At 68.3% G+C, this 54,046-nt stretch carries 56 protein-coding genes and 6 pseudogenes (1 of these 62 cut by a window edge); 30 read left to right on the top strand and 32 right to left on the bottom strand.

Annotation, left to right across the window (positions count from 1 at the left end; all coding sequences use genetic code 11):
• Positions 1-94 precede the first annotated feature (94 nt).
• Positions 95-535 carry a helix-turn-helix domain-containing protein gene (locus tag F784_RS0111665; protein ID WP_019586914.1) on the bottom strand — a complete coding sequence of 147 codons (441 nt, stop codon included), beginning with the start codon at positions 533-535 and terminating at the stop codon, positions 95-97.
• Between the two features lie 272 nt (positions 536-807).
• Here F784_RS0111665 and F784_RS0111670 point away from each other — a divergent pair, with 272 nt between their 5' ends.
• A complete protein-coding gene (locus F784_RS0111670) occupies positions 808-1,446 on the top strand; it encodes a glycosyl-4,4'-diaponeurosporenoate acyltransferase CrtO family protein (RefSeq protein WP_157465211.1) in 639 nt (212 codons plus the stop codon).
• Between the two features lie 29 nt (positions 1,447-1,475).
• Here the strand turns inward: F784_RS0111670 and F784_RS24615 are convergent, their stop codons facing one another.
• Positions 1,476-1,958: a hypothetical protein gene (locus F784_RS24615; protein WP_019586916.1), complete on the bottom strand. Its 483-nt coding sequence runs from the start codon at positions 1,956-1,958 to the stop codon at positions 1,476-1,478.
• Between the two features lie 127 nt (positions 1,959-2,085).
• Here F784_RS24615 and F784_RS23045 point away from each other — a divergent pair, with 127 nt between their 5' ends.
• Entirely contained in the window at positions 2,086-2,325 is a 240-nt protein-coding gene (locus F784_RS23045) for a DUF3006 domain-containing protein (protein ID WP_019586917.1), read from the top strand.
• 1,006 nt (positions 2,326-3,331) lie between these two features.
• Entirely contained in the window at positions 3,332-3,400 is a 69-nt protein-coding gene (locus F784_RS27140; RefSeq protein ID WP_245557856.1) for an excalibur calcium-binding domain-containing protein, read from the top strand.
• Positions 3,401-3,484: 84 nt separating this feature from the next.
• Here F784_RS27140 and F784_RS0111690 read toward each other — a convergent pair whose 3' ends face one another.
• Both F784_RS0111690 and F784_RS0111695 read right to left on the bottom strand, forming a co-directional pair.
• Complete coding sequence (locus F784_RS0111690) at positions 3,485-4,726, bottom strand: AAA family ATPase (protein WP_019586919.1); 1,242 nt, start codon at positions 4,724-4,726, stop codon at positions 3,485-3,487.
• On the bottom strand, positions 4,723-5,355 hold the full coding sequence (locus tag F784_RS0111695) for an RNA ligase family protein (protein ID WP_019586920.1): 633 nt from the start codon (positions 5,353-5,355) through the stop codon (positions 4,723-4,725). The genes F784_RS0111690 and F784_RS0111695 overlap by 4 nt, the downstream gene beginning before the upstream one ends.
• A 185-nt stretch (positions 5,356-5,540) precedes the next feature.
• Here F784_RS0111695 and F784_RS0111700 point away from each other — a divergent pair, with 185 nt between their 5' ends.
• Positions 5,541-5,726: a hypothetical protein gene (locus F784_RS0111700; RefSeq protein ID WP_019586921.1), complete on the top strand. Its 186-nt coding sequence runs from the start codon at positions 5,541-5,543 to the stop codon at positions 5,724-5,726.
• A gap of 327 nt (positions 5,727-6,053) precedes the next feature.
• Here F784_RS0111700 and F784_RS0111705 read toward each other — a convergent pair whose 3' ends face one another.
• The gene (locus F784_RS0111705) at positions 6,054-6,833 is read right to left on the bottom strand and encodes an ArsR/SmtB family transcription factor (RefSeq protein ID WP_211211899.1); all 780 of its coding nucleotides are present in this window, start codon (positions 6,831-6,833) and stop codon (positions 6,054-6,056) included.
• Between the two features lie 30 nt (positions 6,834-6,863).
• Between F784_RS0111705 and F784_RS0111710 the strand changes: the two genes are divergently transcribed.
• The 5 genes and pseudogenes from F784_RS0111710 to F784_RS27145 all read left to right on the top strand — a co-directional run bounded on the left by F784_RS0111710 (position 6,864) and on the right by F784_RS27145 (position 9,745).
• Positions 6,864-8,135 carry an MFS transporter gene (locus tag F784_RS0111710; protein WP_083939201.1) on the top strand — a complete coding sequence of 424 codons (1,272 nt, stop codon included), beginning with the start codon at positions 6,864-6,866 and terminating at the stop codon, positions 8,133-8,135.
• Positions 8,136-8,626: 491 nt separating this feature from the next.
• Positions 8,627-8,896 (top strand): transposase, encoded by a 270-nt coding sequence (locus tag F784_RS0111715; protein WP_019586924.1) that lies wholly within the window; start codon positions 8,627-8,629, stop codon positions 8,894-8,896.
• Between the two features lie 32 nt (positions 8,897-8,928).
• Positions 8,929-9,219 carry an IS3 family transposase gene (locus tag F784_RS27815; RefSeq protein ID WP_169405684.1) on the top strand — a complete coding sequence of 97 codons (291 nt, stop codon included), beginning with the start codon at positions 8,929-8,931 and terminating at the stop codon, positions 9,217-9,219.
• A 39-nt stretch (positions 9,220-9,258) separates the two neighbouring features.
• Positions 9,259-9,402, top strand: a pseudogene (locus F784_RS27820) (hypothetical protein); the annotation flags it as partial.
• 31 nt (positions 9,403-9,433) lie between these two features.
• Entirely contained in the window at positions 9,434-9,745 is a 312-nt protein-coding gene (locus F784_RS27145; protein ID WP_245557847.1) for an integrase core domain-containing protein, read from the top strand.
• A 13-nt stretch (positions 9,746-9,758) separates the two neighbouring features.
• On the opposite strand, the gene F784_RS26620 is transcribed toward F784_RS27145, so the two are convergent.
• The 3 genes and pseudogenes from F784_RS26620 to F784_RS25305 all read right to left on the bottom strand — a co-directional run bounded on the left by F784_RS26620 (position 9,759) and on the right by F784_RS25305 (position 11,616).
• A complete protein-coding gene (locus F784_RS26620) occupies positions 9,759-9,977 on the bottom strand; it encodes a hypothetical protein (protein ID WP_169405683.1) in 219 nt (72 codons plus the stop codon).
• 50 nt (positions 9,978-10,027) lie between these two features.
• Positions 10,028-10,294 carry a helix-turn-helix domain-containing protein gene (locus tag F784_RS27825; RefSeq protein WP_169405685.1) on the bottom strand — a complete coding sequence of 89 codons (267 nt, stop codon included), beginning with the start codon at positions 10,292-10,294 and terminating at the stop codon, positions 10,028-10,030.
• 234 nt (positions 10,295-10,528) lie between these two features.
• Positions 10,529-11,616, bottom strand: a pseudogene (locus F784_RS25305) (IS3 family transposase).
• Between the two features lie 469 nt (positions 11,617-12,085).
• Between F784_RS25305 and F784_RS0111740 the strand changes: the two are divergent.
• From F784_RS0111740 to F784_RS25310, 7 genes and pseudogenes are all read left to right on the top strand, one after another.
• Positions 12,086-12,409 (top strand): eCIS core domain-containing protein, encoded by a 324-nt coding sequence (locus F784_RS0111740; protein WP_019586929.1) that lies wholly within the window; start codon positions 12,086-12,088, stop codon positions 12,407-12,409.
• An 87-nt stretch (positions 12,410-12,496) separates the two neighbouring features.
• Positions 12,497-13,585 carry an ABC transporter permease gene (locus F784_RS0111745; protein WP_083939218.1) on the top strand — a complete coding sequence of 363 codons (1,089 nt, stop codon included), beginning with the start codon at positions 12,497-12,499 and terminating at the stop codon, positions 13,583-13,585.
• A 25-nt stretch (positions 13,586-13,610) separates the two neighbouring features.
• Positions 13,611-14,462, top strand: a complete 852-nt coding sequence (locus F784_RS23050; protein WP_019586931.1) for an SDR family NAD(P)-dependent oxidoreductase — start codon at positions 13,611-13,613, stop codon at positions 14,460-14,462.
• Positions 14,459-15,967, top strand: a complete 1,509-nt coding sequence (locus F784_RS0111755) for an AMP-binding protein (protein ID WP_083939203.1) — start codon at positions 14,459-14,461, stop codon at positions 15,965-15,967. The genes F784_RS23050 and F784_RS0111755 overlap by 4 nt, the downstream gene beginning before the upstream one ends.
• Before the next feature lie 710 nt (positions 15,968-16,677).
• Positions 16,678-17,100, top strand: coding sequence for a nuclear transport factor 2 family protein (locus F784_RS23055; RefSeq protein WP_019586933.1), 423 nt, complete (start codon positions 16,678-16,680; stop codon positions 17,098-17,100).
• Positions 17,101-17,165: 65 nt separating this feature from the next.
• Positions 17,166-17,336, top strand: a complete 171-nt coding sequence (locus tag F784_RS26200) for a hypothetical protein (RefSeq protein ID WP_019586934.1) — start codon at positions 17,166-17,168, stop codon at positions 17,334-17,336.
• Positions 17,337-17,365: 29 nt separating this feature from the next.
• Positions 17,366-18,065 (top strand): annotated as a pseudogene (locus tag F784_RS25310) (IS1 family transposase).
• 12 nt (positions 18,066-18,077) lie between these two features.
• On the opposite strand, the pseudogene F784_RS25315 reads toward F784_RS25310, so the two are convergent.
• A pseudogene (locus F784_RS25315) lies at positions 18,078-18,194 on the bottom strand (transposase); the annotation flags it as partial.
• Between the two features lie 165 nt (positions 18,195-18,359).
• Here F784_RS25315 and F784_RS0111775 point away from each other — a divergent pair.
• Positions 18,360-19,481, top strand: a complete 1,122-nt coding sequence (locus tag F784_RS0111775; protein ID WP_019586936.1) for a TolB family protein — start codon at positions 18,360-18,362, stop codon at positions 19,479-19,481.
• 250 nt (positions 19,482-19,731) lie between these two features.
• Here the strand turns inward: F784_RS0111775 and F784_RS23065 are convergent, their stop codons facing one another.
• The 7 genes from F784_RS23065 to F784_RS23070 all read right to left on the bottom strand — a co-directional run bounded on the left by F784_RS23065 (position 19,732) and on the right by F784_RS23070 (position 25,464).
• Positions 19,732-20,127: a dihydrofolate reductase family protein gene (locus F784_RS23065; RefSeq protein ID WP_019586937.1), complete on the bottom strand. Its 396-nt coding sequence runs from the start codon at positions 20,125-20,127 to the stop codon at positions 19,732-19,734.
• An 80-nt stretch (positions 20,128-20,207) separates the two neighbouring features.
• Entirely contained in the window at positions 20,208-20,912 is a 705-nt protein-coding gene (locus F784_RS0111785; RefSeq protein ID WP_019586938.1) for an N-acyl homoserine lactonase family protein, read from the bottom strand.
• Between the two features lie 126 nt (positions 20,913-21,038).
• Positions 21,039-21,854: an alpha/beta fold hydrolase gene (locus F784_RS0111790; RefSeq protein ID WP_019586939.1), complete on the bottom strand. Its 816-nt coding sequence runs from the start codon at positions 21,852-21,854 to the stop codon at positions 21,039-21,041.
• Positions 21,855-21,967: 113 nt separating this feature from the next.
• Positions 21,968-22,528, bottom strand: coding sequence for a dihydrofolate reductase family protein (locus F784_RS0111795; protein WP_019586940.1), 561 nt, complete (start codon positions 22,526-22,528; stop codon positions 21,968-21,970).
• A 392-nt stretch (positions 22,529-22,920) separates the two neighbouring features.
• Positions 22,921-23,793 (bottom strand): SMP-30/gluconolactonase/LRE family protein, encoded by an 873-nt coding sequence (locus F784_RS0111800; protein WP_019586941.1) that lies wholly within the window; start codon positions 23,791-23,793, stop codon positions 22,921-22,923.
• 51 nt (positions 23,794-23,844) lie between these two features.
• Positions 23,845-24,639 (bottom strand): alpha/beta fold hydrolase, encoded by a 795-nt coding sequence (locus tag F784_RS0111805; protein WP_019586942.1) that lies wholly within the window; start codon positions 24,637-24,639, stop codon positions 23,845-23,847.
• A gap of 180 nt (positions 24,640-24,819) precedes the next feature.
• Complete coding sequence (locus tag F784_RS23070; RefSeq protein ID WP_019586943.1) at positions 24,820-25,464, bottom strand: DUF899 domain-containing protein; 645 nt, start codon at positions 25,462-25,464, stop codon at positions 24,820-24,822.
• A gap of 209 nt (positions 25,465-25,673) precedes the next feature.
• Here F784_RS23070 and F784_RS0111815 point away from each other — a divergent pair, with 209 nt between their 5' ends.
• Together F784_RS0111815 and F784_RS27830 are read left to right on the top strand one after the other, a co-directional pair.
• Positions 25,674-26,312 (top strand): TetR/AcrR family transcriptional regulator, encoded by a 639-nt coding sequence (locus F784_RS0111815; protein ID WP_019586944.1) that lies wholly within the window; start codon positions 25,674-25,676, stop codon positions 26,310-26,312.
• Between the two features lie 553 nt (positions 26,313-26,865).
• Positions 26,866-27,117 (top strand): annotated as a pseudogene (locus tag F784_RS27830) (transposase); the annotation flags it as partial.
• A 114-nt stretch (positions 27,118-27,231) separates the two neighbouring features.
• Here the strand turns inward: F784_RS27830 and F784_RS0111820 are convergent.
• The 4 genes from F784_RS0111820 to F784_RS0111830 all read right to left on the bottom strand — a co-directional run bounded on the left by F784_RS0111820 (position 27,232) and on the right by F784_RS0111830 (position 29,609).
• Positions 27,232-27,774, bottom strand: a complete 543-nt coding sequence (locus F784_RS0111820; RefSeq protein ID WP_019586945.1) for a 3'-5' exonuclease — start codon at positions 27,772-27,774, stop codon at positions 27,232-27,234.
• A gap of 197 nt (positions 27,775-27,971) precedes the next feature.
• On the bottom strand, positions 27,972-28,910 hold the full coding sequence (gene uvsE, locus F784_RS0111825) for a UV DNA damage repair endonuclease UvsE (protein ID WP_245557858.1): 939 nt from the start codon (positions 28,908-28,910) through the stop codon (positions 27,972-27,974).
• 35 nt (positions 28,911-28,945) lie between these two features.
• Positions 28,946-29,122, bottom strand: a complete 177-nt coding sequence (locus F784_RS26205) for a DUF2256 domain-containing protein (protein WP_157465216.1) — start codon at positions 29,120-29,122, stop codon at positions 28,946-28,948.
• Positions 29,115-29,609 (bottom strand): gluconokinase, encoded by a 495-nt coding sequence (locus F784_RS0111830; protein WP_019586947.1) that lies wholly within the window; start codon positions 29,607-29,609, stop codon positions 29,115-29,117. Before F784_RS0111830 ends, F784_RS26205 begins: the two co-directional genes overlap by 8 nt.
• Positions 29,610-29,729: 120 nt before the next feature.
• Between F784_RS0111830 and F784_RS26210 the strand changes: the two genes are divergently transcribed.
• Positions 29,730-30,008 carry a hypothetical protein gene (locus tag F784_RS26210; protein ID WP_157465217.1) on the top strand — a complete coding sequence of 93 codons (279 nt, stop codon included), beginning with the start codon at positions 29,730-29,732 and terminating at the stop codon, positions 30,006-30,008.
• A 70-nt stretch (positions 30,009-30,078) separates the two neighbouring features.
• On the opposite strand, the gene F784_RS0111840 is transcribed toward F784_RS26210, so the two are convergent.
• From F784_RS0111840 to F784_RS0111855, 4 genes are all read right to left on the bottom strand, one after another.
• The gene (locus tag F784_RS0111840) at positions 30,079-31,341 is read right to left on the bottom strand and encodes an NAD(P)/FAD-dependent oxidoreductase (protein WP_019586949.1); all 1,263 of its coding nucleotides are present in this window, start codon (positions 31,339-31,341) and stop codon (positions 30,079-30,081) included.
• 534 nt (positions 31,342-31,875) lie between these two features.
• Positions 31,876-33,192, bottom strand: coding sequence for an SBBP repeat-containing protein (locus F784_RS0111845; protein ID WP_019586950.1), 1,317 nt, complete (start codon positions 33,190-33,192; stop codon positions 31,876-31,878).
• A 117-nt stretch (positions 33,193-33,309) separates the two neighbouring features.
• Positions 33,310-33,843: a hypothetical protein gene (locus F784_RS0111850; protein WP_040383089.1), complete on the bottom strand. Its 534-nt coding sequence runs from the start codon at positions 33,841-33,843 to the stop codon at positions 33,310-33,312.
• Positions 33,844-34,036: 193 nt separating this feature from the next.
• Positions 34,037-34,309, bottom strand: coding sequence for a DUF4242 domain-containing protein (locus tag F784_RS0111855; RefSeq protein WP_019586952.1), 273 nt, complete (start codon positions 34,307-34,309; stop codon positions 34,037-34,039).
• A gap of 277 nt (positions 34,310-34,586) precedes the next feature.
• On the opposite strand from F784_RS0111855, the gene F784_RS0111860 reads away from it, so the two are divergent.
• A complete protein-coding gene (locus tag F784_RS0111860) occupies positions 34,587-37,691 on the top strand; it encodes an ATP-binding protein (RefSeq protein ID WP_019586953.1) in 3,105 nt (1,034 codons plus the stop codon).
• Positions 37,692-38,001: 310 nt separating this feature from the next.
• Here F784_RS0111860 and F784_RS0111865 read toward each other — a convergent pair whose 3' ends face one another.
• The 3 genes from F784_RS0111865 to F784_RS0111875 form a co-directional block, all read right to left on the bottom strand.
• The gene (locus F784_RS0111865) at positions 38,002-38,757 is read right to left on the bottom strand and encodes an SDR family NAD(P)-dependent oxidoreductase (RefSeq protein WP_019586954.1); all 756 of its coding nucleotides are present in this window, start codon (positions 38,755-38,757) and stop codon (positions 38,002-38,004) included.
• Between the two features lie 177 nt (positions 38,758-38,934).
• The gene (mnmE, locus tag F784_RS0111870) at positions 38,935-40,254 is read right to left on the bottom strand and encodes a tRNA uridine-5-carboxymethylaminomethyl(34) synthesis GTPase MnmE (RefSeq protein ID WP_026332432.1); all 1,320 of its coding nucleotides are present in this window, start codon (positions 40,252-40,254) and stop codon (positions 38,935-38,937) included.
• 103 nt (positions 40,255-40,357) lie between these two features.
• Entirely contained in the window at positions 40,358-40,996 is a 639-nt protein-coding gene (locus F784_RS0111875; RefSeq protein WP_019586956.1) for a DUF4258 domain-containing protein, read from the bottom strand.
• 277 nt (positions 40,997-41,273) lie between these two features.
• On the opposite strand from F784_RS0111875, the gene F784_RS0111880 reads away from it, so the two are divergent.
• Positions 41,274-42,137, top strand: a complete 864-nt coding sequence (locus F784_RS0111880; protein ID WP_019586957.1) for a GNAT family N-acetyltransferase — start codon at positions 41,274-41,276, stop codon at positions 42,135-42,137.
• 47 nt (positions 42,138-42,184) lie between these two features.
• Positions 42,185-42,493, top strand: coding sequence for a hypothetical protein (locus F784_RS0111885; protein ID WP_019586958.1), 309 nt, complete (start codon positions 42,185-42,187; stop codon positions 42,491-42,493).
• Positions 42,494-42,740: 247 nt separating this feature from the next.
• On the opposite strand, the gene F784_RS0111890 is transcribed toward F784_RS0111885, so the two are convergent.
• Together F784_RS0111890 and F784_RS0111895 are read right to left on the bottom strand one after the other, a co-directional pair.
• Positions 42,741-43,481 (bottom strand): GNAT family N-acetyltransferase, encoded by a 741-nt coding sequence (locus tag F784_RS0111890; protein ID WP_019586959.1) that lies wholly within the window; start codon positions 43,479-43,481, stop codon positions 42,741-42,743.
• A 10-nt stretch (positions 43,482-43,491) separates the two neighbouring features.
• The gene (locus F784_RS0111895; RefSeq protein WP_019586960.1) at positions 43,492-44,142 is read right to left on the bottom strand and encodes a DUF305 domain-containing protein; all 651 of its coding nucleotides are present in this window, start codon (positions 44,140-44,142) and stop codon (positions 43,492-43,494) included.
• Positions 44,143-44,187: 45 nt separating this feature from the next.
• Here F784_RS0111895 and F784_RS0111900 point away from each other — a divergent pair, with 45 nt between their 5' ends.
• From F784_RS0111900 to F784_RS0111920, 5 genes are all read left to right on the top strand, one after another.
• A complete protein-coding gene (locus tag F784_RS0111900) occupies positions 44,188-45,303 on the top strand; it encodes a mechanosensitive ion channel family protein (protein WP_019586961.1) in 1,116 nt (371 codons plus the stop codon).
• On the top strand, positions 45,290-46,093 hold the full coding sequence (locus F784_RS0111905; RefSeq protein ID WP_019586962.1) for an ElyC/SanA/YdcF family protein: 804 nt from the start codon (positions 45,290-45,292) through the stop codon (positions 46,091-46,093). Before F784_RS0111900 ends, F784_RS0111905 begins: the two co-directional genes overlap by 14 nt.
• A gap of 62 nt (positions 46,094-46,155) precedes the next feature.
• Positions 46,156-47,559, top strand: a complete 1,404-nt coding sequence (gene trmFO / locus F784_RS0111910; RefSeq protein ID WP_026332433.1) for a methylenetetrahydrofolate--tRNA-(uracil(54)-C(5))-methyltransferase (FADH(2)-oxidizing) TrmFO — start codon at positions 46,156-46,158, stop codon at positions 47,557-47,559.
• Between the two features lie 73 nt (positions 47,560-47,632).
• Complete coding sequence (murD, locus tag F784_RS0111915; protein ID WP_019586964.1) at positions 47,633-48,919, top strand: UDP-N-acetylmuramoyl-L-alanine--D-glutamate ligase; 1,287 nt, start codon at positions 47,633-47,635, stop codon at positions 48,917-48,919.
• Positions 48,916-50,028: an FtsW/RodA/SpoVE family cell cycle protein gene (locus F784_RS0111920; protein ID WP_019586965.1), complete on the top strand. Its 1,113-nt coding sequence runs from the start codon at positions 48,916-48,918 to the stop codon at positions 50,026-50,028. Before murD ends, F784_RS0111920 begins: the two co-directional genes overlap by 4 nt.
• Positions 50,029-50,062: 34 nt before the next feature.
• Here the strand turns inward: F784_RS0111920 and F784_RS0111925 are convergent, their stop codons facing one another.
• Positions 50,063-50,632, bottom strand: a complete 570-nt coding sequence (locus tag F784_RS0111925; RefSeq protein ID WP_040383118.1) for a TetR/AcrR family transcriptional regulator — start codon at positions 50,630-50,632, stop codon at positions 50,063-50,065.
• Positions 50,633-50,722: 90 nt separating this feature from the next.
• Here F784_RS0111925 and F784_RS0111930 point away from each other — a divergent pair, with 90 nt between their 5' ends.
• Positions 50,723-51,421 carry an MBL fold metallo-hydrolase gene (locus F784_RS0111930; protein WP_019586967.1) on the top strand — a complete coding sequence of 233 codons (699 nt, stop codon included), beginning with the start codon at positions 50,723-50,725 and terminating at the stop codon, positions 51,419-51,421.
• A 4-nt stretch (positions 51,422-51,425) separates the two neighbouring features.
• On the opposite strand, the gene F784_RS0111935 is transcribed toward F784_RS0111930, so the two are convergent.
• Both F784_RS0111935 and ychF read right to left on the bottom strand, forming a co-directional pair.
• Positions 51,426-52,013 carry an antibiotic biosynthesis monooxygenase gene (locus tag F784_RS0111935; RefSeq protein ID WP_019586968.1) on the bottom strand — a complete coding sequence of 196 codons (588 nt, stop codon included), beginning with the start codon at positions 52,011-52,013 and terminating at the stop codon, positions 51,426-51,428.
• 96 nt (positions 52,014-52,109) lie between these two features.
• Positions 52,110-53,213, bottom strand: a complete 1,104-nt coding sequence (gene ychF / locus F784_RS0111940; protein ID WP_019586969.1) for a redox-regulated ATPase YchF — start codon at positions 53,211-53,213, stop codon at positions 52,110-52,112.
• Positions 53,214-53,408: 195 nt separating this feature from the next.
• On the opposite strand from ychF, the pseudogene F784_RS26215 reads away from it, so the two are divergent.
• Positions 53,409-54,046 (top strand): annotated as a pseudogene (locus F784_RS26215) (aminopeptidase) (it continues 596 nt past the right edge of the window).

A 54,046-nucleotide genomic window follows, 5' to 3' on the forward strand; every position in this document is an offset into this window, starting at 1 on the left:
TTGCGGGCGTACAGGTCCAGGACGTCCTCCATCGCAGCGACGAAGGCGCCGTTGTGCTCAGGCGGAATGACCCATTGTTCGTGCAGGTGCGGTTTCAGGATGTTTTTTTGAGGTATAGCCGCACCGTTTCATGGGAGATGGCGTCCACGTGACCGAGTTCGACCATTTGGTCGGCCAGGAGGCGCAAGGTCCAGGTCTTGTGCCCGAGGGACTCGGGCACCGCACTGCACGCCAGCGCGATGAGGTGCGCTTCGGTGCGCTCGTCGAGTTTCTTCGGTTTGAAGCGTTGGGGTCGCAGGTGATCGAGTGCAGCTTCCAGACCCTCCAGCACGTAGCGTTGTCGCACACGTAGGACCGTTCGAGGGTTGACGTCCAGGGCCTGGGCGATGAGTTTGTCGTACAGTCCGGCTCCCTGCCGATCCGCTTTGAGGAGGATGCGGGCATGGGTGAGTCTGCGGGTGGGGGCACTGCCCACCTTGAGGAGCGCCTGGAGCTGCGTCCGTTCCTCGTCCTTCAACTGCACCAGGTACTTCATGCCCCACAGTAGAACCGCCCAGCTCCCGGAGGTAGCCCCTGACACACCTTTCCTGACAGCCCATTAGTGGGCCGTCAACAAGGGTCTGTCACTTCCCATTGGCGGCAACTAAGGCCGAAGGGGAAGGAGCTATGACAGATCAAAGTTGACGACCCAGTAGTGCCTAAGGCGCAACTCGTTTAGGACGAGGGAACCAACCCAGCTGCGCAATGGGGGTCGCAGCGACAGGCAGCGATCCACTCGACCAGTGGGCTTTTCGTACACTGGTGGGTGTGGTCCGCGCTACCAGCACACCCTCCGTACCGGGTCTGCTCCTCGGCCTGCTCGTGATTATGCTTCTCGGATACCTCATGGGTGAAGAGTTCGGGTACGGCACGCTCGCCTGGGCCTGGTTCGTGCACTTCCTGCTGATGGTCTGGATGCTCGCCGTCGAAGCTGGGGCCCCACTTCCCTATGACGGCCGCTGGTACCAGGTCCGGACCTGGGAACCACCGCTCTACCAGGCCCTGGGGGTTTACGGCTTCATGCGCCTGCTGCGGGCGGTGGGGTGGGAATGGGCCAACAGACAGGCGAAGAAGTTCGATGGGACACGGGCGTCGCTGCCTGCCTACGAGCGGGGGACACGGTCGTCCGAGTTCAATCACGCGGTGTTGGCCGGGGTCGGGCTCGTGATGGTCGCCGTGGCCGTCTTCCTTAGGGCTTGGGATTCCGCAGCCTGGCTGCTCGGGGTGAACGTCTTCCTGCACATGTACCCGGTGATGTTGCAGCGGACAATGCGTTCCCGTGTGCAAGTCCTGCTCAAGGACGGCCGACAGATAGAACGACAGGCGCGGGCGCCTCGCTCGGCGCCACGAAGTCGGAACGGAGTTGACCACGCCGAGTGCCAAGGCGAAGAAGCTGCTCTTGAGTGAGGGCCGGAATGAGCCCGCTCCAGGGTTAGTCACGCTGGAGGACAGGGCAGGCCAGTACCCGAAAAGAGCTCACGGAGAGCGGCGGTCAGGTTCCGCCCCAAACGCTGGTCCACCAGGCTGACGATCAGCGGATTCGGGAAACAGGGCGGCCGGACCTCCAGGAGTCGCTGGACCACCTGACGGTCGCCGAGTTCAGGGTGGGCTCGGGTCAGTGCGAACAAGGCCAACGCCGCGCTGCGGCTCACGCCCGCCAGGCAGGAGACGTGCAGGTGGGCGGGCTGGTACCTGCTCAAGGACGCGTCCACCGCGTCCAGATGCTCGTCGGTGGGCAGGACGTGACGCCCGGAGTCGAACCAGACGTTGTGGAGCCGCAGCTTCAACCTGGGGCCGTTGTGCCCGGCGAGGCGCCGCGAAGCGTCGGCCAGGTGTGTGCCGGGGTCCAGAGCGATGATCACCGCGATGTCGCCGTTCAAGGTCGGCATATCGCCTGGGCCGCTGACGGTGACGTTCATGCTTCAGCCCTCCTGTCAAGGTGCTTTCCCCAGCATCCCCCACGTTGAGAAGCCCCTTTGTTGCCGGGCTCTTGCCCTCCCGCTGAGAGAAGGAGGTCCTGCTCCCCGGGCCCAGGTACCTTGAAGCATGACTCAGGACCAGCAGGCAGCGGTGCCGGACCTTTTGACGGGCACCCTCATCGTGGACGCCATCGAGGGCGGCCTCGTCCGGGTGGAGCGCGAGGACGGCCACACCCAGGACTGGCCCCTGGCCAGCCTGCCCTGCGGTGTGCGGGAGGGCGACGTGATCCGCCTGCACGTGGAGGGGGGAGACCTTGACCTGGAGATCGACCACGCGGCAACTCGGGAACGGCGTATTCAGGCGTAGGGCCAGCTCGACGCCCTCAACCGTCCCACACCTGCTGGGGAAATCGACCTGTGAGGCGGCTGCTCACCCTGGTGGGCCTCTCCCTCGGCCTGGCTTCCGCCCAGAACCCGGGCGTGCTGACGATTCGCTTCCTCGACGTCGGGCAGGGGGACGCCATCCTGATCACCAGCCCGGAGGGCAAGTCCGTGTTGTACGACGGCGGCCGCAGTGAACCCCGCCTTCAGGCCCTGCTCCGCCAGTACGGGGTGCAGAGCCTGGATCTCGTGGCGGCTAGCTACGCGGACGCGGACCACATCACCGGGTTGATCCCAGCGGTCACTCTGTACAAACCGAAGTACTTCCTGAACAACGGCATCGCGGCGAGCACCCAGGTCTGGGGCAAGCTGGTGGCCGCCGCGCAGAAGTCGGGCACGCAGGGCCTCCTGGCGAAGGACCAGGCGGTCAATCTGGGGAGCGTGAAACTCACCGTCCTCGCACCGCCTGCGGGTATGCCGCGGAACGAGCAGAACCTGAACTCGGTCGGCCTGCTGGTCCAGTACGGCCAGTTCCGGGCGTTGATGACCGGGGACAGTGAGCTTCCCGAGACCCGGGCTTGGTTGAAGAAATATCCAGCGAGCTTTCTCGGCCCGGTCGACGTTTATATAAGCACCCACCACGGGGCGAGGAACGGGGACAACCCGGGGTGGCTCGCGGCGGTGAGGCCGCGGAACATGGTCATTGGGGTCGGCCCGAATAATTACGGGCATCCGACCCCTGAAGCCTTGAGCCTGTACCGGAAAGCCGGGGCAACGATTTACCGCACGGACCAGCAGGGGACCGTCACGGTGGTCGTGCAGCTGGGGGGTCGGTTCGTGATCACGACGGAGAAGGGCACGCCGATTCCGGCGAATCAGCGTGCAACCGGAGCGGCGACTCCCCCGCCCCTGTTCGTCCGTCGACGATCCCGGCTGGGGCCAGGACGCTGTATCACAGCTGTGCCGAGGCGAGAGCCGCCGGGGCGGCGCCGTTGCAGCGGGGGCAGCCGGGGTACAACCCGGCGCTGGACAGGGACGGGGACGGGGTAGCCTGCGAGTGAGCGGGTCTCCCCCCTTTCTCTGGGCCCTGATGAAGAACTTCCCGTGAAGCTTGCCGACCTGCCGGGCGAAGCCCAAGGCCCGAGTCAAGGCGTGGACGGGACTGGCCTCAGAAATTCGTCGAGCACGAGGGTACAGTGCGCCTCCGTGACGTACGGGAACTCGGCGTTCTCCACCTGACTGGCGACGACATGGGCGGGGACGACATAGGTCCTCGCTGGGTTCCGCTCGAAGATCGTGCCCAGGGGTGGCTGGAAGACGGCGAGCGTGGTCAGCGCCCCGTAATCGAAGCCCAGCCGCAGGGGAATCCCACGGAAGTCCCGCCGGGTGTTCGTTGCGTCCCACACCACTCGGCGCCGAGCGCGCAGGGACGCCTTGAGCCGCTCCTTAGCCACCTGAAGCACCCGCCCGTTCACGCTCTGGTCCGCGCGCTTCCCCGCCAGCTCCTCCCGCAGCAGGTCCAGGGAAACCACGTCGAAGTCCGGCAGGTGCTCCGCCACCCAGGCGCTTTTCCCGGAGCCACTGGGTCCGCAGGTCACGACGAGTTGGGGAAAGCCTGCCCGGGCAGCGTAGCCCCGGGCGATGGCCTCGTGCGGGGTCTGAATCAGACCCTCCTCGTAGTCGAGAATGCCTCCCTCCCGCACGAGGTCCCGGTACTGGGGGGAAAAGGCGGCGAGTTCCCCGTCAATCACGTCCCTCCATTCACGGTACGGGTCAGGCGTGTCCCACACCCCGTACTCCTGGGCGCCCAGGCGGAACAGTTCCAGGTCCTCCAGCCGCGACTCCCGGTCGGCCGCGATCCGTCCGCGGATATCGGCGACTTCCAGCAGGTAGAGCAGGGGCAGGTTCACCTGGCGGGCGAGCCGACGGTAGGCTTGCTCACTCCCGGCGTTCAGGGTGCGCCCGAGGTCATGGTGGTGCCCGACGAGGGCCATCACGCCGTGAATGACGGGGTACGGCAGGCCCAGCTCGGGCAGACGGTACGCCAGGTAGGAGCGGCCCCGGTCGGCGTGCCGGGGGGAGATGACCCGCCTCTGTCCCGTGGCATCCTCGGTTCGGCGGGAGGTCAACGCCTTGCCGAGGTCGTGAAGGGCGGCGGCCAGGACGAAGACCAAGCGGTCTTCCGGCCGCAACCCCTCCGCCAGGTCGTAGGCCTCGGCGAGGACCACGTGGGTGTGGGTGGCCACATCGCCTTCCCCGTGCCACTCGGGGTCCTGGGGCGTGCGGGCCAGATCCGCGAGCAGGAGGAGGACGTCGCCGAGGGTCTCGACGAAGGCCGGAAAGTCTGGCTGACCTCCCGCTTGCAGGTCCAGCAGGAAAGGCCTCATTCCTGCTCCCCCAGCGTGTTCGGAACGACGGGGCGATGCAGCCAGTGCTCATCCGTCTGAATGTGATTCGACCGCACCCATTTCGCCACGTGGGACGAGAAGGCAACGAAGGGGAAGGCCGCCGTCGTCCGGACGACGTACCCTTCCGTGCGCTGCTCGTCCACTTTAAGCCCGCGCACGAGCCGTTCGTCCCATGGGTCCCAGTACAGCTCCCCTGGCGTCGGCACACCGAGTTCCTCCGCCCACAGCCGGGTCTCGTCCCAGCCCAGGCAGGTGTTGGTGTCGTCCCAGACGCTGAAGAGATAGAAGTACGACGCCAGGTTCTCGTAGGCGAGCGAGTGCCGGGCATACAAGTTCTCCCCGCAGACCCGCCAGCCCTGGGGGATCAGGTAGCCGATGCGGCCCTGGAGGCCCTTGACCCAGTCGCGGGAAGGGTGGGAGCGGGGATCGAGGGAGCGGGCATGCAGGCCGTCCCGGTACAGCGTCGTGTTCTCCCCATCAAGCTTCTCGGTGATGACCACCTTCTGGCCCTCGAACGTCTGAACGCTCGCCACGCGGGTGTCGTCACTGCTGGTGCCGGGCGACCAGGGCAGGTGGGGGGTGCGGGGATACTTGACGCGGCTGGACATGGTGAGGCTCCGCCGCCCAGGGTAAGCACTCCCGGGCTGGACCGACAGGGCCAAATGGACGAGGGGGGTGAGCCGGATGATCCGGCCCTGATCGGCACCTATCCGTGACGTGGAGGGCACCGCCCCCGACAAAACGTCACGTGGGACGGGACAGGCTGGACGTCACCCCGCTAGCATGGCGCCAGATGGCCCCCACCCTGAAGCTGGATCGCGGGACCCTCGAGTCCGGGGCGGTGGATTTCAAGGCGCTGGCCGAGGAGACCCGCCGGAAGTTGCAGAACAGCTTCGAAAAGGGCCAGGCACTGGGCAACGCTCGCAAAACTGGGACGTCGAAGGCCAAGCCTACGCGGGGTACTCGCAGCAAGAAGTAACCTTACGTCAGACCACGCCCCCGGCAAGCAGCCGGGGGCCAGTTTATATACCTTCCTTGGTTCTTGCGCACCGTGGACGACTGCTGACTGCCCCTCAAAACGTGGCATGAGGGCAGACAGGGCCCAACAGGAAGTTGGGGAGGGGTGGAGCAACAGGTCTTGGAGGTGATCGAGACCGAGCCTGAACACGGACCCTGAAGGCTCTCTGGTGCGCCCCCGGGAAAGCCTATCGGATCGAGACGTCTGAGAGGCGCTGGTGTCCAGTGCGGGATGAGGCCGCGGCCTTTCAGAAGCTGAACACCCTGACGATGCGCGAGGGGTCAGGCTTCATGGCTGGCCCTCATCTTCCGCAATTGATCCCACGCCACTGGCACCCTCCGGTGCCGACTCGACCGGCGTCAGCGTCAGCCTCATCAGGTAAGGGCGCCCTCCCGACGTTTTGCGCCGACTGTAGCGGCGTTGAAGTTCGTTCAATTCGCGTTGTAACGCCTTGGCCTTGGTCTGCGATAGGGCCAGGGTGGTGGCGTTGTCCCAGATGGCAGGTTGATCATCTTCCAGCAGAGGTTCAAGAAAGCCGCGCTCTCCCAGGCCCTGAGCCCCCGCTGCCGGACGGTAAGGGAGCAGGGCATGACTCCGGAGGCCACCCTCATCCCCGAAGGTGTACAGCCCAAACCAGCGTGGATCGTCTGCCAGCAGACTCCAAGCCCGCGCAAGTGTGGCCAGGACTGAGCGGCGGGCGCTGTCCAGCGACGCCTCGTACAGGGCCTGGACCGATTCGGCAGATGTCGCGGTAAACGGCACAAAGTAGCCCCGGGAGGTGGCGCGGTAGTACCGCACAGCCCGGCCAGCCCGAGGTTCGGTGCGCGTCACTTCCAGCAGCCCCAGGCTCAGAAACTGCCTCACACGGTAGAGCATGGCCGTCTTGCTGACCCCCAGCTCGAGGGCCACATCACTGACGCGCCGCTCCCGCCAGATGAACGGCTCAAAAAACTGCCGGATGTACGCATCGGCGAGCACACGCGCCGCAGCGGGGTCGTCCAGGCGTTGCCATTCGAATGCTGCCGGGTTGTCGCGGGTCACCGGGCTAGGTGAATCCGGGTCTGTCATGTTCACCGGCATAGATCCCACGCTGCCTCCATGTCTCAGGAGCACGTACAGACCCTGCGTCCATCAGGCTTCGGGTGGCTGTGGTTGGGCCAGGCCGTCACGGTCCTGGGGGACCGCGCCCTGGGCGTGGCCCTGCCCTACGTGGTCTACCAGCAGACCGGCTCTCTCAGTTCCACGGCCCTTCTGGCGCTCGCCGGTTACCTTCCAGGGTTGTTGTTCGGGTCCCTGGCCGGAGTGCTGGTTGACCGCTGGGACCGGCGCCGGGTTCTGATCGTCACCCAGCTTCTCCAGGGCGCGGTCATCCTGCTGCTACTGCTGGCAGGCCCCGGGCGGCTGTGGCTGGCCACCGCCGTGATGTTCACCGAGCTGACCCTGAGTCTCCTGGCCCTGCCAGCGGGCGCGGCCCTGCTGCCCACCCTCGTGGGGGAAGCGGCACTGGCCCGCGCCATGGCCAGACTGTTGGTTGCCACGACCACAGCTCGCCTGCTGGGCCCAGTGCTGGGAGGTGTCCTCGCTGCGGGGGCGGGCATGAGAGCCGTGGTGCTGTTGGACGCCTTGAGTTTCGTTCTCGCCGCTGCGCTGTTCAGCCAGCTGCCAGGACAGCTCCAGGCACCACGGGGGCCGCGCCCGTCTTCCTTGATCAGCTCATGGCAGGCCATGGGGCAGGAATGGCGCGGGGGGCTGCGGGTCATTGCGCAACACCGCGTCATCTCCACCCTGTTTGTCACGCTGGCGCTGACCAGCCTGGGTGGTACGCTGGTGGACCCCTACTACATGGGATTTGTCCAGGGCGTCCTGCATGCCACACCGGTGGAGGTGGGGCTGCTCAGCACCGTGATAGGCGCGGGCACGTTGCTGGGTAGTGTGGCGGCCACCTGGGCGGTGGAGACCATCGACCTGAGGCGCCTGGTGTCGCTCGGGACCATAACGGTGGGTGGTCTGATGGTCGGCCTGTACCACCAGGCGAGTCTGCCGCCCGTGCTGGTCCTGGGAGCTGTGCTGGGCCTTCCGATGGTCGTGGCGAACGTGGCGGCCTCGACCCTGCTGCAATTGGGAACGCCTGAAGGGTTCCGCGGCCGGGTGTACGGCGCGCTGGGAACCACGAACGCGTTCATGGGGGTGATGGCGGCTGGCGGCGCAGCCCTGATCGGGAACCGGGTGGACGTGGTTCCCATGCTGACCCTGGCGGGTGCCCTCACTGTGTTGGCAGGTCTCGCGGCACTGGCACTGCCAGGACAGGACCGAGAGGGAGGACTGGCCTGGCCCATCATTGGGGGTTGGCACGCCCGGGCACGGCGGTGAACACCTGCGATCACCTTCTGAACAAGGCAGTTGGGCCACCCCGAGGACATGACTCTACTGGGATTAAGCAGAACAAGGTAAAAAAGCGAATCTACAAAAATTAAGCTAAATGTTGATAAAATGTAAGGCAGACCTTGACAATGTGTTGAGGAAAAGAGGGCGGCCAAAACCGAACGACCAGTGGAGCTGCGGTTAAAGCGCAACAGAACAAGGGGGCAAGAATGCGTCAAGTCTGGTTCGAGCAGGACGCAACCGAGCGGGTACAACACCTTCATGAGGAGGCGCGGCACGCTGCACTCCTGCGGCAGCTTCCCCGGTCCGGTCCTGCTCTGCAGTGGAAGGAAGTTCGGGTCACCCTTCACCTGCCCGTTCTCCGTCGCTCCGTTGGTCTGCCCCCTAAAAACTAGACACAACTGACTGGAGGCCATCGGCTCGCTCCCCGACGAGGGAAGGGACTTCCCCCGACCCCTGCGAGAAAGCGAGGATGACCCATGAGACAGCGGAAGTTCAGCGAGGAACAGATCATCAAGTTGCTCCAAGACGCCAAAAAGGGTGAACAACCCATTGAGGAGCTGTGTCGGGAGGCCGGGTGCAGCACGGCCTCCTTCTCCACCTGGAAGGCGAAATACGGCGATGCCACCGTGGACGAAGCCAAGCGGCTTCGTCAGCTCGAACGTGAGAACGAGCGACTCCTCAAGCTGGTGGGGCAGCAACGCTTGGAACTGGAGGGGATGAAGGAGGTCCTGGCAAAAAAGCGTTGACGGCCCCCGAGTGCCGGGAGGTCGTCCAGCATTTGATTCTCAAAGGAGTTCGACAGCAGCGGGCGTGTGAGCTGATCGGCCTGCCCCGTTCCTCGCTGTCCTATCGCCCACACCCCCGGCACCATGGACGTCTCCAAGAGCGAATCAGGACGCTGGCCCGCGAGCATCCCCGCTGGGGATGCCGCCGGGTTCACGCCACCCTGCGCCGCGAAGGGGTACAGGTCAACCGCAAGACCGTTCACCGCCTCTGGAAGCGTGAGGGTCTCGCGCATCCGACCCGCCGCAAGACCAGGAAAATCGGTACAGGCCAGCATGTTCCCTGACAAGCCGAGCGACCATACCACGTGTGGACCTACGATTTCGTGTTCGACCAGACGCTGAGCGGACAGACCCTGAAACTCCTGACCCTGACCGACGAGTTCACCCGGCAATCCCTGGCCCTACGCTGCAAGGCGGCTTTCACGTCGACTGACGTGAAAGCCGTCCTGGTCGAGGTCATGCGGGAACGGGGCGTTCCCGCCTTCATGCGCAGCGACAATGGCCCGGAGTTCATCGCCCACGACCGGGGGGTCTGGCTGGCCGTGCAAGCAGGTGGGCACCCGGTACATCGACCCTGGAAAACCCTGGCAGAACGGCGTGGCCGAGAGCTTCCATGCTCGGCTCCGCGACGAGTTGTTGAATGTCGAGGTCTTTCACTCGGCACGACACGCCCAGGTGCTGCTCGATGGTTGGCGCAACTTCTACAACAGCGCCAGGCCGCATTCTTCCCTCGCTTACCTAACCCCGGACGAGTTCGCGGGCCGGTGGGCATCACCCGCCGCCCCGACCACCGTCGTACACTCCCCCTGAGTCGAGCCTCCAGTCAGTTTCGTCCACAAAACTGGGCCAACCCATCGAAATACCCGAACACATTGCCCATCCCATGACGTTCGTATTCGTAGTCCACCCGCCTGGCACTGCCGAGCTTGATCGGCAGTGGTGTGCGGACATCACCGATCAGCTGGCAAGGGCGTTCATCGAAGCACACCACCGGCTGCTGGGGGTCATAGGGTTGCTCGTAGAGCTCTAGCACGTCTTCCATGGCGCAAACGAAGGCCGCGTTCTGCTTGGGTGGAATGCACCACTGCTGTTTCAGGTGCGGTTTGAGTTCGTTTTTTTTAGAACCTGGCGCACCGTTTCCGGCGAGATGCTGCTCACATGCGCCAGTTCCACAAGCACGTCGGCAAGAAGACGCAAGCTCCACTGTGCGCGACCCTCCGGCGGATCACTGGACGCCAAGGCAATGATGTGCGCTTCGAGTCGCCCGTCCACTTTGCGGGGCTTGTAGATGCTGGGCCGGCGGGCCTTGAGGGCTGCCTCAAGCGTTTCGTGAACGAAACGCTTCCGGACCCGCAGCACCGTCTGAGTGCTGATCCCAAGTTGCTCGGCAATCTGTTTTCGCTCAATCCAGCATCGCTTTTGAGGAGCACGTGGGCGTGAGTGATTTCACGGGCCGTGGAGCGTCCAGCACGCGTGATATTCCTGAGCTGCTGGCGCTGGTCGTCACAGAGCTGGACGATGTAGCGGGCGCGCGTCATGCTTGTGAGGGTGCCCCACTAGAGGTACCAGTCAATTTGCAAAATCCAGCGTACCTCAGCCCGCCTGGAACAGGCGGGCAAACTCGTTCGGGGTCCGTCCACCGAGCGAGGTATGGGGCCTAACGTCGTTGTAGTCGTGACGCCAAGCGGAGAGGATCAGGCGGGCCTGATCCAAACTCTGGAACCAGTGCAAGTTCAGGCATTCGTCCCGGACTCGGCCGTTGAAACTCTCGATGTACGCGTTCTCAACGGGCTTTCCCGGCCGGATGAAGGTGTGCGTGATGCCGCGCTCATGAGTCCAGAGGTCCAGGGCCTTGCCCGCGAACTCTGGGCCGTTGTCGGGAGTGATCGACTGCGGTGGGCCTCGGAACTGCACGACCGCTTCCAGGGCACGGACGACGTCATGACCGGTGATGGAGGTGCTGGCGTACATCACCAGGCATTCCCGGGTGAAGTCGTCCACAACGTTCAGCACGCGAAACCGCTGTCCAGAGGCCAGCTGATCCGCCATGAAGTCCACACTCCACCGTTGATTTGGCGCAGAAACCTGCGGTTTCTGCTGGCGCTCTCCAAGGCTGAGCTTCCGGCGCTCCTTCTTCCGGACCGCCAACCCTTCGGCCCGGTACATCCGGTAGACGCGCTTGTGGTTCACCGTCTCGCCCTCGCGTGCCAGCATCAGGTGAATCCGCCGGTCCCCGAACCGTGGCCGTTCCCGTGCCAGTGCACGTCATCGCTCGGCCAAGCGCACATCCTTTTCCCTTTTGGGGCTGTTCCGTCTTTGCGGGCTCCGGGAGAAGCCCAGCACCCGGCAGGCCCGCCGTTCACTCACCGCGAAGGCGTCCCGCAGCAGGGTCACCATCTGCTTTTTGAGGGGCGTCACCACTTTCGCCCCACCACCTCTTTCAGCATGGCGTTGTCGAGCGACAGGTCTGCCACTCGCTTCTTCAGGCGCTGGTTTTCCGCCTCCAGCTGGCGAAACTTCCGGGTTTCGTCTTTGGTCATACCGCCGTATTTGGCCTTCCAGCGGGAGACGGTCGTCATCGCGACCCCATGGAGTCGCGTCAGATCGCTGAGGGGCGTACCTGCCTCAAGCTGCCCGAGAATTTCCAGGATCTGCTGCTCGGTGTACCGTTTGCCCTTCAGATGCCTCCCAGTCTGCTGCTCGATTTGCAATCAGACTGGCACCGGAAATAGGGGCAAGGTCACTTGATCGTGCGCCTGTCCCTCTCAAAACAAAGTCAACTGGGCACTGGACTAGCGGACCGTCAGCTTCGGTCTGTCACTCCCGTTGCTCGTTTCCATCGATCCTCTGGCTCCATATGCCCTGAGAGACTCTTGTTGATAGCCCAACAGAAGGTTTGCGGTCACCGCTTCCACGCACAGGCTCACCTCGCAGCGCATCGTGAGGTCGCTCGCACCCAAATGCTCGATGCAGTTCCTGAACGCGAAGCGACGCTCACCCTGGCCTTCCACCCATGGAACCTGTCTCGTTCCTGCCGCCACTGCCTGTCGTTCATCAGACGACCGCACAGGCGAATTTCGTCAAACATACGCAGTACTTCCGCTCAAACTGGGTGGTACACGCGAACCATCCCGCGTAGCATGAGACGCAATGTCCAACGCGAACGACTGGCGTGACGTGAAGATCGTGGAGCGTTCGGGCTTGGCTTGGCTGGCCGCGCGAAAGCTGCGCGTCTCACGTGTCGCCATGGTGCTCGGGCGCAGCGTTCACCTGAGCGGCGCCACCCGCGCGGACTTCCTCGCAAACGACGGCTGGATGCGGCACGAACTCGCGCATGTCCAGCAGTACCAGCGGTACGGTCTGCTGCGATTCCTGACGCTGTACCTGATTGAAAGCCTGAGGCGCGGGTATCACCACAACAGGTTCGAGGTCGAGGCGCGCGCCGCCGAGCTCTGCGTCCCGCCGCGCACGTGAAGACAGGTGCGTGATCTGCTGAAGGGCGTGGCTTGGCCGGTCAACTTGGCGTGGCGTGCGCTGCACGCCCGGCGAAGCAGGTCTGGCTTGACGGCAGCGGGCGTGGCCGTCGCGGCAGCGAGCCTTACGGTGTTCCTGGCACTTGGTCAGGGCCTGCGCGTCGCGGTGCAGGAGCAGACGGACAGCGTGCGCCCGCAACTTCAGGTGTCCATCGGGGGTCTGCTGGCCGCCGCCGCGCCACCCCCCACCCTGCCGGACAGCATCCTTCCGCAGATCGAAGCGCAGCGGGCTGCGCTGCATTTGAAGCACGTGACGCCGGTGCTGCTGTCCCGCCAGCAGTTTGGGCGGTTGAGCGTGACGCTGTTCGGGATTCCCGCGGCAGCCGGGTTCAACCGCGTGTATCCGTACGCGCGTGTGCAAACGGGACGACAACTGTTTCCAACGGACGAGGGGCGCGCTGTAGCCGTCGTGGGCAGCGAAGTGGCGCGGCAGGCGAACGTGCGTCCCGGGGAGACCCTCGCGCTGCTTCCCGGGCGTGCCGTGCGGGTCGTGGGGGTTCTGTCGCCCACCCACAGCCTCACGGACGCGTTCGTGATCCTGCCGCTCCACTCCGCACAGATCGCGCTGCGCGTGCCGCACCTGATCTCCCTCGCGGCGGTCGAGGTGGAGGAGGGCGTGAATGTCCTCGACGTCGCAGCCGCGCTGGAGGAACGCGTGCCCGCTGAGGTGTACGCGCAGCAGCAGGCGCGGCAGGCAACGGCGCGCCTGCTGAGCAGTGCCAAGGTCGTGCAGTGGTCCCTGGCGGGCGTGGCGTTGCTGGTGGCGTTCCTGAGTGTCCTGACGACCATGAGCATGGCCGGGCATGAACGTCAGCAGGAAATCGGTGTGCTGCGCGCCGTCGGGCTGTCGCCACGCTTGGTGCTGTACTTGATGACGCTGGAAGGCGGGCTGCTGGCCGTCACGGGCGGCTTGGTCGGGATCGTGATCGGCTGGGCCACGGGGGTCATGGTGAGTGCCGTGACCGTGCAGCGTCTGGGCGTCCCCGTGGCCATTCTGACGGGCGTGGACGCGCTGGTCGTGCTGGGTGTGAGCACCCTTGTGGGGAGTTTGGCGGCTCTGCCCGTCGCGTGGCGCTTGAGCCGACAGAGCATCGTCAGCGCGCTCCGAGCGTCATGACGCACGTGATGTAATACCTCAGATCATGCCGGGCCTCGCGCGACTCCTGCTTTCCCCACCCGCTGCACACGACGCCGCGCGGCTGCAGCGCGCCCTCACGGGCCGCACCGTGCTGATTACCGGCGCGTCGTACGGGATCGGCGAGGCCACCGCGCTCCTGTTCGCGCGGCATGGTGCCGAGGTGCTGCTCGCCGCTCGAACCGAAGGACAATTGCGCGCCGTGGCGGACCGTATCCGCGCGCAGGGCGGCCGCGCCCACGCGTACCCGCTGGACCTTACGGATCCGCCGCGCGTCACGGCATTCGCGGCGTCGGTGCAGGCGCTTCACCCGCGCATCGACATCGTGGTGAGCAACGCGGGTAAGTCCATTCGGCGCTCAGCGCTGGCGTCGGTGGAGCGGCGAGACCTCGACCGGTGTCTCGCTGTGAACTTCACTGGCCCGGCGGCGCTGCTGCTGGCGTTGCTACCCCGTATGACCGAAACGGGTGGGCAGGTGGTGAACGTCTCGACAGTGTCGGCGTTCCCGCCGTTCGCGCCAAGGTGGGCGGCGTACCAGGGCAGCAAGGCCGGGTTCGACGCGTGGTTGCGCAGCGTCGCGCTGGAAGTGCGCGCGCGCGGCGTGAGTGTGAGCAGCGTGTACCTGCCGCTCGTCCACACCCGCATGAGCGACGCGGCCGAACTGTACCGCCGGGTCCCGAAACTCACGGCGGAGGAAGCCGCGCGGGTGGTCGCGGGCGCGGTCGTTACGCGCCGGGCGCGGGTGGGCCCCTGGTGGCTTTCCGCGCAGGCGGGCGCGGGCCTGCTGTTTCCACGGCTGCTCGACGCCGCGCTTGACGGCTGGGAACGCCGTGAGCAGCGCCGTGAAAGGCGCGCGTGACCTTCCGGCGCTTCTGGAGGGCAGCGCGTGACGCTGGCTTACTCGCACACCCTCTGCGGGACGCCTGGCTTGCCGTTCGGGTTCTCGCACGGTTCGGGCCGTCCCTGTACGCCGTCGCGGCATGGTCGGCTGCGCGCTTCCCGCAGTTACCTGCTGTGGTGGACGACGATGGTCCACTCACGTTCCGCGAACTGCGTCTCCGCTCTGACAGCATTGCCGGAGTGTTCGAGCAGCACCTGCCGTTCGGAGCGAGCGTGGGATTGCTGTGCCGCAATCACGCGGCATGCGTGGCGGTCCTGCTCGCCTCGCAACGCGCGGGCTTGCGGGCCGTGCTGCTGAACCCGAGCGGTCCGGTCAGTCAGACGCTGGACGCAGCCCGCGCGCTGAACCTGTCACTGCTGGTCGTGGATGACGCGCTGATGCCCGACCTGCAAGCCCTCGAGCCGGACCTGCCCTGCTGCTGCATGTCCGCCCTCACGGTTGCGTCCGCCCCCGGAAAGCCGGGACCGTCGGGGCGACGTCAGGGGCGAATTGTGCTGCTCACCTCCGGAACGACCGGACCTGCCAAGGTGGTGCAGCGGCGCCTGGAAAGCCTCGGCGCGCTCCGTGCGCTCATGGCGCTGCTGGTTCAGTTAAACCTGCGCGCGCACGCGCCGGTCCTGCTGACCACGCCGCTCGTTCACGGACATGGCCTCGCGACGCTCGCGATGAGCCTCGCGTTCGGCGCGCCCTTGCACCTGCGGTCGCGCGGGGGCAGGGAAGCGTACCTGCGGACGTTGCGCGACGCGCGCATAGAGGTACTGGTGCTGGTGCCGACCGTGCTGTACCGCCTCCTCGACGCCCCCACAGAGCCGCTGCCGCACCTGCGGACCGTCATCAGCGGTTCCGCGCCCCTCACGGCCGACCTCGCGCGACGTGCCTTGTCGCGCTTTGGCCCGGTGCTGTTCAATCTGTACGGCAGCAGCGAACTCGGCCTGATCTCCCTCGCTCCACCCGAACAGCTTCTTGCCGCGCCGGACAGTGTCGGCCGTGTCCTGCCCGGCACGCGGCTGAGCGTTCGACGAGCGGATGGAACGCCCGCCGCAGCAAACGAGGAAGGGAACGTCACGCTCCGTACTGCCGGTCACTGGCAGCCTACGGGTGACCGGGGCCGCTTGAGTGAGTCGGGGCTGCTGACACTCACCGGGCGGTCGGATGACCTGTTGGTGATCGGCGGGGTGAACGTGACGCCGCAACGCATTGAGGAGGATGTCGCGCGCCTGCCGTTCGTGCTGGACTGCGCGGTGACGGGCGTGCCCTGCGAGGAGTACGGACAGCGGGTCGTCGCGTTCATCGTGCCGCGCGGCGGGTGGGAGCATGTCACGGCGGTGGACGTGCAGCGTGAACTGCAGGCGCTGCTTCCGCGAGCTTGGCGGCCCTCGCAAGTCGAGTTCCGTGCGGCGTTGCCCCGAAATGCCATGGGGAAACTGGTCAGGCATCAGCTGAAGCCCAGCGAAGACCAGTAACACCCTGGGCACGCCTGTCGTACCCTTCCGCTGAGCATGTCTTGTGTGTGCCTTACTGGCGGGAGAATCAACAGGGGCTTTTCGCAGTAAGCGACAGGACGGGCCTCACTTTTCGTCGAGCGGTAGGGCCTTCCGGGCATCATCGGGCAGCAGGGGAGACGCACCGCCCCTGCCGAGCTTCCACCTACGGATCAGAAGGCCGGGAGTTCGAATCTCCTCGGGCGCGCCACAAAAACCTTCTCCCAGAGGGGGATTTTTCCTTTTATCCCACCCCCCTGGAACCCCCCGAACAGGCGGCGTGCGCAACGGCCAAACCGCCAGCCCAAACCCCAGGTCCGCAAGCTGGCAGCCCAAGAGCTGAGCGATTGCTCCCGCCGCAAGGAACGTCAGGCGCCGCCCACTCGGGCCCTGTTGGAGCGCGGAGACCCGCCGCCGCTGGAGTACGGTCGGGCGCCGAACACGTCACAGCGCCACCCGAGGACCACCTGCAGCGGGTCAGTGACCTGCCGCGCTTCCCGGCCTGCAGCAAGACCCGCAACTTCTTCGCCTGCCTGCCCACCGCACCCGCCCCACACGCGCGAACTGTTGGTCAGGGTGAAGTTCCAGGGCAACCCGGTCCCCCTTTCGTTCGTGGTACAAAGAGACGATCAACCCCCAACAGCTTGGACCACGCAGCAGCACGGATGAGGCCCCTCGAAAGGAAGGTCCACATGACGGTCACGACTGGAGTCCGCGACGTCTTCGCCCGGGTCTACGACATCTTCGAGACGGGGGATTCGCGCCTCATCGACCCCCTGCTCTGGCCGTCGGGCGATCTGCTCGTGATCGGGACCGACCCGCAGGAGTGGTGGGAGGGTGATGCGCGCGTGGGCGAGGTGCTGCGTGCGCAGCTGGAGGAAATCCGCACTAGCGGGATGCGGGTACAGCCCGGCGCGCGGCAGCAGGTCGTGGAGCGCGGGGACACCGGGTGGGGGGCCGAGGACGTGAACTTGGTCATGCCGGACGGTCAGGTGTTGCCCGCGCGGCTGACGCTGGTGTGCGTGCGGGAGGGGGGCGAGTGGCGGGTGGCGCACTGGCACATGTCGTTCGGCGTGGCGAACGATACAGCGCTCGGTCAGGAGCTCACCATTTAGATGGTGCCCTGTCGGCCTCCTCCGACTTATCCTTGTCGACCTGCAGGTGCTGAGCTGGGGGAAGCATGACGAGCCGACTGCCCAGCTACGAGGAGTGGCGCGCCTCTGAGGAGGACGCCCTGCGCGAGGCCCGCGAGGCGGGGGAAGCCGTCACGCACCCGCTGGAGGGCAAGCCGTACGCGGCGTGGCGGACGCAGTACCGCGCGCTCGAGGCCCTGCACCGCTCGTTCGGGTAGTGGCTGCGGGGAGGTGATGTACTGGTGAGGTGCCCGAGTGCCCAGCGTGCGGAAGTGTTCAAACCGTCAAGAATGGCAAGGCCAAAAACGGCACCCAGACCTATCTGTGCCAGGTCTATGGTCACCGCTTCCATCCAGACGCCAAACCTGTGGCGCCCAGCGAGGCCACCCGCACTCAGATTCTCTATGCCGTCCACAAACGGATGAGGTTGAGGGGGGTACAGCGCGTCTTTGGCGTCCACTGCAACACCGTCATCCGGTGGATACAAAAGGGGCCGCCGAAGTGAGACAGACCGTTTCGGTCTGTCTCACGCTCTTGAAGAATTGATGGTCGAGCTGGACGAGTTGTGGACCTTCGTGGGCCAGAAAAAGCAGCCCAGGTGGTTGTGGATTGCCCGAGAACGCCGCACTCAAAAGGTGCTGGCTTGTGTTCTTGGAGATCGCAGCGAAGCCACCGCTTTCCAGTTGTAGGACCGCTTGCCGCTCTCCCCAGAACAGCGTTTGAAAGGCACCTGCTGTACGGACCTCTGGCGGGCCTACGACGAACCGTTGTTGGGCATCAAACGTCTGACCCTCCGAGGGGAAACCAACCCTGTCGAGCGGCTGAACTGCACCCTTCGACAACGCCTCGGTCGGCTGGTCCGCAACTCCCTCTCGTTCTCCACATCCGACGAGTTGCTCAAAGCCTCACTCACCCTCGCCTTCCACCGCTACAACTTGTCACGTTGATGCAGCCACTACCAGGATGCCTTCCAACAGGTCTTTGTCACTCCGTCGCGGTCGTCCACGTCGAGTCTGTTTTTTAGGAGGAGGAAGGAGGGGAGCGAGGATGGCCCATTGCTCGTCCGTCAACCGCATTCCTTCAGGCTGCCACTGGACCTCGCTCCTCAACCGTAGCAATTTTCCGGATGACCTGTAGGAACGTCCTCCTCACTTCGCCCGCCACGCTACGTGCCACTACGTGCGTCGGCATGGTCCCACGCTGACATCCTCTTGCCATGCCCCTTGCCACATAGTTCAGGCATGCCGACGCGCTTGCTGACCCTGTTCGTGCTGCTCTGGCTGTCCGCCGCTTCCGCCGCCCCGCTCGTCGCGAACATCGACGGCGACTTTTGGGCCTGGACCGCCGGGAGTTGGACCCGTCTCACCTCATGGGGCCACAACGGTCCGCCAATCCTCTCGCCAGACGGGCGCAGTATCGCGTATGCGTCCGTCGCGCGGGGCGCAGCCGAGACGTTCTATACGGGCTGGGGCCCGACGAACATCTGGACGCTCGACCTCGTCACGCGTGAAGCCAGGCGCCTCACGACCCAAAGTGCCACCCCCACCGAGGGCCTGATTCGATCCACGCCCGCATGGTCGCCCGACGGGAGATTTCTCGCGTGGACGCAAAAAACTACGAGTTCGACCGCCACAACTCACACCGTCACCCTCTACTCGTTCTCGGACGGCGCCACGCAGGTGAGGGCGACGAACGCCCTTGACTACGTTGGCGTTCCCACCGCGGGGGGCGTGATGTGGAGTCCAGCGGGACTCGTGGTGCTCGGTCCAGTCGAGCGGGTCCCCGGGTCTTACACGCGCGACCCGATGCAAGCCTTGGGCCTAGGGAGTGCAGTGGAGGTCGGAGCGTACGTGCTGGACTCGGCGGGCCGCATTCGGCAGCGCGTCTTGTTCAGGAGTCCGAGCGGAGCGGGCCACCTCACCAGAAAGGGTAGCGCGGTGTACCTCGCGGGCTTCAACGACGGCCTCCTGTACGACCTCGGCGGACGTACGAACGTGAACCTCCTGAGGCCCGGCGCGACATCTCCCACGGCACAGCGTCTTGTCGCTGTGCGCGCCCCGAACGTCCTGTCGATCCGGTTCGTGATTCGCGAGATGGAGCTGACGTGCCAGCTGCTGAACGCAGGCCGTGTGGTGCGGGAATGGTCGTGCCAGAGCGTCCACGCCGTCAGCCACGAGATTTACAGCGAGGACTTCGACACGGCCCTTACCGTCACCCTCTCGCCAGACGGTAAGACGGCGGCGTACATGCGTTCAGGCGGCATTTACGTCCACGATGGCCGCGTGGAACGAAAGATTCTCGACCTTCGCGGACGCGAGGTGTCCGGCTTCGTTTGGGGCCCTGTCGAATTCCGCGTGCCTTAAGCGCAGATGCTGGAAAACTGACGATTTGAACGAAGCTGGCCTGCGAACCTCAGCTCGGTGTTGTTCTGACGCCCCTCGTTCTTCACCACGAACGCCTGGAACCACACACGATGCTCGAGCGGTCCCTGTCAGTACATGTTCAGCTGCCCGAGGGCAGCCTGAGGAGGGGCCACCCTCCCCCCGCGTGGCGCTCACACGTTCTCGGCGGTGCCTTTTAGCTTGAGTGGTCGTGAGGACCTCCGAACGGAGGTCAGGAACTGGAGTGGCACTGAACCTGAAGCAGCACAGCGCTGCCCTGGACGAGAATGTCACCGCCCTCTTGCCATTTGAGCTGGCCGACCTCCTCGGCCGCGTCACCCCGAATGATCGTCGTGTTGTTCCACTCCGCTTTCTCGAGGTTCGAGGAGACGACATATTTCCTCATGCTGTTCAGCTTGTCGGCGACGCCCATCTCGTTGTTCCCTAGGGCGGACCAGTGCGGCGCGAGCATCTTGTAGGTTACGCGACCTAGCAGGTACGCGTCACTGCCCCAGGAGATCACCTCAGCCCTCTCGTCGCTGTGATACGGGAAGTCCCACTGCCCCATCGAGGCAGCGTCGAACACGCCGTCGAGCGTGATGCGTTCGAGAACGATGAGTCTTCGCATGGTCTTGCCTCCTCGTCGGGTCTCGTGAGCTCATTTCATTGACAGGGAAAAGGGTCGGTGGGAGAGGGGTATTTTCCTCCTCACTCGTAGCACTCCGGCAGCTTTTTCAGCCCTTCCCACTGTGCCTGGTCATGCCCGAAGATGACCAGCCCGACAGGCTCGCGTTCCGCCAGATCAAGCAGCTTCATTGTGCTGGCGCGGGTCGCTTCGGCGTCCGGGTTGCTCCCGTTGTCCTGATCGTCACGGGTAAAGCCCTCGCGGAAGGGGACCGCGTCAACCGTCAATAACACCGACCCCATCTTGGGCAGCCGCACCAGCACCGATTGATGTCCCGGCACATGCCCGCTCGTCTCGATCAGCTCCAGCCCCGGCAGCAGCTCCGTGTTCCCGTCCACCAGCCGAATGCGCTCCATGGGCTGATCCCACTCGGGCCGATTGGCCGCAAAACGTGGGTTGCTCGCCGCGTCCGAATGATGCACACGCTGAACAACGTATTGCGCCTTCGTGAAGGCCGCGTGCCTTCCAGCATGGTCGATATCGTAGTGCGTCGAAATAACCGTATCAATGTCGTCCGGTTTCAGGCCTATGCCGGACAACTGCTCGATGACGTCCTGACCATTCTCGAACTCGGTCTCTCCTTCAGGCATGATCTCCGGGAGGCCGCTGTCAATCAGGATGTTTTCGCCGTCCTCCGTCTGCACCAGGTAACAGACGATCGGAATCTGGTATTCCGGCATGGACCCCACCTGCATCAGATACAGACGCTTCACGGCATTCTCGTTCACAAGCTTCTCCCTCAAATTACGTGTACGTTTTCGACAATGAAAACGTGAGGCCTGAGTCCCGAACAGACCCAGATGACCTAGCTGGACCGGCTCTCCCGCCTCTTCGGCTTGCTGAGCCTGCCTCCACTACGAGGCGCCGAGAAAGGAGGTGACGGCGGGCAGCAGCAAAGGCGACTGCAAAACGTCGTAATGGGTCGTGCCGGGCAGAATGGCAAGGCAGTGCGCGGTTCGGCCAGAGCCGTCCCAACCCGCGTCCCGCAGGCCACCCCCCAGCAGCGCGAAGAACTCGGCGGCGTGGGCAGGCGCGAAACTGTCAGCGTCGCCAGCGACGATCAGGGTCGGGTTCTGGAACCCGCGCAGTTCGTCGGCCCAGTCGTACTCGGTATTCACCACCTCGCCCACCCGGGTCACCAGCCGCGGCCAGTCGTCCGGGCGGGGCGCGATGCTGGCGTAGAGCCTATGCATGGGCCCCTGCTTCAGGCCCTCTGCGGCATGAGGACCGATCTGCGCCATACCCTCTCGTACCTCCCGGAACCAGCCGCCGCGGCGGAACGGGAACGACACGACCACCAGCTTGCGGAGCAAGCCTGGGTGCTGGAGGGCGAACCTCAGGGCCGCCCCCGCTCCCAGCGAGTAACCCAGCACATCGGCCTGGGAGACATCCAGGGCGCCCAGCAATCCGGCTATGTCATCACCCAGAGTCTCAAAGCGCATCGGGCGGTCGATGTCGGCGGTGCGGCCGTGTGCCTGCAAGTCCACGGCGATCACCTCCCGCCCGGCAGACAGCGCGGGAATCAGTCCGCTGAACATGGAGGTCGCCCCGAAGCCTCCGTGGAGGAGGACCAGCGGCACCTGATCGGGTCGGGGGGCGCCGTGCCGTTCGTAGTACAGGCTGAGGCCGTTAACTTCAGCGTAGGAGCCTGCGTTGGCTTGATCGGTCATGGGTTGACTCCTGTCGTTCGGGCAGGTCGGGCAGCTTTGGATAGGCTCTTGATGGAGTTCGGGGCCTGACCCTGAAGCCCCAGAAGCTCACCCAAAGGTCGGATGGGCAGGGGTCAACTCGGTCCCGGTGTACCCTCCGCCACGGGCTGGTAGGTCAAGAGCAGCACGCCCGCGCCGAGTTCCCGCGAGGCGGTGAGGTTCAGCGCCAGCCGGTCCCCGCCAGAGAACAAGCGCTTGCCGCTCCCCAGGACCAGCGGGTAGACCATCAGGCGAAGCTCGTCCACGAGGCCGTGCCGCAGAAGCGTCTGGACCAAGCTTCCGCTGCCGTAGACGAGGAGGTTCCCACCCTCCTGCCGCTTCAACTCCTCCACCGCCGCGACCACGTCTCCCTCCAGGGGGGTGGCATTCCAGTCGAGGGAAGTCAGGGTGGTGGTGGCGACGAACTTCGGGAGGCTGTTCATCCGTTCCCCGAACTCCCCGGTGCCGGTCGCGGTCGGCCAGTACTGAGCGAAGCCCTCGTAGGTCATGCGGCCCAGCAGGAGGGCGCCACTCTCGAAGAGTTCGCCCTGCTTGAACTGGCCGCCTGCCGGGCTCGTGTAGTCCCTATGCCACGGGATGGAATCTTCGTACACTCCATCGAGGGTCAGGAACTCGGTCACGATCACTTTACGCATGGATGCTCCTTGTGCAGCTCAGCAGTGGTTTCAACCTCGTGGGTGGGAGGGCGACCGATCTGGTACGAAAACGACACCATCGTGCCACTGGGGTCAGCACAGCCCTCGGTGTGAACAGTGGCGTGGGTGCGGCAACGCTCATCCAGCTCAGGCCAGCTCGTAGGAACCGAGGGCGTCAGGATCACGGAGTGGGTGTGTCACCCTGGCAGCCACATCGTCCGGCATCGTTTTTCCTTTGCAACATCGGGCTCGTAAAGCCTGCCAGCCAGGTGGCATTCGTGCCACGACCCTTTCGCTATCCATCCACATAGTCACTGGACTTTAGATTCTCCCGTTCGGACGCCATATCCAGTTCATCGCCTCAGATCAGGCGCCAGCCGCTCCTTGAACGGTCATGGGACCTCAATCAGCCAGGGCAGCCCAGCACCTGGCACCTCGACCTCGACCATCTCGATTTGGCCCTGGGCCTGGCTGTCAGCAGGATTGAGCACGTTGGTTGCGGCGATAAACAGGGTGCGGCGATCCTGGCCTCCCAACATGCACGCCAGGGCGAAGTGGTCCAGCCCAATGCGGTGCGTGACCTCGCCCCCCTCGCGCACCCGAAGCACTTCCCTCAGGGCCGCGACCCACACCGCCCCTTCGGCATCCAGGCACAGGCCGTCCGGCGTGAAGCGGCCCGCCGCAAAAGGAAGGGCCTCGTCGAACTGCGCCCAGGCCCGGCGGCCCGAGAGCGAGCCGTCGGGTTCGATGTCAAAGGCCGTCAGCCGGGCCGCGTGGCTCTCGGCCACGATCAGGATTTGCCCGTCGGGAGTGATCGCCATACCGTTGGGAAAGGCCAGCCCCTCGGCCACGATCCGCGCCCGGCCTTCCGGGGTAACCAGCAGGATCGAACCCGGGTTCGGGACAGGTGAGGGAGTGCCGAATTCCAGGCCGATGTTACCGACGTAGGCCCTCCCGAGGGTGTCCACCACCAGCTCCCCGCAGGGATGCGGTACCAGGCCCGACAGGTCGGCGAATTCCGTCAGACGGCCGTTCTCAAGACGGAGGACCCGGCGCTGGGTTGCCGACACCACCAGCACCCGCCCGTCCGGTGTCCCGTCAATTGCGGTGGGAAGATCGGGCAGCTCGGCGACGGTATGGAGGGTGCCGCTCAGGTCTACCTTCATCACCCGGTGGAGGGCGTAGTCGCAGAACCAGAGCTCGCCTTCACGCCAGCGTGGGCTCTCCGGGAACTTGAGACCGTCGGTGAGAATCGCTGTGTTCATCGGACTACCCCTCCGGTTTTCTTCGACGACGCTCCTCGCGGGCCTACGTGTTCAGCTCAGGAAAAACTCCTCCAGCACCGGGGCGAGCACGGGTGCGGCGGCATTGTGAGTCTGGCCCTCCAGGATGTGCCAGCGTGCGCCGGAAATGGCCTTGGCCAGCTTCTCCGCGGACTGGTGCATGAACCCGTAACTGGCCCCACCCACCAGGACGAGAGCGGGAACCGTGACTCCGGCGGCCCGCCCGGTGGGCACCGCGGCCTCTTCGCCCATCAGCTCGAAGTGGTCATAGGCCAGGGTGGGGGCGATCGCCTCGGCCATCGGCCAGGTCGGGGCCTGGCGCATCCCCTCGACCTGCTCGGCAGGAACTCCCACCAGCCCCAGAAAGAGCGCCATCGCGTCGCCCCGGCGGCCCTGGGCCAGCAGCTCCCCGAGCTGCCCGGTGTAGGCCTTCCACCTCTGCCGGGCGGCCTCGTCGTCATTGAAGGGGGGCTCGTACATCGCCAGTTTCCAGATCTTGCCCGGCAGCGCGAGGGCGGCTTCCATCGCCAGAACGGCGCCGCTGGACATGCCGTAGATGAAGGCGGAGCCGCCCACGGCATCCACCAGCGCCTCGATGTCCTCGACCTCGCGCTCCACCGCGAAAGGCGGGGTGTCCGTGCTCTGGCCCCTTCCCCGACGGTCGTACTGGATCACGGTGAAGTGCGGTGCCAGCAGGTCGGCCAGTTGCCTCATGCCCTGGTCGCTGGCCCGGTATTGGGTGGCCCCGTGGACCAAGACCAGCGCCGGGCCCGTGCCCGACTGATCGAACGCGATGCTCGTGCCGTCTTTCGAAGTGACCGTCTTCATGGGTTCCCCCTGTGCTTACGCCAGCCGCCCGCGTGGTTGTGAGCGATGATCGGCCTGGACATTGCGCACAAGGCAGGGGCATGTAGCGTCCGCCCTTTTTTGAAGGAGACGGTACGGGCGGTCCTGTTGCCGTGTACAACACCGCTCGTTGACCGGGGGTTTGCCATGGCCCCAGTCACGTCAGACCTGTGGCCAGCCGGGTGGAACCTCCTGCCAGCGCTCTTGGCGGCCATAGGGCAGCAGGTCGGCGTACCCGAAGTAACTCGACATCGCCTCCACGCCGCGGCCGGTCGTGGAGTACGTCAGGTAAGGCTGCCCCTCCACCAGCAGGTACACGCTGAGGCCCGGCCCCTCACCCCCATCCTCGCCCGTCCACCCCCAGTCCTGGTTGAAGGTGTTCCCGAACGACGAGTACCACGGGACGCTCCAGCCCTTTTTCTCGGCATAGGCCAGCAGTTTCTCGATGGGCGCACGGGAGATGCGGACGAAGCTGGCGTCCATGGTTTTGAGGTGGGGGAGATGGGGGGACGCGTTCTCCGCGAAATGCGTGCAGGAGGGGCACCCCGCGTCCCAGTCCGGGTGGAACATGAAGTGATGCACGAGCAGTTGTGGGCGACCGGCGAAAAGCTCTACCAACGTCACCGGACCTTCCTTCCCCATGAAGACGTAGTTGTCCACCGGCGTCATCGGCAGGCGGCGGCGCTGCGCCGCAATGGCGTCCGTGAGGCGGGTGCCGACTTTTTCCAGGGTCAGCAGTTCGGCCCGGGAGCGCTGCCAGGTTTCGAGGTCGACGACGGGTGGGTGGGCTTGAGCTGTGTCGGTCATGCTGGACCTCTCATGGGGGGTGGAGGTGGATCGGGGCGAATGCTCGGGTGGTGCGCTGGGTTAAGGGTGAACTTTCCTCCTCTCAGGTTGGGGCTGAAGGAGCGGGGGGCGCGGTAGCCTGCCTGTGCAGAACACGCACAAGTCCATGACATGTGTACGGCGTCCACACTACTACGCCATAAACAGAATGGCAACCGGGGATCAACCCTATGGCTGAAGCCACCTCCACAAAACGCGCCACCTACCATCACGGTGACCTGCGGCAGGCCCTGATTCAGGCTGGCCTCGACCTGGCCCGGGAGGGCGGTCCCGACGCGGTCAGCGTGCGTGAAGCCACCCGCCGCGTTGGCGTCGCCCCCAACGCCGCCTACCGTCACTTCCGGGACCGCGACGCCCTGCTCGCCGCCGTCTGCTCGGCCGCCCAGGCGGAGGTCGCCCGCGCCATCGACGCCCAGCTCGCCACGGTCAGTCCTGACCAGGACCCCGCAACCCGGGCGCGCCTGCGCTTCCAGGCCGTCGGGCTGGGGTATATGCGGTTCGCGCAGAGGCACCCGGGCCTGTTCCGCACCGCCTTCTGGACCTCACGCGACCTTGCGGGGGCCAGGAGCCCGGAGAGGCGCGGCTCGGGCGGACGCACGCCCTTCGAACTGCTGTCCAGCGCGTTGGATGAACTCGTCGAGACGGGCTTGCTCGCGCCTGGGCGGCGTCATGGTGCGGAGTTCCTGGCGTGGTCGGCCGTGCATGGCCTGGCGACCCTGCTGATCGACGGCCCGCTTCGGGGGCTGGGGGAGGCGGAGGTGAGTCGACTCGAGGACCGCTTGGTGATGATGGTCGAACAGGGGCTGTAGCGTTGCTGCTGGGAATTTGGTCGACTCAGCCCCGGGAGGTGCGGGTGGGTCGATGTTGTGTAGGTGGAGATAAGCCTCAAAGAGAGGCGGCACCACCAGGACCCACCGTCGAATCCACACCGCCAAGTTCGAGCGAGACGGCGTGCAGCTCGCTCCAACCAGCGATCAGCCAATCGCTACCGGCAACCTTCCCTCGACAGGGGACATACGGCTGGGTTTGTCCCGTCTGGTGTCACTCTCGTCACATAGCTGGGGCGGTCTCAGCTCTGGGCTGAGAACCCACTCTGGGATCAGGAAGGTGGCCTGCATGCGAGTGTTCGTAGCAGGTGGGACCGGAGTCTTGGGGCGGCGGCTGGTGAGGCTTCTCCAGCACTAAGGCTAGGCGGGAGCTGCGCTACCCCTCGTGGCGCCAGGGCTGTAAGGAAGGACTGGCGTAACCCGGACTGAGTGCGGGTGCTGCTTGCAATCACCTGCCGACTACTGGGTAGCGGTACTTCGGGAAATTCAGGGCAGGGGGATGGGGGCCAGCATCCGTGGTGCTGGCCTCGGTGCTATGCGCCCTTCTCTTCCCCCTTGGACCCGACACTTTCCCCCCTTGCGCCATCAAGCGCAACGAACCTGGGCGCCGTTGTCCGTGCGAAGTTTGTGCAGTGCGGCCCACCGCAAAAGCATGCAACCCCTAACGGCGGTGGTGGCGCCAGGGAAAGAAGGCCACACCCAGCAGTTCATCACGGACAGCCCGTGGCCGACCGCGCCCCTGGAAACCCTGCTCGCCCAGCGGGCTCAGCAGATCGAAGCCTCTCAACTGGCCTTGGACGCCCAGCCTACTGAAGGGGGAGAGGCTTTGTTGCCCTTCCACACGATTCTTCCCTTGGGAGCTTCCGGGCACCACTCAGCTTTGAGGGGCTTTTCCGCCCGCCTACGCCCCCACCTTCAGCCGTTCCATCAGGCGGACGAAGGCTTCGGCAGTCACTCGGGCGTCACCGAAGGAGCGGTGGCGCCCTCCCCGCGCGAAGGAGAGGTCGAGGCGCCCGGCGAGCACGTCGAGGTTGTGCGTGCGCTCGCCCGGGAAGGCGCGGCGGGAGAGTTGCATGGTGCAGTATTCGGCGGGTGGGGCCCAGGTCAGCCCGTGCCGCCTGGCCGCCTCACGCATAAACCGGCCGTCGAAACTGATGTTGTGAGCGACGACGGGTGAGCCGCCCACGAAGTCGAGGAACTGCGGCAGCACGTCGGCGAGGTGGGGGGCGCCCCTCACCATGTCGTCGCTGATGCCGTGGACGCGCTGGGCGTGCCAGGGAATCCGCAGGAGTTCACCCCCGGCGCTCAGCGGCCTCACCAGCGTCTCAAAGCGTTCGGACTCCGCTACGCGCCCGTCCCGAACACGCAGCGCGCCGATCTCCACGATCGCGTCCCGCTCGGGCGACAGGCCGGTGGTTTCCAGGTCGAACACGACGACGTTCACACGGGCAGGGTAGCGCGGCGGGGCGAGGAGCGTCAGCGGAAGAGCGTGATCGTGGCCTTCCCCGTTCACAGCGCGAGGTCGAGATTGGAGGGGCCACAGTGCTGGAAACGGCGTCATCGGGGGGTCAGGTCCGGTTCTCCCGCGTGAGAAGCTTCCTCAGCCCCAAGGACACACCCGAGTGACGGCGGGCCAGGCGCTCACTCCGGTTCCCCCCGCATTTCCAGTTCCTCCGCCACCGTCCGGGCGTCCACGCCCAGGGCCCTGGGCCTCACGCCCGACGCTTCCAGACGCATCAGCGCGGCGACCGCTTCCTCCTTGCCCTTGGCCTCGACCTCGATCCAGGGCACGTCGGAGTAGGCGCTGGGGAAGTCGGTGATCAGGTGGCTGTGGCGGCGGTCCTGCGGGCTGTCGATGCCGTTGGAGAGGTGGACGACCTGCCACTCGGGCGGGCGCCATGTCGTGCGGGCCTTCAGGACCCACTCGCGCACGCTGGGGTCCTCCTGACCCTCCAGCTTCTCGCGGACGACATGGTGGTGGGCGTCGAAGACGAGCGGCGCCCCCGTCGCCTCACAGATGGGCAGCAGGTCCTGGGGGCCGTAGGCGCGCTCGTCGTTCTCGAAGCCCAGCCGAAGCCGGACGCTGTCGGGCAGGTCGGGCACGAGGGCGGCGAGTTCGGCGGCGCGGCCTCCCTTGCCCCCGTGCAGCAGCAGCAGGTTCCAGGTGGAGCGCGGAAAGCCGAAGCGGTCGAGCGTGTCGGCGTGGGCGGCGAGCGTGCGGGCGCTGGAGGCGCGGACCTCGGGGCGCTCGCTGTTGAGGACGATGAACTGCTCGGGGTGCATCAGCACGCGGATTCCGGCGTCCTCGAAGGCGTACCCCGCCTCGGTCATCTGCGGGGCCAGGTGGTCGAGGACCGCCCGCCCGGTGTCGTCCCCCTCCAGGTCGAACATCGGGAAGAGGCTGGAACTCAGCCGGTAGAGCCGGATGCCCCGCGCGGCGCAAAAGGCGGCAGCCCGCCGCACCCGCACGATGTTGTCGGCGTACAGGTCGAGGAGTTTGGCCTCCCGTTCCCCCGGGGAGAGCTTCTGGTAGTTCGTCAGGGTGATCGTGCGGAAGCGCACCTCTGGCCCAATGGTCATGCACACCAGGCCGTAGGCGGGGGTCTGGGAGGCGGTCACGCCCTCCCCCGTTTCGCCGCGGCCCGGCAGCGGTCGGAGCAGTACCGCACGTTTTCCCAGTCGCGCTCCCACTTCCTGCGCCAGGTGAAGGGCAGGCCGCAGGCGGCGCACACCTTGGAGGGGCGCTCGCTGGGTTTGCGGCCCCCGCCGGACGTTTTGCGCGCCTCAGGCATGGGCCACCCCCAGGACGTCCAGCGCGCGGCGGGCGAGGACGGCGGGCGTATCGGCGGCGGTCACGTCGAGCGTGACCGCATCCTTCTCCTCGGGACCGGGGGCTTCCAGGGTGGCGAGTTGCGACGGCAGGAGCGAAGCCCCCGCGTAGTGCCCGGTGCGGGCCGTGACGCGCTTGCGCAGCAGCCCCTCGGGCACGTTGAGGAACAGGAAGCGCGTGCCTTCCACCCGCAAGGTGTCGCGGTAGACGCGCCGCAGGGCCGAGCAGGCGAGCACCACATCGGGCCGCGCCTCCAGTTCGGCCCGCAGACGGGCGAGCCAGGGGGCACGGTCGGCGTCGGTGAGCGCCTGCCCACGAGTCATTTTTTCCCGTGCCTCGGGGCTGTGAAAGTCGTCGCCGTCCAGAAACGGCCAGCCGGTCAGGGCCGCCACCTCCCGGCCCACCGTGCTTTTCCCGCTCGCCTCCACACCCATCACGACCAGCCGCATGGGGACAGTCTGCCGCAGCTTCCCGCGTGGGAACGTGGGGAAAGGTGAAGGTGGGGCGGGAATTGAGCAGAGGAGGGTGGCCAGGGGCACGGGCAGCAGCGGGTGGCGGGATGCCTGGCATTGCCGGGCCGGAGTGGCCTGGAGCAGGTCGACCCCCTCGCTCGTGAGCGCGGACGCCTCCTGTCGGCGGCGGAACTCCTCCCGCGGCGGCGGGAGGAGCGCGCCCTCCCCATTCGCCGGGGGAGGGGAGACCTTGGCTGGAGCCGCACCCTGGGCGTGGTGAAGTGGATAGGTCCGCCGCCACAGGTTCCAGGGGCCGCTGTACTCGCGGCTCAGGTCGGCGAGCAGGGCCGGGACCTGGCAGGCCAGGCCGAGCAGCCACTCCTCGTTGCCGCCTGAGGTGGGCTTCAGGACGGCGCGGGTATGCCCGCCATAACCAGCCGCAAGACGAGCGGACGTGGGAAGGCGGTCAGGGCACGGGCTCGCCCAGGCTTGCGCCGCGTGACGGGCCCACCCGCCGTCCCGCCCTCGCCGCCAGGAGCCGCCCGGCCGTCGCCAGCAGCCGGGGGTGACGCGTCCCGAGTTCGAGCAGCAGCCCTGGCGAGAAGTCGCCCGCCAGCAGCCGGGCGAAGGGCCCCGGCGGGATGGCCCGCAGCAGGGGCAGCCGCTCCTCCCAGGCCGCGTCGTCATACGACACCAGCCGCTCGTGGACGGCGTGGGCCACCCGCAGGTCGCGCCCGAACTCCCGCCGCCAGGTCCGGGCATACCGTTCCAGGAAGCCGCGCGAGGCGTCCCCGGCCCGAACCGCCTGGGCTGCCACGCCGCCCGCCAGGTCGCCCGCCCGCATCACGTACCGGATGCCCTCACCCACCAGGCTGGAAGCCTGCCCGGCGGCGTCGCCCACGACGAGCAGGCCGTCCGCGACGAGCGGCGCCTCGCCGGGAGCGGCGGCGGGCACCAGGCCGGTGTGTACCTCGACCGGGCTCGCGCCGCGCAGGCCCGGCACCCGCGCCGCCACCGGCTCCAGGTAGGCCCGGGGATCGAGGTCGGTGTGTGGCCGGGTCACGCCGACGCCCAGCCGCACCCGGCCGCCGCCGTGCGGAAAGGCCCAGGCGTAGCCCCGGGGTGCGGCCTGCGCGCCGACGAGCAGCACCGCCTCGCGCTCGTCGAACCCCGGCGCGAAGAGGTCGAGTTCGGCGCCGTACCCAACGCTCCCGAAGCCCGGGTGCATCCCCGCCCGCCGCGCCACCAGGGCGGCGTGCCCGCTCGCGTCCACGACCACCCGGGCACGGGCCTCGCGCGCCTCGCCCGAGAGACCGTCCCGGAAGCGCACGCCGACCACCCCCCCGTTCTCCTGGATCGGCTCCTCAACCCGCGCCCTCAGCCGCAGCGTCGCGCCCGCCGCAATGGCCTCCTGCGCGAGGTGCTGGTACAGCCCGCGTACGTCGAGCACACAGGCCACTGGCTCGTCGTAATCGTACACGGCCTCGCTGCGGGGGCCGACGAAGCGGAGGCGGGTGACAGGGTGGTAGAGCCCGGCGGGCACGCCGAGTTTCTGGAGCTCGTTGACGAAGCTCCCGCCGCTCGTCCGCACCGGCACGCCCACGGCGTCGGCCTTGTCCAGCACCAGGGTGCGTGCCCCCCCCAGGGCGGCGGCCCGGGCCGCCCGCAACCCGGCGGGCCCAGCCCCCACGACGACGACATCCCATTCCCCCACCGGCTGCCCAAGCATTGCCCCAGGGTACTGCGGCACGACGGTCGGGCGTGCGCAGGTCACGGCGGCCCATGTCCAGCGGCCGGTCGCGGAGCGAAGGCCAACACCTTCCCCCCTGGTCCACGGGTTGAATGACCGCACCCTGGAGAGCGCCGTCTGCCAGGTGAGCGGGAGGTGCGGCAGGGGGTCGGGGCTCTCCGGGAAGGCGCACAGCCTCAGGACAGAGCCTCCCCAGCACTCTGCCCAGTGGCGGCTCGCCTGGAAGCCTTGCCCTGCACCCGCCGCCACCCCAGGGAAGGGACTCTCGCCGCACCGTGGGGCAGCCGAGCTGCCCGGGGACGGGGAAAAGGCTGGGGAGTCGTGCCCAGCGGCTCTCTGCCCCCGGGATTGGGGGACCAGCGGCTCCCGTCCCGCATGCCATTTGCCCCTCATAGAAGGACACCACCAAACCCCATGAGAAGAGGGCCGTGCCCCTGGGCATCGAGCCCTGCCTTTCTCATTCCAAAGAGGTTCTGCGGGCGGCATCCCACAAGGCCGGATGCCGCCGCAGGGTCATTTGGTCCAGACGGTGTTGCCGGTCGCCCCGTCGAGGCGGCGCAGGAAGGCGTCCTTGTCCCCCTGGTGGCCCGCCCCGAGGTCGGCGTAGGTGTACCCGGTCGTGTACACCTGGGTCACGTCGAAGGTGGACGGGAACGGGTCGGGCATCAGGGCGCTCTGGCCGTTCACGCCGCCCTTGACCACGCGGGTGGCGACCCCGAAGCCGAAGGTGCCGTAGTTGGTCGGGCTCGGGTCGGCGGCGATGGTCTTGAACCACGTCCAGCTCCCGTCCGCGCCAAATCGGGTGATGAAGGCGCCGATGGTCGAGGCGGAGGTGGAGGTGTCGCGGTGGTAGCCAGTGAGGTAGATCCCTTCGGCTGTGGCACTGATTCCGCCCACGGAGCCCAGGTAGTCGGCGCTCGACCCCAGGCTGTCGTACCGCCACCGCTCCGCGCCGGTCACCCCGTCATAGCGGGCGAGGGAGAGCTTCGCGTTGTACGGGTTGATCTGGTGGATGCCCGCCAGGTAGACGTCGTTGTAGGAAACCGCCAGGCTGGTCCCGTAGAAGGTGTCGGCGGAGTGGGATCGCCGCTCCCACATCACGCCGCCGGTGCCCGGCTGGAGCTTGCGGATGCACCTGTCGGTGCCGCCGCCCGCGCTGTACGTGAAGCTCGCCGTATACAGCGCCCCGTATTCGTTGGTAGCAACCGTGCCCGAGCACAGGGCGGAGAAGCGGGTCCAGAGGCGCGTGCCGTCGCGGGTATAGGCGGAGACGGCTGCCTTCCCATTGATTGCCTGCGACACCCAGAAGAGGTTGCCGTTGGGCTCCACCGCGACCCCCCCAACGCCGTCACTGCCGGTGGTGCCGATCTGCCGGGTCCAGGCCACCGCTCCGCTCGGGGTGTACTTGCGGATGAAGCCGTCGTACCCCCCCTGGTTGTTGCCCTTGAGGCCGCCCTCCGTTCGCCCCACCATATACACGTTGTCGTACCGGTCGGTCGCGATCTGATAGACGAGCTCCTGGCCGGAGCTGCCGAACTGCCGCCCCCACACCAGGTTGCCCGCCGCGTCGTACTTGGCGAGGAAGGCGTCCTCGTCCCCCTGGTTCGAGTCGTACAGGGCGCCGCGGGTGCTCCCGGCCATGTACACGCCCGAGCTGTACCTGGCGACCGCGCTGCCCTGGTCCCCGCTGCGGGTGCCGGACTGGGGCGTGAGTGCCGTGGGGGCTTTCACGTCCGGGGCAGGCCTCTGGTTCACCTGCGGGGCGGCGGGCTGACCGCAGGCACTCAGCAGTCCGGCCAGCAGCAGCAAAAGGCGGTTGTTCTTCGTCATGATGTCTCCCCCTCTGGAGCGAATGAAACGGTGGGCCCTGAAACCCTTCCGCTGGACCTGACGGGTTTCCCCTTGCCTCAGGCCTGCGAGGCTCCTCGGTGTCCCTGCCTGCCCGGGTCAGCGGGCGGAGTGGGCGTGTGCTGCCCCTGGGGTGGGGCAGGTCACCAGCGGGTTCCAGTTGGCGAAGAGCTCGAGCGGGTTGTGCTGCCAGGCCCACAGGTGCAGCGCGTAAAACGGCTGGGGCAGCAGCGTCGTGTTCAGCGAGAACTCCCGGCCCAGCAGCGTGGGGGCGGCCTTGTGGCCCGCGTCATGCCAGGCCTTCTGGAACACGATGTACTCCACCCCGACCAGCCGCAGCGACCCGTCCGCCCGGGGCTCGTACATCAGGGCCTCGGGGTGCAGCGGGTCGAGGCGCGGGTCCTCGATCAGGGCGGCGTGGGTGTAGTGGACGCCCTGTGCGCCCTGGGGGCCGCTCATGCAGTCCATGAACTTGCCGTAGCCCGCTGCCAGCGCGGCGTTCATGTTCTCGAAGGGTGCCACCGCGTTCCGGACCTGCAGGAGTTGTCCCAGGGTGGGCTGCGGGGCGTAGGGCGTCGTGGCTGCGGCTGGTGTGGTCAGCAGAATTCCCAACGTGAGTACCGAATGCCTCATGGTTGTCTCCCCTCCGGCAGTTACCGGTTCCGTTGCCCGTCTTCGACTCGGCAACGGAACGAAACTCCTCTCTGGGTGGCGGCCCTCTCACCCAGTGGCTGGAAGGACCGGGCCGCCCCGGCGCCTGTCCTGTCGACATCGAGCGTCCCGGCTCTCTGGTGTCGGCCACCACGCCACCCTGTAGACACACGATTCAGCGGTAGAAATACGGGTCGAGGACACTGACCTGGGTGATGCGGTCCACGGGGAGGCCGTTCCGCTCGGCAGCGCGGCGGATGGCCTCGGAGTTCGGGCCGTCATAGATGCAGTAAGTTTGGTGGTGGTCCCCAGTCACGTAGGAGTGAATCCAGGTCACGCCCAGATCGGCATTGTGGTCCACCACGTTCAGGCAACTGGTGGCTCCTTCGGCAGTCATGGGAATTTCCAGACCTTCAGGGAATGTCCGTTCGACCATGTAGCGCGGCATATCAACCTCCTGTGTCCCGAACGCAGGATTGGAATCGTCCGGGGACGCACGTAGCCTGAGGCCGGTCTGGTCAAAAGGAGGTCAAAAAGGCGGGCGGGATTTCTCGCAGGTCGGCAGGAGGCGGCGTCTCGCGCGAGACGCCGTGAGCCGGAACCTGAGCGGGGTGGTTGCCCCGGGAAGCAGGTAAGATAGGGTCGTCAACGCGCTGTGAGCGGGGGAGGGCGAGCGGAACGTCCGCCGGAGGCCCCGGGCGTGGGGCACCCAGCGGAGGTGCGGCGTGCGGAGCGAGCTGCAATCTGGCCTGATCCGGGGATTGGGGGCGGTGCGGTCCCGCCGGGTGGGTGTGGCCCTGGGGCTGTGGGGCGAGCCGGGCATCGGCAAGACCTTTCTGGCGGACATGGTGATGGGGGATCTGGGCTGCGCGGGGCACCGCGCCCACGCCACGCAGGACTTCGGGGCGCTGGCCCTGGCCCTGCCCCGCACCGGGCGGCTGCCGACCTGGGCGGGGGGGCAACTGGCCCGCCTCGCGCGGGGCGAGCGTCTGGACCCGGCGGCGGGCGTGAACACCCTGGCGGCCGTGCTCTCCGCGCTGGCCCCTTTCGTGCTGCACCTGGAAGACCTGCACGAGGCGGAGGCCGAGCAGCACGCCCAGATCGCCGAACTGGCAGGGGCCGTCAAGCGGAGCCCCGGGGTGGGCCTGCTGGTGACCAGCCGCAGCGAGCCGCCCGCCCCCTTCACGGGGTACCACCTCCGGCCGCTGGACGGCGACGAACTGGTGGCGCTGCTGAGGGGAGAACTCGGGGCCGAGCTGCCCGGGGAGGCGGCCGCCTGGATCACGGGCCGCACCCACGGCAATCCGCTGTTCGCCCTGGAGTTCCTGCGCTACCTGAGCCGCCAGGGCTTCCTGTGGAGCGACGGACAGCGCTGGCACTGGCGCGCGCCCGCTGAGGGCTTCGTGCCCGTCACGGTGGAGGCCCTCATCGGTCAGCTCTGCGCCGGGGCAGCGCGGGACCCGGATGAGCGGGCGGCGCTCGAAGCCCGCGCCCTGCTGCCCGCCAGCCTGGAGGCCGGGCCACTGGAGGCCGTCTGGGGGCCGATGGCCGGGCTGACCCCCGGGGCGCTGGACCAGGCCCGGCGGCGCCTGGAGGCGGCGGGCCTCCTGCGCGGGGATCACTTCGCCCACCCCCTGTTCGGGGAGGTGATCGCGCGCGAGCTGACGGGTGAACGGCGCCAGCGCCTCGCCCGGCGGGCGCTCCCGGTGCTCGCCCGGGTGAACCCCCTGCTGGCAGCCGAGTTTCTGGAGGCGGCGCAGGTGCCGGACGCCGAGGCGCTGGCCCTGCTGGAACAGGCTGCCGCCCAGGCGACGGCGGCGGGTCAGGGGGTTCAGGCGGGTCGCCTGCTCGCCCGCAGCCTTGCCTGGCGGGGCGGCCCGGAGCGGGCCCGGGTCGCCCTGGAGGCCGCCCGGCTGCTGTACGACACCGAATACGGCGAGGTGGTGCGCCTGCTGGAACTCAGCCTGCAGGCCGATCCGGACAATGTGGAGGCGCTGTACTTCCTGGCCGAGTGGCGGCTGCTGGAGCGGGGGGGCCAGGCCCCGCACGCGCTCCTGGCCCACCTGCCCGAGACGGAACGGGCCAGCGCCCGCTGGTGGGCCAAGTGGATCAAGTTTCACTTCCTGGCCGAGGCCTGGCCGGAGGTGCTGCGCCTGTGGGAGGCCCATCCCGAGTTCCACCCCGGGGCCCCGGCCATGACGGTGCATGATGTCGCTTTCGCCCACCTGTTCACGGGCGACCCGGCGGGGGTGCTGGCCCTCGCGGGTCCTGCCCTGGAGCGCCCGGACCTGCAGCCCCTGGAGCGCTGCGATCTCTGGAACGTGCGCGCCTGTGCACTCAGCGAGGTGGGCGAGCTGGACGCGGCGCTGGAGGCCCTGGGCCGCGCCATCGACGTTGCCGCCGGGGAGGGGGCCACAGTCTGGCTGAGTTCGTACCTGTTCAACCGGGCCGAGGTGCTGGGGCGCACCGACCATCACCTGGACCGGGCTATTGCCGACGCCGAGGCCTGCGTCCGTCTGCGTGTGGCCCACGGCTCGCCGTATCAGGTGGCGCAGGTCCAGCCGCTCCTGGGTCACCTGCTCACCCTGCGGGGCGACTTCGAGCGGGCCGAGACGCTGCTGCTGGAAACCCGGGCGCTGTGCGAGCGCTACCCCCCGCGCCACGCCCTGGCCCGCTGCCTGATCGCGCTGGCCGAACTGTACCTGGAGTGGGACCCGCCGCACGGTCCGGTGCTGGCCCGCCGGGCGGCGGCCGGGGCGCTGGAGCTGGCCCACACCTTGCAGAGTGCCGAGTTGCTGCCTGAAGCGCTGGAGGTGAACGCCGCCGCCGAGCAGCGGGCGGGTCATTCCCAGGCGGCCGCCCGGCTGCTGGCCGAGGCCGGGGCGTTAACCGAGGGGAAGGCCCCAAGCTCCGGTCAGGCCCGCCTGTGGCGGCGGCAGGCGGAACTTGAGGCGGAGGCTGGCCGGGTGGGCGCGGCCCAGGCGTTGCTGGAACAGGCCCTGACCCTGGCCCGCGCCCAGGGGCCAGTCAGGGAAGCCCAACTTTGCGGGCTGGACCTGGACCACCTGCGGGGCGACGCCGCCGGGGTGAGGGAACGTCAGGCCTGGTTCGATGCGCGCGGCCTGGGCGCTCTGGCGGCCCGAGCGCGGCGCCTCTTCCCCCAGCCCGCCACGCCGAAAGCGCCGGACCCACCGGCCCTCCGCCTGAATGTGCTCGGGCCCCCCACCCTGGAGCGCGGGGGCCAGCGGGTCGTCTACCGGGGCCGCAAGAGGACCGAACTGCTGGCCTGCCTGCTGGAAGCGCGCCTCACCGGGAGGACGGAGCTCAGCGTGCTGGACCTGCTGGACGCCCTGTACCCTGGCGAGCCCGAGGAGGCCGCGCGGCGCACCCTCAAGCAGCAGGTGTACCTGCTCCGCGAGGCGCTGGGTGCGGGCTGCGTGCTGAGCACCTCGGGTGGCTACGCCCTGGGCGCGGTGAGCAGCGACGCCGAGGAGTTCCTGGCGGGTGGTCCCGCCACCCTGTGGCGCGGCGTCTATCTGGGCGGCCTGTCGGAGGGCTGGCAGCCGGGCGTGCGTGACGCCCTGAGCCTGGCCCTGCGTGAGCGGGTGGAGGCCCTGCTCCTCTCCAACCCGCTGGAGGCGGCCCGCCTGGGCCGGGTGCTGTGCCAGATGGAACCCTACGACCAGGAGGCCCTGCGGCTGACCATAAGTGCCCTGGAGGCCGCAGGTGAACCCCATGCGGCGAGGCGGTTCTACCTGGAGCGGCGCGCGACGCTCTCGGAGGTGGGCGAGGTGCTGCCGCCCGAGGCCGGGGTTTTTGTGGGAGCCTGATCGTTCTCGTCCCGAACAGCAGGGCGAACCCCAGACCCCGGTTGCCGGTACTTTTGAAGCGGGTGTGGGGCCCCGCACGGTTGCCTCGGGGGCGCTCGACCGCTCCGGGGTCGAAAGGGTCGGTGTGCAGGGGGTGAGCGGCGCGAGGGTTTCATCTCCACCCCGGCCGCGCCGGTCGCGGGTCGGCAGCCCATCACGAACGCCGGGGGCCGCCTGCCGAATAGCCCTGCCGATGCCTGGGAAGGTCCGAAGGGCCCACATGGGCGACCGGAGCGCCCCTCCTCGGTGCCAGGAACGAAGTCGCGGAGTCTTACCGGACGTACGAGGCGCCGTTGATGTCCAGGGTCGCCCCGGTCATGTGCCGCGCCAGCCCCGAGGCGAGAAAGGCCACCGTGTTCGCCACCTCCTCGGGCGGGGCCACGTCCCCCAGCGGAATGTCCCGCGCGATGTCGGCCGCGTGCTCGCGGAGATATTCCCCGGCCATGTCGGTGCGGACCCAGCCCGGGGCCACGGCGTAGGCCAGGATGTTCTCGGGGGCGTACCCCCGCGCGATGGAGCGGGTCAGCGCGATCACGCCCCCCTTGGAGGCGGCGTAGTGCATAGCGTCGGGATTGTCCCCGCGAAAGGCCGCCCGGCTCGCCACGTTGACGATGATGCCGCCCCCCCGCTCCCGGAAGTGCAGGATCGCCTCGCGGCACAGGTCCGCGACGGCGATCAGGTTGACCTGCAACGTGCGGGTCCAGGTGTCCGCCCACTCGTCCGGGGGGTCGTCCACCGTGACCGTGGGGGCGATGCCCGCGTTGTTCACCAGCACGTCCAGCCGCCCCTGCCAGGCGGCGGCTTCCCGGAAAAGGTCGCTTGCGGCCCCGGGCCGGGACAGGTCGGCCCCGACGGCGATAGCCCGCGCCTGCCCGAGTTCCTCCACGATGGCCCGCGCCTCCCCGGCCCCCCGGCCGTAATGCACGACGACCTGTGCCCCCGCGCCCGCCAGGGTCCGAACCGTCGCCGCGCCGATCCCGCGCGAGCCGCCCGTCACGAGGATGACTTTTCCAGTTAAGTCGAGCATGCCGCCTATTGTGCGGTCTTTCCGGCTCCCGCGATTCCGGGTGGGGGAGCGGGGATCGGAACCGTCCGTCCAGGTCATGTCCGCCTCTCCTGCAGAAAGGCGGGAAGGGGAGGCGAAATTGCGGGGGCTCGGCAAGATGCGGACCATGAAAAGCCCCCGTTCAGGCCAGAGCCCCTCTCACTTCCCCACGCAGAAGTTGCGGAAGACCGCGTCCACCACGTCTTCGGCCACGTCGCGCCCGGTCAGCTCGGCCAGGGCCCGCAGCGCCTCCTCCAACTCGTACCCGGCGAGGTCGTCGGGGAGGGTGCGCGCGGCCTGGATGTGCCGCCGCGCCCGCCGCGCCGCGTCCGCCTGCCGCTCGGTGGTGAGCCACGCCTCGCCCCGGGCCGCGTCCCCGATCAGGGCGGCGTGGATGGCGTCCCGCAACCCGGGGAGGCCCAGCCCGGTGACGGCGCTCACGTCCAGCGCGGCGGGGTCGGTCCAGGCCGGGGGCAGGTCCGCCTTCGTCCGCACCCTGATCACCCGCGCTTCTCCCGGCAGCTCGGTCGGCAGAGCCTCGCGGGGCAGGCTGCCGTCCTCCAGCACGAGCACGAGGTCCGCCCTCCCGGCGAGGCTCACCGCCTGGCGCACCCCCGCCGCCTCCACCTCGTCGCCCGTCTCGCGCAGGCCCGCCGTGTCCACCAGCGTGACCGGCACGCCCGCCAGCGAGAGCTGCGCCTCCAGATAGTCGCGCGTCGTGCCGGGAATGGGCGTGACGATGGAGCGCTCGTAGCCCAGCAGCGCGTTCAGCAGGCTGCTCTTGCCCGCGTTGGGGCGCCCGATCAGCGCCAGCCGCGCGCCCCGGGTGGCGACCTGTCCGGCCCGCGCGGTGCCCACCAGGGCCTCCAGTTCCGCCTCGGCCGCGGCGAGGGGTACTTCGCGGTCCTCGTCCGGCACGCCCTCCTCCGGGTAGTCGAGCATGGCCTGGAGGGCGGCGAGCGTCCGGGTGACCTGCGTTGAAATCCGCTCCACCCGCTCCCCCAGCGCCCCCGACAGGCCCAGACTCGCCTGCCGCCGCGCCGTGTCCGTTCCCGCGTTCACGAGTTCCAGCACCGCCTCCGCCTGCGCCAGGTCGAGCCGCCCGGCCATGTAGGCCCGTAAGGTGAATTCCCCGGGCCGGGCGGGCCGCGCTCCGAGTTCCAGCACCCTGGACAGCACCCGCCCCAGCACCGCCGGGCTGCCGTGCGTCTGGAGTTCGGCCACGTCCTCGCCCGTGTAGCTGTGTGGCCCCCGGAACACCAGGCACAGCCCCTCGTCGAGCACTTCGCCGTCCGCCGCGACCAGCTGCCCGAACAGGAATCGCCCGCCGCGCGTGGCACTCGGTCTGCGCCGCCCCCGGAACGCGCCGTCCGCGACCCTCAGCGCCCCCGGCCCGCTCACCCGCACGATGCCCACGCCCGCGCTTCCGGGAGCGGTGGCGATGGCGGCGATGGTGTCGGAGAGGCCAGTGCGGGTCACGGGGGGCAGGGTAGCAGGGGAGGGGGGAGGCGGCAGGGAGCGGCGTTCCAAAGGGAGGCGTCCGCCTTCACGTGGAAGGCGGACGCCCAGGTCGGCTGACTCTTTAACTTCCCTTCCGCCACTTCCCCTTGCTGCGGTTGCCCGGCTTGTTCCCCGGCGTGGCCGTCCTCGTCCTGATCTGCTCGTCGTCGTAGCGGAGCATGACGGCCAGGCGGGCGCGGGAGATGACGTGGTGCGGGTGCTTGGGTACAAAGGCCGTCACCACGTCGAGGTAGCCGTCCGGCCCGTGCTCGACGACCACATGCAGCGGCAGCGCGACTCCGCACGACTCGAAGAAGCCGCACACCAGCCAGCGGCGGTCCTCGGGGTAGACGGCCCGCACCCGCCCCGCGACAAGCACCTGGATGATGTCGTGTTCCAGAAAGCCCTCGGCGCGGGCGTGGCCGATGGCGTGGGGGCAGAGGTGGTACTTGCCGTCGTACACGGCGTCGCGCAGCCGGGCGTGGGCGCGGGCGAGGGTATGGTCGGTGGTATCCACGCCCGCCAGGTCGGCCTCGCGCTGGGGCTTGACGGGCTTGGGCTGTAAATGGGCGGGCCGCGCGGGGGGCGGGGTGGGGGCGCGGCGGGCTTCTTTTTCCGCGCGGGCGAGTTGGGCACGCAGGGCCAGCAGGTCGGTGCCGGTCTGCGGATCGCGGCGTCTGCGGGGCGGGTTGGTGGTGCTGGACGTGGCTGCTTTCGTCACGGCGGGCCTCCCATCGGCGGCCTTCCCGTTCCCTCTTCCGTCTCGGGGAGGGCCGGGTCCGCGCGCCTCCCTTTTCAAAAAGAAAAGGCCCCTCAAACACAGCGTTGTGTTCGTGGGGAGGAAGGCGGCGTACCCTGTTCAGGGCATATGGGGAGTGTACCACGGGCAACCTCAGGCATGACGTGACGTGCGGAACAGACGCGCGCCCCCCCTCCTTTCTAGGCTGAGGCAGCATTTTCGCCCGCCCAGAGCCTGCTCGCCCAGGAGGTGCCCCGCCATGATCCGCCCGATGCAAGCGACCGATGCGCCAGACATTCTCGCCCTGCTCAACTGGATGGACGACGCCCCCGAGCGCGAGGTGTTCGCGCCCGACGCCCGCGAGGCTGCCGAGCTGCGCGGCGAGTGCGAGGACCGTGTCTGCCTCGTCGCCGAGGACGTGGAGGGCACCGTGCAGGCCTACTGCGGCCTGGCCCCCTTCCGCGACGGGCTGGCGCTGGAGGGGCCGCTGGGCACCGGCGACCTGCACAGCCTGCTCGCCCGAGCGGTGGAGCGCTCCGAGGGCCTGCCCATCTACGCCTTCAGCGCGCGGGACAACCTCGCCGTGCGGGAGGCGCTGGAGGCGGCGGGGTTCACGCCCATGCACACTACGGATTTCTACACGGCGCCCGTGTCGAACCTGGCCCGCCACGCCCGGGTCCCGGCCGAGTACACGACGGTCGAGCGCCTCCCGCCCGAGCAGTACCGCGCCCTGTACCGCGCCTCCGAGGACGGCTGGGCCGGGCGCCTGGAGTGGACGGACTCGGAGGTCGAGGCGCACTTCGACCGGGACGACGTGCGGCTGGTGGCCCTGCTGCGAAACGGTCGGCCCGTGGGCTTTGCCGAGCTGGAGCTGGACGTCGAGGCGGCCCGCGCGGACCTGACCTACCTGGCCGTCCACCCCGCCGAGCGGGGGCAGGGCCTGGGCCGCGTGCTGCTGGCCCTCGCCGCCGCAGAGGTCGCCGCCTACCCCGAGATTCGCAAGCTGCGAACCCGCGCCCATGACCACGCCCACGCCGCCCGCGCGCTGTACGCCCACGCGAACCTGACCCACTGCCGCTCGGTCGTCACCTACCTGCGCGACGACACGGAAGGGGAGGCGTAGGGGAGGTGGGCACAATCCCGCCTTCCCCGCCGAGTTAGCCTCGCGGCATGGGCAAACGCGACCGGAATGCTGTTCGCACCGCTTACGTGACGCTGCGTGACCTGCCCGGCACGCGCGTCATGTTCTGGGTGGTGGACGAGTGCCCCTACTGCGGCGAGCGCCACTTCCACCCCGCCGGGAACCTGCGAACCGCCGACCCGAGCGAGAAATTGGGCGAGCAACCCGCCATGTGCGACCCGACCCGCACCTACGACCTCCTCCTCCCCCCGCGCCCCAAGAAGAAGACCGGGAAACCCGAGCGCCGCAAGGAGCGCCGGGCAGGCAAACTCGACGACTGGGACGACGAGAAGTGGTAAGGGGCATCACAAGCTGATTGGAACTGGCCCCGGTGGAGGGGTCAATGGGTGTGCTGGGGCCTCTTATGCGAGAGCAAAGTCGTGTGGGACGGCAAACATTCCCTCCGCGTTGAGGGGGGAGGGGGTGAGCGGGCACGGCGTAAAGAGGCCGGTCAGGGTGTCCAGGTACCTCTTGCCGAGCCAGGGCAGTAGGGCGAACTGGCGCTTGCCACCCCCTCCCCCTCGAGGGGGGAGGGAGCAACTCAGCTCAAGCGATCCACCAGTCCTCCCCGTAGCGCACCAGGCCGAGTCTGCGGGCCACTGCCTGGGAGGCCACGTTGCTCCAATGCGTGCTGTAGAGCGGCAGGCGGCCGAGTTGGCGCATCGCCGCGGCCCATCTGGCGACCGCCGCACCCGCGTGCCCCCGTCTCCGGAACGCCTCGGCCGTCTCCACTCCCGCCTCCGCCGCGTCCTGGGTGAGGCGGGCGCAGAAGCAGATGGACACGGCGCTCCCCTGCTTGACCGCCGCCGCGATGGGCGCGAAGCGGAAGCTGGCGCGCGACGTGATCTTCCAGGGAAAGTGCGCTTCGAGGAGATGGGCGTTGTCCTCCGAGATCAGGACAACGTTTTCGGGAACGGGGACGCCGCCGGGCACGCGGTATGCCGGTCCCCGCTCCTCGGCCGTGATGGGTGTGTGGGCGGCGAGAACGTCCCGGATGGACGCCGCGTTCCGGGGCTCATCCGCAGCCGTCGTGAAGCCCGGTAGAACGGGTTCGGCGCGGCACAGGTCCTCCAGTTCCCGCACCAGATCAGCGGGCAGGTCGTGCCGGAAGCGCCAGACGTTGCCCTCCGGCGTGCGCCCCATAAAGAGGCGGGGTGCGGGGTCGAGTTCGTTCTCCTCGTAGCCGGGCTCGCGGATGAAGCGCAGCCGCCCGTCCCGATCAGATACAAACAGGGCGGAGGTCTGGAGTTCCATCAACTCGCGGTCGGAGGGCACGTCCCTCATCATGCCCTCGCCCTCAATGTTGGTGGTTACCCCCCATGTCCATCCCGTCCATATTCATCTGGTCGTGCCCGCCCTGCGCCCCACCAGCAGGGGGGAGCGGCTGGGCGCTCCAGCCCTTCAACAGGTCCGTCATCAGCCGGATCTCCCCCCCCTGCGTTGCCTGAATCTGCCGGGCGAGGGTCCGCACCTCGGGCCTCACTCCATCCCCCAGGGCGGGTTTGACCATTGCTATAGCGCCCTGGTGATGGCGGATCATGAGTTGCAGGAAAAGGCGCTCGGCGTCATTCACGGGCAGCGTGTCCAGGCGGTTCAGCTCCCCGGAGGTCGCCATGCCCATCATGCGGGCGTGTTCGGCGGTCATGCCCTGGCCGCCCCACGGCAGGCCCCAGAGGGTCAGCCAGCCGCGCATCTGCCCGATCTGCTCCTGCTGCGAGAGCATGATGTCGAGCGCCAGCGACCGGAGGGTGCGGTCCCGGGAGCGGTCGCGGATGCGGGTCGCCATGTCGATGGCCTGCGCGTGGTGCTGGATCATCTCGCGCACGAAGCGAACCTCGGTGCTGCCCTCGCGTGGGGTGGCGACGCGCGGCGCCAGGACCAGGGCCAGGGCAATCAGGGCCGCGAGGGCCAGGGCGGCGGCGGCGAGCAGGCCGGGGCGGCGGGGCATGGGCGGAGTATAGGAGGGGCGCATGAGGCGGCTACACTGGAGCCTGTGACCGGTCAGGTGGACACCTCGCGCCTGCTGGGGCTCGACGCGCTGCGCGACGCGCTGCTCGCCACCTGGCGGGACGTGCAGGGGGCCGTGGCCCAGTACGGCCCCAATGCGGTCCTTGCTGCCGGGCTGACCCTGCTGTACGCGCTGCTGTTCCTGGGCGTATCGCGGCTCGCCTACCGCCTGCTGGCGCGCTTCCACCTCGTCGCGTACCCCATCGCCCGGCGGGTGCTGCGGACGGTCCTGCGCCTGACCTTTTTGCTGCTCGTGCTGCTGTCGATCACGGCGCTGTTTCCGGGGCTGGAGGTCTGGAGCGGGCCGATTTTCCGGGTCTACCTGCTGCTGCTCGTGCTGTACGTGGGCTGGGGGGCCATCCGGCGCTTCCTGCACGTTCAGGCGGCGCAGTGGGACCTCGACGCCAGCCTGAGCCTCCTGTTGCGAAACGTGACCCGGACGGTGTGGATTCTGCTGGGGCTGTACCTCGTGTTCGGGCAGTTCGGGGTGGACCTGCTCCCCATTCTGGGCGGGCTGGGCGTGGTGGGGCTGGCGGTGGGCTTCGCCGCGCAGGACATTCTCGCCAACCTCATCAGCGGGGTGACGCTGCTCCTCGACCGGCCCTTTCGCATCGGCGACTGGATTCGCACCGAGGCGCACGAGGGCCAGGTCACCCGCCTCACCCTGCGGACCACCCACCTGCGGACCCGCGACAACGAGGACGTGAGCATTCCCAACAAGGAGGTCGCCGGGGCCGTCGTCGAGAACCTCAGCGTGGGGGGCAAACTCCGGCTCAATGTGAACATCGGCCTGGCCTACCGCGAGCATGTCGGGCACGCCCGCGACCTCCTGCTGCCCGTGTTGTCCGGTTTTCCCGGCGTGCTGGCCGATCCCGCCCCGCAGGTTCTCGTGGAGGAGCTGGAGGAGAGCCGTGTCCGCTTGCTGCTGCGCTTCTGGGTCGGCGCCGAGGGGGTGCAGAGCTACCCCGTCACCCGCATGAAGGTGCTGGAGGCCGCCAAGGAGGCGCTCCAGGCGGCGGGGTTGGAGGTGCCCTTTCCCCGGATGCAGGTTCGTCTGGACGGTCCGCCCCCTGAGCGCCGTGAGGACCGTGCGGACGCCTGAGCCGCAAACCTGGTGGGAGGTGGGAAAGGGCGCGGTGATGGGGGCCGCACTCGCCGTCCTGGCCGCGTATCTGGGGGAGATTCGCGGGACGGTGCCGGTGTTGTTGGTGCTGATCATGGCTGGGGGCGTGGCGGGGGCGTTCGTCTGGACCCGCCGGGTGCTGAAGGTGGGTGCCGCCGTCCTGGCCCTCCTCCTCGCCCTGTGCCTGCTCACGCCCGTGCTGCGCGCCCCGCTGGCGGCCCTGACCCTGGCGCAACGGCCCGTCCGCGCGGATGCCATCGTGGTTCTCGGGGGCGGGGTGCAGTGCGGGACGCGGGTCCTGGAGTCGAGCAGCCTGGCGCGGCTGGTGCGGGGTCTGGAGTTGTGGCGGGACGGGTACGCTCCGGTCCTCACCGTGTCCGAGCAGTCGGGGCTCCTCGGCCCGGCGGACTGCGTGAAGATGAGCGAGCTGGAACGGGCACAAGTTAGTACCCTGTACCCCTCTGGAGGGCCACAGGTGCTCACCCTGCGCCATGTCACCACCACCCGTGACGAGGCGGCCCGGGTGCGTGACCTGGCCCGGGCGCGGGGCTGGCGGCGGGTCCTCCTCGTCACGTCCCCCAGCCACTCGCGCCGGGCCGCCCGTCTCTTCGCCGCCTACGGGGTGACCGCGGTCAGCGTGCCCGCAGGGGAGACGCGTTACGACCTCACCCTGCCGCTGCCCGCCGACCGCCTCGCCGCCCTGAAGACCCTGCTGTACGAGGGGCTGTCGCGGGCCGTCGCGTCGGTGGGGGGAACGCCGGAGCGGTGAGGGCGAGAGACCCGGTCCACTCACCACAAACCGCCTGGCCTCCTTCCCCTACACTGCCCCTGATGAGCGGCACAGAGGCGACAATCACGGTGATCGGGGCGGGTCTGGCGGGGTCGGAGGCGGCGCTCGCGGCCGCGCGGATGGGCGTGCGGGTGCGCCTGCACGAGATGCGCCCCGTGAAGATGACCCCGGCCCACCGCACCGGGAACTTCGCCGAACTCGTCTGCTCGACCAGTCTCGGCGGCGAGGGCGAGTTGCAGGCCAAGGGGCTCCTTCAGGCCGAACTCCGCTCCGTGGGCGGGGCCATCGTGGGGGCCGCCGACGAGAGCCGCGTCCCGGCGGGCAATGCCCTGGCCGTCGACCGCGACGAGTTCAGCGCCCGCGTGACCCGGCTTGTGCGCGAACATCCCCTGATCGCGGTCGTGCCTGGCGAGGTGGAGGCGGTGCCGGACGGCATCACCGTGATCGCCACCGGTCCCCTCACCTCCGATGCCCTGGCCGCCGACCTCGCGCGCTTGACGGGCAGCGAGCGCCTGAGCTTCTACGACGCCGCCGCGCCCGTGATCGCCTTCGAGAGCATTAACCTGGATGTAGCCTGGCGGGCAGGGCGCTACGACCAGAGCGCCGACTACATCAATTGCCCCTTTAACAAAGAGGAGTACCTGCGCTTTTTCGAGGCGCTGGAGCAGGCGCGCAGCCATACCCCCCACGACTGGGAGAAGCTCGAATTCTTCGAGGGCTGCATGCCTATCGAGGAGATCGCCCGCCGCGGCGTGGATACCCCCCGCTTCGGTCCGATGTCACCCAAGGGCCTGGACGACCCCCGCACCGGGCGCTGGCCCTACGCGGTCGCCCAACTGCGCCAGGAGGACCGAGAGGGCCGGATGTGGTCCCTCGTCGGCTTCCAGACGGGACTCAAGTGGGGGGACCAGAAGGCAGTGGTGAACCTCATTCCGGGGTTGGAGAACGCCGAGGTCGTCCGCTACGGGGTCATGCACCGCAACACGTACCTGAACGCGCCGGAGGTGCTGGACTCGACGCTGGGGCTGCGCGCCGACTCAACCAAGTTCGTCGCGGGTGTGCTGGCCGGGACCGAGGGCTACCTCGAATCCGCCGCGACCGGCTGGCTGGCCGGAACGAACGCCGCCCGCCTCGCGTTGGGCCTCCCGTCCCTCACACCACCCGCCGAGTCCATGCTGGGCGGCCTGGTGCGCTACCTCGCCTCGGCCAACCCGAAGGGCTTCCAACCCATGAACGTGAACTGGGCGCTGGTGCCCGAGCTTCCCGCCCCCGAGCCGTCCCCGTCGGGGAAGGTCCGCAAGTTGGGCAAGCGCGAGAAGCGCCCGGTGATGTTCCGCCGGGGCCTGAACGCCTTTATGGGCTGGGCTGGGGAGGAGGCGGGGTTGACCGTCACGCCGCCCACCGTCCCTGAGCCCGAGGCGGACGCGGTGCCCGCGCTGCGCTGAGCCCGACCGTTCAAACCTTCCCCCGCCGCCTTTCCCGTATCGTTGGGGCGTGACGGAGCGTGCGGGGCAGGGGATGTTGATCTACGGATTGGGCCGAAGCGGGCGCGGCGTGGCCCGCTTTCTGGCGAGGGAAGGGCTGCACGCCGAGTGGCACGACGCGCGCCCATCGGCAGAGGACGAGGCGCTGATGGCCGAACTGGGCTTCGCGCGGGGAGACGTGGGGGGAACGTACCGGACGGTGGTGGCGGCGCCGGGCGTGCCCATCGACCACCCGGACCTCCTGGCCCTGTCGGAACGCGGGGCGGAGATCATCGGGGAGGTGGTCCTCGCGGCCCGGGCGCGTCCGGGACTGCCCCTCGTCGGTGTGACGGGCACGGCGGGCAAGGGTGGCACGACGGTGCTGATCGCGCACCTGCTGCGGGCGAGCGGCTTGAACGCGCTGGAGGGGGGCAACATCGATCCCCCCCTCCTCGACGTGGTGGACCGGGCGGAGGTGGCGGTCGTGGAGCTGTCGAGCTTTCAACTGGAACGGGTGCCCGGCCTGTGCCTGCCCGTCGCCGTGATCACGAACCTGGGGGTGGACCACCTCGACCGTCACCGCACGATGGAGGCGTACCACGCGGCCAAGCTCAACATCACGGCGGGGCAGAGGGGGGAGGACGTGCTGGTCGTTCCGGCGGGGCTGGAGGTGGGCACCCGGGCGCAGGTCCGCCCCTTCCTCCCTGACCGCATCACCCTGGCGAATGGGGAGGAGGTGCTGCCCGCCGCCGACCTCCCGGAAGGGCTGCACCCCGCGAACGCCGCCGCCGCCGTCCTCGCCGCCCAGGCGCTGCTGGAACGGCTGGGCTGTCCGGTAGACGTGGGGGTGCTGGCGGGGGCGCTGCGGAGTGCCCGCCCGGTCGCCGGACGCTTCGAGACGGTCGCGCGGGTCGGGAACATTCGTTTTATCGACGACTCCATCGCCACCCGCACGCTCGCGGTGGAGGCGGCCCTCACTCGCGCCCCGGCCCCGATTGCGTGGCTGGTCGGTGGGCGAGACAAGGGGGCGGACCTCGCCCCGCTGCGGGAGGCGGCGTGGGGCCGGGTCACCCGCGTCATCGCCTTCGGGGAGGACGGCGAGGCGCTCGCCCGCGGGCTGGGCCTCCCCTTCGAGACGGTGACGGGTGAAGACGGGGACGCGGTGATGCGCTGCGCGGCCCGCGCCGGGCTGGAGGCGCTGGGGGGTCCGGGCGGGACGGGCACGGTGCTGCTGGCCCCCATCGGCACGAGCTTCGATCTGTTCCGCGACTACCGGGCGCGTGGAGAGAGCTTTGCTCAGGCCGCGCGGGAACTTGCGGCGGCTGCGGAGGTGCGGGCATGAGTCTGCAACTGGTGATCGCGCAGGTGCTGCTGCTCACGCTGGGGCTGCTGGGGGTGGCGACCGCCCGGCCAGATCTGATCATGGACCACGGGAGCAAGGTGCTGCTGGCCCTGGCCGTGACCTTCGCCGCCGCCCGGCTGCGGCCCAAGACCTTCCTGAAAGCCGCCCCGTACTTCTGGGGCTTCACCCTGCTGCTGCTGCTGCTGACCCTGTTCATCGGGCAGGGCACCGTGACGAGTCCGGGCACCAAACGCTGGCTGGAACTCGGCCCGCTGCGCTTCCAGCCGTCGGAACTGGCGAAGCTGGGGCTGGTGCTGCAACTCGCGTCGTTCTTCTCGCGGCGGGGCGTGCAGCATAAGCTCATCAGCGCGACCCTGATGATCGTCTTCACCACCCTGCTCGTGCTGCTGGAGCCCGACCTGGGCAGCAGTGTCCTGACCTTCGGGCTGGGCATCATCGTGATGTACGCCGCCGGGGTCCGCATCACCAATATCACCGGGTTCCTGTTCGCGCTGGGCCTGCTCGCCATTCCCTTCGCGGGGCACTATCTGGAGACCCACCCCTACATCCTGGAACGCTTCTTCGGGCACGTGAACCGCGGCGAGACGATGGCGGTCGGCCTCGACCAGATCGGTATGGCGCACCGCGACCTGAATTTCGGCGGCATATGGGGCCTGGGCCCGGATGGCCCCCGCTGGTCGTACTTCGCGGCGCACACCGACATGGTGGTCGCGTCGGTCGGCTTCTCGACGGGCCTGCTGGGCGTCGCCATGCTGCTCTTCGCCTACTGGCTGATCGTGTCCACCGCCCTGCAAGTCTCGCAACTCGCGGCCCGCGTCCGCCCCATGACCCCCGAGATTCACGGCGCCACCATCATGGCGACGGGCGCGATGTTCATGGTCGTGGGGCAGGCGTTCGTGAACCTCGCCGTGGCGGCGGGCATCTTCCCGGTGACCGGCGTGCCGCTGCCGCTCGTCAGCTACGGCTTCTCCTCCATGCTCACCATGAGTCTCGCCCTGGGCGTGATCCACAGCGCCATGCGCGAGGTCCGGCGCCACCTGCCCGCCCAGGAGGTCGCCCCCGACCTCGTGCAGGTGCCCGCCGACTGACCTGGCGAGGAGGGGAGAGGGGGCGGCCCGCGCGTCAGCGGCCGCCCCCTTTGCCTGTGGAGAGGCCGTGGATCAGGGCCTCCAGCCCACGCTCGAAGCCACCGCGCGGCCCGCTGAGCCCGAACTGCCCGCTCCGCTCCAACAGCGCAAAGCCGTGCAGGTAGGCCCAGTACGCGACGGCGGCACCCGTGTCGTCCGGGTTCCCGGTCAGCGCCCCGACAAGGTGCAGGACGTAATTCCACAGCTCCTTGCCGGGGCCAGGTCCGGCCAGGGCAGGTGGGCGCGGGGCCAGCAGCAGGCCGTAGAGGTGCGGGTGCGCCCGGGTGTACTCCAGGTAGGCGTGGGCGGCGGCGCTCAGCGCCTCGGAGGGCGCACGGTCCCGGCTCGCCTCCCTCAGGTCCTCGTGCAGGGCAAGGGTCGCGTGCCGTTCCAGCGCGGCGACCAGGGCCGCCCGGTCGGGGTAGTGCCGGTAGAGGCTGCTGGGCCGGACCTTCAGGCTGTCGGCGAGCGCCCGCATGTTGAGTGCCTCGTCCCCCCCATCCTCCAGGAGGTCAAGGGCCGCCCGCAGAATCGCCTCGGCCGTGAGTTTAGCGGGGTAAACCATGCCGAACACTGTACGTCTTGACCTTCCCCCTCACAAGGCGTACAGTGTTCACTATAAGGCGAACAACGTTCGTCTTGAGGAGGCGCTACCATGCGGCACACCCGCCACGGATCACACCTGCACCAGCTCACCCGCCTGGGCTTCGTGAACACCTACCTGGTCGCCGAGCCGGACGGCTTCACCCTGGTGGACACCGGAATGCCGGGCAGTGCTGCTGCCCTGCTGCGCGCGGCGAGCGGGCTGGGCCAGCCCATCCGGCGGATCGTCCTGACGCACGCGCACGGCGACCACACCGGCAGCCTAGACGCGCTGCACGCGGCCCTGCCCGACGTTCCTCTGCTGATCTCCGGGCGGGACGCGCGGTTGCTGGGGGGAGACCACCAGCTTGACCCGGGTGAGCCCCAGGTGCGGCTGCGCGGTGACCTGCGGCCCAGCAACGCTCCCGTGCAGCCCCTCGCAGATGGGGACAGGGTCGGCAGCCTGCGCGTCGTCGCCACGCCGGGCCATACCCCGGGGCACCTCGCCCTGCTGGACACGCGCGACGGCACCGTGATCTGCGGGGACGCCTATCACACCGTGGGCGGCCCGGCCGTCAGCGGCGACCTGCGCCTGATCTTTCCCCTGCCCGCCCTCGCCACCTGGCACGCGCCGACCGCGCTCGCCAGCGCCCACCTCCTCGCCGATCTGAATCCCACACGCCTCGCCCCCGGTCACGGGCGGGTGGTCGAAGACCCTGCTCCCGCCATGCGCCGGGCGCTCCAGCGGGCGCAGCGGGGGGCACGGGCTTGAAGACTCAGCGCGTGTGGGGGTACAGCCACCCCCGCAGCACGCGTGACAGCAGCGGCAGCACCGGCCAGTTCAGGAAGATCGTCGCCAGCAGCGCCGAAGGCAGGATGGCGGCCCACCACGGCCAGCCCTGGACCAGCGGGCGGCACAGCCAGGTGAACAGCAGGATGAGGGGATACACGCCCACGAAGCCCAGCACCACGTTCTTCCACAGGGGCGGCGCGACCGAGCGGGCGGGACGGTCGAACCACGCCTCCAGCCCCACCGACTCGCGGTAGTCGACCTCGCCCGCCGTGAACCGGGGCAATTCGCGCAGGGCCGCCGCGTACTCGGGAGAGGCGCGCCAGGCCGCGAGCGCCCCCGGCGAGACGAAGCGCACGAGCGTCACGTACTCCCGCGCGTCCCCGCTCTGCCCCCGCAGCACATGGACGCCGACGAAGCCCGGCTGCCGCGCCAGGGTGGCGTGGAGGTCCCGCGCCCAGGCCTCGTACTCGGCGGCGCGCGAGGGGCGCACGAACTCCGTCACGACGAGCGTCACACCGTCCCGGGCGGGCGGGGCAGGGGCGGCATGGGGGGAAGGCGGCACGTCGACCATAGGGAGCGCACTCTATCCCGACCGCGCCCCCGGAAAAGAAAGCCTCCCCGGCGCAGTCACCGGGGAAGCCTGGGGCGTGTCATAACCCGTGTGGGCTCAACTGCTGTGCAGCACGTTCATGATGTCGCCGTCCTGCATCACGTAGTCCTTGCCCTCGGTGCGGACCCAGCCCTTGCTCTTCGCGTTCGCCCAGCCGCCCGCCTCGACCATCCTCTGCCACTCGATGACCTCCGCGCGGATAAAGCCCCGCTCCAGGTCGGAGTGGATCTCCCCGGCGGCCTCGGGCGCCTTCTCACCCCGGTGGATCGTCCAGGCGCGGACCTCCTTCTCGCCCGAGGTGATGAAGGTAATCAGCCCCAGCGTCTCGTACCCCACCTTCACGAGCTGGTCCAGGCCGCTCTCCTGCACGCCGAGGTCGCTCAGGAACTCGCGCGCCTCGTCCTCGGGCATCTCGGCGAGCTCGCCCTCGATCTGAGCGCTGATCTTGACGACCGCGGCGTTCTCGCGCTCGGCGTACTCGCGCACCTGCCGCACGGCGTCGTTGTCCTCCGTCAGTTCGTCCTCGCCCACGTTCGCCACGTAGATCACGGGCTTGGTGGTGATCAGGCCGAAGTCCTTGGGGATGGGCGCCTCGTAGGTTCCGGCGCGGGCGGGCTTGCCTACCCCCAGCACGGCGAGAATCTGCTCGGCGAGGGCCGCCTGCTCCCGGGCGTCCTTGTCGTTCCCCTTGGCCTTTTTCTGGAGGTTCGCCAGCCGCTTTTCCAGCCCGGCCAGGTCGGCGAGGATCAGCTCGGTGTTGATCGTCTCGATGTCGTCAATGGGGTCCACTCGGCCCGCCACGTGGATGACGTTGTCGTCCGTGAAGCAGCGCACGACGTGGGCGATGGCGTCCACCTCGCGGATGTTCGCCAGGAATTGGTTGCCCAGGCCCTCGCCCTGGCTGGCGCCCTTCACCAATCCGGCGATGTCCACGAACTCGACGTAGGTGGGGATGATGGGGGGAACCCTCTCCCCCTTGGTGAAGACCTTTGCCAGCGCGCCCAGCCGCTCGTCGGGCACGGGGACCCGGCCCACGTTGGGATCGATGGTGGCGAAGGGGTAGTTGGCGGCGAGCGCCCCGGCGCGGGTGATGGCATTGAACAGCGTGCTTTTTCCGACGTTGGGCAGGCCAACGATTCCGACAGCTAATCCGTTACCCATAACAAAACTTCCCCCTGTGTTTCTGATGTGCTTGACGCTTTTCGCCGCGTCAACACGGCAACCGAGCAAGTATACCGGAGGCGTTTGAATCAGGGGATCGCCTGGGGTAAAAGTGAGGACTCCGGGTTCCGCCCGCCCACCTCTACACAGTCATGCTGTCGCTCCCAGAAGCAAAGCGCGTGGCATGCTGAGCGCATGACCTCCACAGCCCAGGATCGGCTGGCCGCCTACGCGGACCTCTCGCTGCGACTCGGCCTCGACTTTCAGGCCGGTCAGCGACTCTTGATCCTGGACGCCGACGTTACCACCGCCCCCTTCTTCCAGTACCTCAGCCGCGCCGCGTACGAGATGGGTGCCCGTCGCGTCGACATCCTCTGGCGCGACGAGACCGAGATCAGGGCGCGCGTCATGCACGCCCCACTCGACTCGCTGGAGGAGACGCCACCGCAAGCCCGTGCCGCCCTCGACGCGACGACCGCCGAGGACGCCGTGCTGCACGTCTTCTCGCATGATCCACCTGTTCGAGGGAATCAACCCCGAGCGCGTCCAGCGGTTCCAGCAGGGGACGCTGGCGGGACGTGCGGACTTCGCGCGGCGTGTGGCGAACTTCGAGTTCGTGTGGAGCGCCATCGGCGTACCCACAGCCGCCTGGGCACGCGCGGTGTTCCCTCAGCTCGAAGGAGACGCCGCGCTGGACGCATTGTGGACCGCTGTGCTGCGGACCGTTCGACTGGATCAGCCGGACCCGGTCAAAGCATGGAACGAGCACGTCGACGCAGCTCAGGCGCGGCGCGAGAACCTCAACGCCCGGCGGTACGACGCGCTGCACTTCC

Source organism: Deinococcus apachensis DSM 19763 (assembly GCF_000381345.1).
Classification (GTDB): domain Bacteria; phylum Deinococcota; class Deinococci; order Deinococcales; family Deinococcaceae; genus Deinococcus; species Deinococcus apachensis.

What these genes read in the sequence shown, in the direction of transcription:
- F784_RS23055 (WP_019586933.1), top strand. Translation starts at nt 16,678, where the DNA reads ATGACGGTCACGACTGGAGTCCGCGACGTCTTCGCCCGGGTCTACGAC.
- F784_RS26205 (WP_157465216.1), bottom strand. Translation starts at nt 29,122, where the DNA reads ATGCCTGAGGCGCGCAAAACGTCCGGCGGGGGCCGCAAACCCAGCGAG.
- F784_RS0111850 (WP_040383089.1), bottom strand. Translation starts at nt 33,843, where the DNA reads ATGAGGCATTCGGTACTCACGTTGGGAATTCTGCTGACCACACCAGCC.
- ychF (WP_019586969.1), bottom strand. Translation starts at nt 53,213, where the DNA reads ATGGGTAACGGATTAGCTGTCGGAATCGTTGGCCTGCCCAACGTCGGA.
- F784_RS0111665 (WP_019586914.1), bottom strand. Translation starts at nt 535, where the DNA reads ATGAAGTACCTGGTGCAGTTGAAGGACGAGGAACGGACGCAGCTCCAG.
- trmFO (WP_026332433.1), top strand. Translation starts at nt 46,156, where the DNA reads ATGAGCGGCACAGAGGCGACAATCACGGTGATCGGGGCGGGTCTGGCG.
- F784_RS0111895 (WP_019586960.1), bottom strand. Translation starts at nt 44,142, where the DNA reads ATGCCCCGCCGCCCCGGCCTGCTCGCCGCCGCCGCCCTGGCCCTCGCG.
- F784_RS0111855 (WP_019586952.1), bottom strand. Translation starts at nt 34,309, where the DNA reads ATGCCGCGCTACATGGTCGAACGGACATTCCCTGAAGGTCTGGAAATT.
- F784_RS0111840 (WP_019586949.1), bottom strand. Translation starts at nt 31,341, where the DNA reads ATGCTTGGGCAGCCGGTGGGGGAATGGGATGTCGTCGTCGTGGGGGCT.
- F784_RS23070 (WP_019586943.1), bottom strand. Translation starts at nt 25,464, where the DNA reads ATGACCGACACAGCTCAAGCCCACCCACCCGTCGTCGACCTCGAAACC.
- F784_RS0111815 (WP_019586944.1), top strand. Translation starts at nt 25,674, where the DNA reads ATGGCTGAAGCCACCTCCACAAAACGCGCCACCTACCATCACGGTGAC.
- F784_RS0111830 (WP_019586947.1), bottom strand. Translation starts at nt 29,609, where the DNA reads ATGCGGCTGGTCGTGATGGGTGTGGAGGCGAGCGGGAAAAGCACGGTG.
- F784_RS27145 (WP_245557847.1), top strand. Translation starts at nt 9,434, where the DNA reads ATGGCCCGGAGTTCATCGCCCACGACCGGGGGGTCTGGCTGGCCGTGC.
- F784_RS0111925 (WP_040383118.1), bottom strand. Translation starts at nt 50,632, where the DNA reads ATGGTTTACCCCGCTAAACTCACGGCCGAGGCGATTCTGCGGGCGGCC.
- F784_RS0111800 (WP_019586941.1), bottom strand. Translation starts at nt 23,793, where the DNA reads ATGAACACAGCGATTCTCACCGACGGTCTCAAGTTCCCGGAGAGCCCA.
- F784_RS0111690 (WP_019586919.1), bottom strand. Translation starts at nt 4,726, where the DNA reads ATGAGGCCTTTCCTGCTGGACCTGCAAGCGGGAGGTCAGCCAGACTTT.
- F784_RS23065 (WP_019586937.1), bottom strand. Translation starts at nt 20,127, where the DNA reads ATGCGAAGACTCATCGTTCTCGAACGCATCACGCTCGACGGCGTGTTC.
- F784_RS0111935 (WP_019586968.1), bottom strand. Translation starts at nt 52,013, where the DNA reads ATGGTCGACGTGCCGCCTTCCCCCCATGCCGCCCCTGCCCCGCCCGCC.
- F784_RS0111890 (WP_019586959.1), bottom strand. Translation starts at nt 43,481, where the DNA reads ATGATGAGGGACGTGCCCTCCGACCGCGAGTTGATGGAACTCCAGACC.
- F784_RS0111795 (WP_019586940.1), bottom strand. Translation starts at nt 22,528, where the DNA reads ATGCGTAAAGTGATCGTGACCGAGTTCCTGACCCTCGATGGAGTGTAC.
- F784_RS0111715 (WP_019586924.1), top strand. Translation starts at nt 8,627, where the DNA reads ATGAGACAGCGGAAGTTCAGCGAGGAACAGATCATCAAGTTGCTCCAA.
- F784_RS0111885 (WP_019586958.1), top strand. Translation starts at nt 42,185, where the DNA reads ATGGGCAAACGCGACCGGAATGCTGTTCGCACCGCTTACGTGACGCTG.
- F784_RS23045 (WP_019586917.1), top strand. Translation starts at nt 2,086, where the DNA reads ATGACTCAGGACCAGCAGGCAGCGGTGCCGGACCTTTTGACGGGCACC.
- F784_RS23050 (WP_019586931.1), top strand. Translation starts at nt 13,611, where the DNA reads ATGCCGGGCCTCGCGCGACTCCTGCTTTCCCCACCCGCTGCACACGAC.
- F784_RS26620 (WP_169405683.1), bottom strand. Translation starts at nt 9,977, where the DNA reads ATGGAAGACGTGCTAGAGCTCTACGAGCAACCCTATGACCCCCAGCAG.
- F784_RS0111845 (WP_019586950.1), bottom strand. Translation starts at nt 33,192, where the DNA reads ATGACGAAGAACAACCGCCTTTTGCTGCTGCTGGCCGGACTGCTGAGT.
- F784_RS0111740 (WP_019586929.1), top strand. Translation starts at nt 12,086, where the DNA reads ATGTCCAACGCGAACGACTGGCGTGACGTGAAGATCGTGGAGCGTTCG.
- F784_RS0111930 (WP_019586967.1), top strand. Translation starts at nt 50,723, where the DNA reads ATGCGGCACACCCGCCACGGATCACACCTGCACCAGCTCACCCGCCTG.
- F784_RS0111805 (WP_019586942.1), bottom strand. Translation starts at nt 24,639, where the DNA reads ATGAAGACGGTCACTTCGAAAGACGGCACGAGCATCGCGTTCGATCAG.
- uvsE (WP_245557858.1), bottom strand. Translation starts at nt 28,910, where the DNA reads ATGACCATTGGGCCAGAGGTGCGCTTCCGCACGATCACCCTGACGAAC.
- F784_RS26200 (WP_019586934.1), top strand. Translation starts at nt 17,166, where the DNA reads ATGACGAGCCGACTGCCCAGCTACGAGGAGTGGCGCGCCTCTGAGGAG.
- F784_RS0111790 (WP_019586939.1), bottom strand. Translation starts at nt 21,854, where the DNA reads ATGACCGATCAAGCCAACGCAGGCTCCTACGCTGAAGTTAACGGCCTC.
- F784_RS0111775 (WP_019586936.1), top strand. Translation starts at nt 18,360, where the DNA reads ATGCCGACGCGCTTGCTGACCCTGTTCGTGCTGCTCTGGCTGTCCGCC.
- F784_RS0111695 (WP_019586920.1), bottom strand. Translation starts at nt 5,355, where the DNA reads ATGTCCAGCCGCGTCAAGTATCCCCGCACCCCCCACCTGCCCTGGTCG.
- F784_RS24615 (WP_019586916.1), bottom strand. Translation starts at nt 1,958, where the DNA reads ATGAACGTCACCGTCAGCGGCCCAGGCGATATGCCGACCTTGAACGGC.
- F784_RS0111705 (WP_211211899.1), bottom strand. Translation starts at nt 6,833, where the DNA reads ATGACAGACCCGGATTCACCTAGCCCGGTGACCCGCGACAACCCGGCA.
- F784_RS0111880 (WP_019586957.1), top strand. Translation starts at nt 41,274, where the DNA reads ATGATCCGCCCGATGCAAGCGACCGATGCGCCAGACATTCTCGCCCTG.
- F784_RS0111710 (WP_083939201.1), top strand. Translation starts at nt 6,864, where the DNA reads ATGTCTCAGGAGCACGTACAGACCCTGCGTCCATCAGGCTTCGGGTGG.
- F784_RS0111865 (WP_019586954.1), bottom strand. Translation starts at nt 38,757, where the DNA reads ATGCTCGACTTAACTGGAAAAGTCATCCTCGTGACGGGCGGCTCGCGC.
- F784_RS0111700 (WP_019586921.1), top strand. Translation starts at nt 5,541, where the DNA reads ATGGCCCCCACCCTGAAGCTGGATCGCGGGACCCTCGAGTCCGGGGCG.
- F784_RS0111920 (WP_019586965.1), top strand. Translation starts at nt 48,916, where the DNA reads ATGAGTCTGCAACTGGTGATCGCGCAGGTGCTGCTGCTCACGCTGGGG.
- murD (WP_019586964.1), top strand. Translation starts at nt 47,633, where the DNA reads ATGTTGATCTACGGATTGGGCCGAAGCGGGCGCGGCGTGGCCCGCTTT.